Genomic DNA, 49,659 nt, shown 5'->3' with positions numbered 1-49,659 from the left:
ACCATGTGTATCGGTCTGGGTCAAGGTATCGCAACGATTATTGAGCGTGTGTGATTTTAGTGATTGGCAAGCTGAGATGTGACTAATTGATTTGAAGTCAGACTTGCCATATTATGCTAATTTACTTGTTAAGCTTGATTGCGTATAATGTAATCAAGCTTAATTTTTTTTTGCGACGAGGAAAAATAATGATAAAAAAGTGGGCTGTAGTGACGATAGGCTGTCTGTTGATGGGCTTGGCTAATGCACAGAATGTACTAAGTCAGCCAGTAGATGACCTGCGATTTGGACAAGAGATCATCACGGGTGATAGGCTTAAACAAGGTATGGATGCTTCAGGTTTCATGTTTGTATATTGTATCGAAAGCACTTGGTATAAATTGGGTGTTATGTTCCCTGAGATGAGTCGTGATGACAAGGTGGCAGGCGTGCTTGATATTTGTCAGCCGCGTATAGAGGAATATCAAGTCTATAATATTCTGATGGCAGCTGATTATATTGGTGAACCCAAATCAGAACAGCAAGCATGGCACATCTATCAGAAGAATCGCCAAGATGGTGCTAATGAGGTAGATTTGGATTTACAAGATAAAATCAAAGTCTATTTGGCGACTTTGAACGATCAAGCGCCAGAAGATTTTTTGTTTATTTACTGAGTGAGCTGAATGAAAATATTACTTTTAAAAATAGCTTTGACCGTGGCTGTCAGCATGGGCAGTATCGCACACGCCGAGTATCAATTCCCCAAAGAAATCTATCAAGGCTACTGGGCGATGACCGAACCGGTATTTGGTGACTATGGCGTGATTAATTTTCGTCAATCAGATAGCGGGATTATCGCGAGCAACCATCTGAGATTTGAGTGCTTGGCGGATGGCAAATATCGCCAAGTGGGGCTTGAGATGGCCGTCTTTGAGCCTAAGCAGGATAAGATGGCGATGATTGATATCAAGACCAAAGCGCCTTTCGCTTATCTTGAAACCATGATGATTGTCCCAAAAGAAGGCTTGATACTCAAGCAAACTTATGCAGACGAGACAATGCAAGAGCTATTCCCCGATGGCTTGTTGTTCGCCTATGTCCACACACCAACACCGAGACCGCTTTGTCCGCAATAAATTTGGTGATGGGGTATGAGTAACAAACCATAAATCTGATTCAAGGGTGCGTTGTATGCACCTACGCACTTGAATTGTGCTGCCCATAGCATCTTGACCGCCGCAAGCATAACAAGTACTTGGAGCATGGTAGAATATTTTAGGGCTCGTCATCTGGCTTACCACAATTTATGCATTTAGATTGTGTAAATATCTTAAAGCTGATATCTTGTGTACCATCTTTTCTAAAAAGAAAAAAACTATTTCCACACCAGGGGCATATATTTTTCTTTCTAAACCAAAAATCTATGGGGATTTGTGTTAAAATAGCAATAAAAAAAGTATAAGAGGGCTTTTAATACCCAAAAAATGGTATAAAGACCAGTTAGTTATTATAAAAAGAGGGGGATAAAAGTTAAATATCATGCTTTTTAAATTTAATAGGCTCTCGTATTGCTTCTGCTTATCATTTGCCATAGTTGCTTCTTGCCTTTTTTACGCCACCATCTTTCATGCGATTAGTACAGTAGGGTGCATACCACACACCATAAATCCAAACCGTTTCCAATTTCCTTGATTGTTTTATTGGTGGCAAGCGTGTTACCTGCCTTATTTTAATTCAACAAAAACGGTCAATATACCATTGACCGTTGTTCGAAACAAGCAAAGCGTTATTGAGTTTTGCTCACATAGCGATATTGTGCCGTTTGGATGGCGTGTTTGATGGCGTCGATTTGGGCGTCGGTGGCGGTTTTGCCTGCTTGAATCAGTGCAGTGCGATTGGTGGTGTCAAAGACCGCTGATTTGGATAAATCAGGGGCAATCAGCACATCACTGGCTTGGATGTCGGCAGGGTCGGCTTTGATATTGGCGCCGACATTGCCAAACAGTTGCCAAAATTCGGATGGATTCTTTGGCAGTTTGTTCGGTAGCTCTTTTGGTAGCTCGATTTGCGTGCTTTCAGGGATGGCTTTTAGGACATTGCCAAAGATATCCCCGAGCGGTAGCTCAAACGGTAAGCCTTTGGCGGCATCGTTCATCTGGGCGATGTCAATCGGGATACGGATGGTCTCATTGCCCCATTTGGCATGGACGCCTGTGTCATCACGGCCGATGCTGACGGTGTTTGGGGTGGTTGGCTGATTGGCGTCTGTCTTGGCATCACTATTGGCATCGGCTGTATCGGCTTTTGCCATCAAATCCACTGCAATCACCACATCAGCGCCCATATTCTTGGCGATGCGAGCAGGTAGTAGCGCAGACTGTGAGCCGTCGATGTATTTTTTGCCACCGTTTTCGGGAATGCGTGGCGGGATGAATAGATTTGGCACGCTGGCAGATGCCTGTACAGCCAGACCTGCATCACCTTGACGGAAAGTGACGGCTTGCTTGGTCTGCATCTCGGTGGCGACCGCAGCAAAGCGAATCGGGAACTGCTCAATCGGACGGCTGCCCACTTGTGCATTGATATACTGGCGCAGGCGAGTGCCATCGACGAAGCCTTGCTTGGATGGGGTGATGTCAATCAAATCCGTTTCTTTGAGCTCATCTGCCATCATGACAAGCTTGGCAGGTGTCGCGCCACTGGCATAGACACTGCCGACCATCGCACCGACACTCGTCCCCACCACCAAATCAGGGCGGATGCCGTGCGCTTCGAGTGACTCAATCACCCCAATGTGTGCAAAGCCACGAGCACCGCCACCACCGAGCACGAGCGCCACCACAGGGCGAGATTCTTGGGCGGTTGGTGTGGGTGTGGGCGTGGCTGTCTCTTTGGCGGTGGTGTTGGCGCAGGCACTCAATACGGCAGCACTCATTGCCATCATCGGTAGCATCAATCGGCGAAGCGTCATGGTCGGTGTCATGGTCATATCTCATTAGTAGCAATCATATCCACAGACTATAGCACAAAATTAAGTGTCGGGATTTTATGATTATGCTGATGTTGTGTAATGAATTTGTAGCGACAAATCGCTGTTATCTCATTTGTATGATGCAGAAGCAGCGCTCTTTGCCCAGTATTTCTGCCAAGATTGGCGGTATCGGCATTTCTAATGCCAAAAAGTGATTTACTTTGTACAAAATGGTATTTTTGATTTTATCGTTTCGGTGATACTTTGTGTCATAGTTTTTAAGCGCTCATTTGGCGCACATTGATGCTCGATGGATAGCATGATAAACACAAAAAGCCACCTGTCATAGGGAGCCATTATGATTTCAAAACCCAAATTTTGGCAAATTCCAACGCCAAGCGATGCCGATTTTGCTGCCTTAGACGACAAAATTACCACGCTCAAACAGCGACTCCAAGAGATTGACGCCAAGCACACCCAAGTCAAATTTGCAAGCTCCCTTGCGGTCGAAGATATGGTGATTACCGATGTTTTGGTGAATGTTGGGGCAAAGATTGAAGTTTTTACCCTGCAGACAGGGCGGCTGAATGACGAAACGCTAGCTTTGATTGATGTGGTACAAACCCGTTATCCAAATCTAAATTTTAAACTCTATACGCCTGATAGAGCAGCGGTCGATGAGTATGTCAAAACACAAGGGGCGAATGCTTTTTATGACAGTGTCGATGCTCGCAAGCAGTGCTGTTTTATCCGCAAAGTTGAGCCATTAAACCGAGCATTGGCAGATGCAGATGCGTGGCTTACAGGACAACGCCGTGAACAATCGGTTACTCGCACGGATTTACCCTTTGCCGAACATGATGATGGTCGTGGTATTGCCAAATATAATCCAATTTATGACTGGTCAGAGATTGATGTTTGGGCATATATTTTAAAGTTTAACATTCCATTTAATGAATTATACCGTCAAGGTTATCCAAGCATTGGCTGTGAACCATGCACCATGCCTGTCAAAGAAGGTGAAGACATTCGCTCTGGGCGTTGGTGGTGGGAGAATCGAGATAGTAAGGAATGTGGACTACACAAATAATTATTTTTCTTGTTAAATTGTCCAATGGCGTCGTTAAACTCGCTCGTAGTACTACTTGTACAACTTCGCTCGTTCGCCTAGCCCTTGAACAATTTAACGCAGAAAATGTAGAAAAATGCGGAAAAATCCCAGTTTAAGTTTTTAAGATTCAATAAAATTAGGTAATGATTATGTCAGAACAAACAACCCTGCAAAATAAACACCTTGACTGGCTTGAAGCGGAGTCAATTTATATCATTCGAGAAGTGATTGCCGAATGTAGCAATCCTGCTTTGCTATTTTCGGGCGGTAAAGATTCGGTCGTTTTGCTGGCTTTGGCACGCAAAGCCTTTGCCATTGAAGGGCGAGACATTGAACTACCTTTTCCATTAGTCCATATTGATACAGGGCATAACTATCCAGAAGTTATTGCCTTTCGTGATGAACAAGTGAAGAAATTAAATGCTCGCTTAGTGGTCGGTCATGTTGAAGATTCAATTGCCAAAGGCACGGTGGTTTTGCGTAAAGAAACCGATTCACGCAATGGGGCTCAAGCCGTCACTTTATTGGAAACCATTGCCGAACATAAATTTGATGCTTTGATGGGCGGTGCAAGACGAGATGAAGAAAAAGCCCGTGCCAAAGAGCGTATTTTCTCTTTCCGTGATGAGTTTGGACAATGGGACCCGAAAGCCCAACGCCCAGAATTATGGTCATTGTACAATGCCAAGCACCATAAAGGCGAAAATATGCGAGTTTTCCCAATTTCAAACTGGACAGAATTAGACATCTGGCAATATATCGCACGTGAAAACTTAGAATTACCATCGATTTACTATGCACATGAACGAGAAGTTGTGGCAAAAAATGGCTTACTTGTGCCTGTTACCCCATTAACACCAAAAGCACCTGATGATGTCAGCGAAATTCGCTCGGTGCGTTTCCGTACAGTTGGCGATATTTCATGCACTTGTCCTGTGGCAAGTACCGCAAGCACCGCAGAAGAAATTATTGCCGAAACTGCTGTAGTTGAAATCTCTGAACGTAGTGCTACTCGCCTTGATGACCAAGTGAGTGAAGCGGCGATGGAAGAGCGTAAAAAACAAGGTTATTTCTAAAATTGCCTACCAAATGACTTCTGCTACGTCGTTAAACTCGCTCGTAGTACTACTTGTACAACTTCGCTCGTTTGCCTAGTAGCAAAAGCCATTTGTGTGGCAATTGCATCAGATAACGCATTGAAAAATTGAAAAAAAGGATAACAAGATGTCAAATTTAAACCAATATGCCCCATTACGCTTTATTACCGCAGGTAGCGTGGACGATGGCAAAAGCACGCTGATTGGACGCCTGCTTTATGATAGCAAGGCATTATTAACTGACCAGCTCAATAACCTTGCGAAAACCAAAAATCAATCTGAAGTGATTGACTTCTCTGTTTTAACTGATGGCTTAGAAGCCGAACGAGAACAAGGCATTACCATTGATGTGGCGTATCGCTACTTTTCAACGGCAAAACGCAAATTTATCATTGCCGATACCCCGGGGCATGAACAATATACCCGTAACATGGTAACAGGGGCATCGACTGCTCATGCGGCGGTTGTTTTACTTGACGCATCACAAATTGATTTTAATCAAGAACCTGTACAATTATTACCACAAACCAAACGCCATTCAGCCATTTTAAAACATTTACGTTGCCCACACGTTTTAGTGGCGGTCAATAAAATGGATTTACTTGGCTTTAGTGAAGATAAATTTAATGCCATTGTCCGTGCTTATGAAACTTTAGCAGAACAATTAGGCTTAAATGATGTACGATTTATCCCAATTTCAGCGTTAAATGGTGATAATATTGTACATAAAAGCGACAATACGCCGTGGTATCAAGGCGGTGCATTGCTTGGCATTTTAGAAGATTTACCAACAGGTGAATTGGTTCAAGAAGACAAAGCGAACTTTCACTTCCCTGTACAATTTGTACTGCGTGCAGATGGTGATAAACAAGATGATTTCCGTGGTTATCAAGGGCGTATTGAAGCAGGTCAAGTGGCTGTTGGCGATGCAATCCGTGTTGAGCCATCAGGTCGTGTGAGCCGCGTAAGCGAAATTATTAGCCCAAATGGCATTGTCGGGTCGGCTAGTAGCGGTGAACAAGTGACGATTCGCCTTAGCGACGACATTGATATTTCTCGTGGTGATACGTTGATTTCAGCAAGCTCAAAGAGTATGCCAACCAAAGAAATTAAAGCGACTTTATGCTGGTTTGATAGCCGTGCATTAAACCCTGCTCGTAAATATTTATTAAAACATACTACGCAAACCGTGTTTGCTAAAGTTGATAGTATTGACCATGTTTGGGACGTACACACGTTAAGCAACTTTACTGATAAAGATACTTTAAATATGAATGACTTAGGTGAAGTAACTTTACGCCTACAAAAACCAATTTTAGCAACACCGTATGCCGAAAATACAGCCACAGGGTCATTTATTTTGATTGATGAAGCAACCTACCATACGGTTGCAGGCGGTATGATTCTACAAAATGATAGCGAAGATGATGATTGGTGATCCATTCGCCTAAATCATCATGAATGGCAAAAAGTCGGCAAGATGTCGGCTTTTTGCTTTTTTGGATAAATTATTTTAAAATCCCATCATTGTTTGATTAATATTAGGTATCATCATGAACCCATCTGCCATGACCATCCATCTGCCTGTGACCGCCCTTGCTGGGGTGGGGTCGGCATTGGCGAATCGCTTGGCGGAGCTTGGGATTTATCGCATTTTTGATATGCTCATGCACTTGCCACGAGATTATGAAGATCGCAGCCGTGTCGTGCCGATTGGTGAGCTTGAGCATGGCATGAGTGCGTTGGTATCAGGGACGATCACTTGGGTCGAAAAAAACAAAACCGGTCTGTCAGTGACGCTCGAAGATCATACAGGGCTTGTGGTGCTTCGATTTTTTAAGACTTATGCAAGCTTATTATCCACGATGGAAGTAGGGGCGAAAATCACCGCCTTTGGCGAAGTGAAAATCAGTCGCTTTGGCACGCAGATATCACATCCTGAATATCACATCACAGGCACCAAGTCCTTTGAAACAGGGCTATTACCCATTTATCCTGCGGTCAAAGGACTACATCAGAACAAACTGCGCCAACTGGTGCGACTGGCGCTACAAGCAGTGAGCCGTGAAGGTATCAGCTGCCTGTCGGATGATGAGCTACGCTCGGTAGGGGTGGGGCTATCGGGGGATTTGTTACCTGCGTTGTACCAAATCCATCTGCCCGAGCAGAATGCGGATATTTTTAGCCAAACGGCGCTCTTAAACGCACTCAAAGACCGCTCACACCCTGCGTGTCGGCGTATCATCATCGAGGAGCTCGTGGCGCATCAGTTAAGTTTCCTGTTTCGGCGTAATAATGTCTATCATCACAAAGCGCCCCGTTGTCAGAGCCACAGTCCATTGGCAGATAGGCTTATGCAGAGTTTGCCGTTTGCGCTCACAGGTGCACAGCAGCGAGTGATTGGTGAAGCAGTAGCGGACATGGCGACATCACAGCCGATGCTAAGGCTCATCCAAGGTGATGTCGGTGCGGGCAAGACTTTGGTGGCGGCGATGACAGCGTGCTATGCGTTTGATAGCGGTTGGCAGGTGGCGGTGATGGCGCCGACGGAGATTTTGGCCGAACAGCATTTGATGAATTTTAAAAAATGGTTTGAACCACTGGGTATCGGTGTCGGTTGGCTTGCCGGTAAGCAAACTGCCAAAGAGCGAGCGGCTGCCCTTGAACAAGTGGCAAATAACGATGTGCAAGTGGTGGTGGGGACGCACGCACTGTTTTCAGATACGGTGGTTTTTGCCAAGCTTGGGCTGGTGATTATTGACGAGCAGCATCGCTTTGGGGTGGAACAGCGGCTTAAGCTGACCAATAAAGGCGTCGCAGGTGGCACACCGCATCAGCTGACCATGACAGCGACGCCGATTCCCAGAACGCTTGCCATGAGTATGTATGGTGATATGGATGTGTCGGTGATTGACGAGCTGCCGCCCAATCGCACGCCGATTACCACCGTGACCATCAATCGTGATCGCCGTGATGAAGTCATCGAGCGTATCCGTGAAAACTGCAAGCAAGGCAAGCAAGCCTACTGGGTCTGTCCACTGGTCGAAGAGTCAAGCGTACTCGATGCGCAGTCGGCAGAGCTGCTGTATCAGGATTTGACCGATAGGCTAGATATCCGCACGGGGCTTGTGCATGGCAAGATGAAACCTGTGGATAAGCAAGCGGTGATGATGGCGTTCAAACAGGGCGACATCGATCTGCTTGTGGCGACGACAGTCATCGAAGTGGGCGTGGATGTGCCAAATGCGTCATTGATGGTGATCGAAAATGCCGAGCGATTAGGCTTATCTCAGCTACATCAGCTGCGTGGGCGTGTCGGTCGTGGCAGTGCCAAAAGTTTCTGCGTGCTACTGTACCAAGCACCATTATCACCGACAGGGATCGAAAGGCTCAATGTCCTGCGTGATAGCACCGATGGCTTTGTCATCGCCCAAAAAGACCTTGAACTGCGTGGGGCAGGCGAGCTACTGGGCAAGCGACAAACAGGCGATATGGGCTACTATCTAGCAGACATCGTGCGTGATGAAGTCTTGCTAGAAGCGGCGGGCACTATCGCCCATCAGCTGATTGCCACCCCTGATGCCATCCCAAAAGCCATCAGTATTATGAATACTTGGATACCCACTGCCAAAGATTATGTGGGTGTGTAGGCTAAGCGATTGAATACTAAGGAAAAAACTGTGCAGATTTCCGTCCGTGACAGACCCAAATTGCCCGTCTCGCCTGATGAAGTGTGGCGGATGAATGCCGTTGACATCAAGGCACTGATTAAGACGCATCTGGGTGAGTGTATGCCATCACTGAGTGATGATGAGCTGGATGTCATCACCGCACCGATGACGGTGGTACGCCTGCCCGCCAAGCATTGCTGGTGTCAGGCAGGGCAGAGCATGGATAAGATGGCATTCATCGTGTCAGGGCTTTGTAAGCTTAGCTATCAGACGGTGGATGGCGATGAGATTAATGTGCAGTTTATGGCAGAGCAAGACGGCGTGGGTGATTATATGGCAGTAATTGAAAATCTGCCGAGCAAATACAACATTTATACCATCGAACCGACCATTTTGATGGCGGTGGACAAGGCGCATTTTGAGCGGTGTTTGGCGGATTTTCCCGAATTTTTCCGCTATGTGCATGAGCATACCTTGCGATTGTTGTTCCGCTTTATTGAGCGTACCGAGAGTTTCTTAATCAGCGACAGCACCGCGCGCTATGTCAATTTTATTAACGATAATCCCGAGCTTGCCAAACGCTTATCCGTCCAAGACCTAAGCTCATATCTGGGCATGACCCGCCAAAGTGTGACTCGTATCCGCAAAAAACTGGGTCAAGCTGACAATTTGTAGCAAAATGGTAAAAATGTGTCAGCCATTGCTTATCAAAATACCGTATAATGAGGTATTTTTAGTATTTTTTTGGCGAATTTGACACAGCTTATGACGACTTCTTATAAAAACTCACACTCGCAAAAATCCAAGTTTGCATGGTGGCAACTTGTGGCTGCCGTTGTTTTGGTGGCTGTCGGTGTATTTATCGGTAAAAGTGGGCTAATTGGCACGACGCCGATAGCACAAACTAAAGCGGCCAAGTCCGATACACCAGAGATTGCCGAACCAAAAGCAGTGATGGCAGTCGAAGCTGTCACGCCGACACTGCACACTATCGAGCAGACACTGTCTGCCAATGGCTTGGTGGCGGCGACCGAGACTGCCGAAGTCAGTGGACAGCTGACAGGCGTGACCGTCGAGCGTGTGCTCGTCGATGTCGGCGATGTGGTCAAGGCAGGTCAAGTGCTTGCCGTGCTAGACACCAAGACGCTCTCTGAACAGACCGCCCAAGCCCAAGCGGATTTGGCGGTGGCCGAAGCCAGTTATGAAAAGGCGCAAACAGACCTAAATCGCACCGAGCCACTGCTTGCCATCGATGCGGTCTCTCGCCAAGAAGTCGATGGCTATCGCACAGCACTCAAGCAGGCGCAGGCGAATATCACCGCTGCCAAAGCACGGCTTAATACCGCCAAAAATAACGAAGCCAATGCCAAAGTAACCGCCCCAGTATCAGGCGTCATCAGCGCCAAGAGCGCCCAAGTCGGCGTACTGGTGACAGGTGCATCACTGTTTAGTATTATCAAAGATGGCGCAGTCGAATGGCAAGCCACGCTCTCAAGCGCAGATGCTGGCTCGGTGCGTGTCGGTCAGCCTGCCCAAGTGACATTCAATAACCAGCTACTTACAGGTACAGTCACCAAGCTATCCCCGACAGCGAACAGTAGCCGTGAGATGATTGCTCATGTCAAGCTGTCCAATGGCGCAGGCATCAAAGCAGGGATGTATCTATCAGGGCAGTTTATCCTAACTAGCCAAAGTCTGCCAACTGTACCGTTGTCCGCTATCCTAAATAATGACGGCATGGACTATGTATGGGTATTGACCAAAACGGATACAGAGCTGTACAAGGTGGTACGCACCCAAGTCACCATTCAAGGTCAAAAAGATGAGCTGGTGGCGGTGGATGTGCCAACTGACCAGCTGATTGTCGCCAAAAGTGCGAGCTTCTTGAATGATGGTGATTTGGTCACTGTTGCCAGTGTCAATGCACAGGGTGCGACCGACGCGACCAATCAGCCAGCAGTTATCAAGGAATAAGCCATGAATTTTTCTGCCTATTCCATCAAAAATCCGTTGGTGGCGATTTTATTTTTTAGCTTATTGAGCTTGCTTGGGGTGTTTGGCTTTTATCAGATGAAAGTCCAGCAGTTTCCTGATATTGACTTTCCAGGTGTGGTGACGACCATCACCCTAGCAGGGGCGACGCCTGACCAGCTTGAGAGTGATATCGCCAAAAAAGTTGAGAATAAAATCACCAACATCGAAGGTGTCAAAACCATCCGCACAACCTTGCAGACAGGGGCGGTGACGGTTTTTACCGAGTTTGTACTCGAAAAAGATGTCGATGAAGCGCTCGATGATGTACGCTCGGCAGTGAGTGAAGTGCAGGGCGATTTGCCCGCCGCTGCCAATGCGCCGATTGTCTCAAAAGTCTCTACCGCAGGCTTTCCTGTGGTGACTTATTCGGTGTCGGCGGACAATATGAGCGATACGCAGTTGTCATGGTTTGTCGATGACACCTTGACCAAAAGGCTCTCGGACATCGCAGGCGTGGGCAGTATCAGCCGTATCGGCGGTGTCGAGCGACAAATCATGGTACAGCCCAAGCCGGATATCTTGGCAAGTCTAAGTATGCCCATCACCACCTTGTCACAGCAGTTATACGCCAAATGGCAAGACGGCTCGGGCGGTGAAGCCAAAATCGGTGGCAACACCCAAACCGTGCGTGTGCTTGGCATGGGTCAGCAGGTGCGTGAGCTCAATGATATCCAAATCACCACACCGCATGGCACAGCGGTCAAGCTTGGCAGCCTTGCAAGCATCCAAGATACGCACGCGGATATCACATCGCTTGCCAAGCTAGACGGCAAATCGGTCGTCGCCTTTAATATCACTCGCTCAAAAGGTGCAGGCGAAGTGGCAGTGGTCAAGGCAGTCGATGAAGAAATCGCCAAATTGCACAGCGAAATGGACGGTATCAAAATTGACAAAATCGTCGATTATGCCGCACCCATCGAAGAAAACTACCACGCCACCATGCGAATGCTCATCGAAGGCGGTATCTTGGCGGTGATTGTGGTCTTTGTATTTTTGCGTGATTGGCGCGCGACATTGGTGGCGGCTGCGGCATTGCCATTGTCCATCGTGCCTGCGTTTTTTGCGATGTATTGGTTTGGCTTTAGCCTAAATATGATTTCGCTATTGGCGCTGACCTTAGTGGTGGGCGTGCTCGTTGATGATGCCATCGTTGAGATTGAGAACATTGTCCGACATCTGAATATGGGTAAGACGCCTATGCAGGCAGCGATGGAAGCGGCGGATGAGATTGGGCTTGCGGTGATTGCTACGACATTTACGCTGATTGCGGTATTTTTGCCGACGGCGTTTATGAGTGGGATTGTGGGGCAGTTTTTCCGTCAATTTGGCTGGACGGCGGTGATTGCGATTTTTATGTCGCTACTGGTGGCGCGCCTTGTGACACCGATGATGGCAGCGTATATTCTTAAGCCGACCAAGCATCATGACAAGCCGCCTAGCCGTGTGATGATGGCTTATTTGTCTGTGGTCAAATGGACGCTTCGCCATCGCTTGATGACGATGCTGATGGCGCTTGGGTTTTTTGTGGCGTCGCTTGGCTTGGCAGGGCTACTACCGACTGCATTTATCCCGCCTGATGAGATGAACCAAACCAAAGTCTCTATCGAGCTCACCCCCGATGCGACCATCGATGACACCTTGCGTATCAGTCAGATGGCACTTGAAAAGGTGCAGGCGATTGATGGTGTGAGCGAAGTGCTATTAAGCGTTGGCGAAGGGCAAAGTACAGGCGACCCAAGCAGTATGCGTGGCGGTTCGGTCAATGTGGCAAGTCTTGAAGTCAAACTTGTCAATCGTACCGAGCGTGCAAGCAAAACTGACATCGAAAATCAAATCAACCAAACCCTAAAATCCGTGCCATCGGCTCGCTTTAATGTCGGTATCGAAGGTGGCGGTCAAGAAGCTGGTTATAGTTTCTCGGTCAAAAGTAGCGACAAAAGACTACTGGATGACACAGTCAAAGCCATCATGAATGATGTGCGAGCCTTGCCAAGTGTCGCCAATGTCATCAGCAACAAATCACTGCCCAAACCTGAATTGGCAGTGATACCCAATGAGCTTGCGATGGCGGATAAAGGGGTGACGACAGCGGATTTGGCGGCGACCTTGCGTGTGGCGACGGTGGGGGATTATGACCAAGCCTTGCCCAAGCTCAATCTTGATACTCGCCAAGTGCCGATTTTGATTCGCTTATCAGATGCGGACAAAAAGAACCTAAGTGACTTACAAAACCTATATGTCCCAAGCTCAAAAGGACAGATGGTACAAGTCAAAGAAGTGGCGACGCTACGCTTTGGCACGGGTGAATCAAGCGTCAGCCGTCTCAATCGTGAACGAGCGATTAAGATTACTGTATTCCCAAATGGCGGTGAAGTCGGTGAGCTGATGACAGCGGTCAAAGCCACCCAGACCCTAAGCCGTCTGCCTGCAGGCGTGTCGGTGATGGATGAAGGTCAAGCCGAAAACATGGCGGAGCTGTTCTCAGGCTTTGTGATGGCGATGGGCGTGGGGGTGTTTTGTATCTTTGCGGTGCTGATGCTCTTGTTCCACCGAGTACTGCAGCCGTTCACCATCTTGATGGCGTTGCCGTTGTCGATTGGTGGGGCGTTTGTGGGTTTGCTCGCTACGGGCAGTAGTATGTCGATGCCTGCGATGATTGGCTTTATTTTGCTTATGGGTATTGCCACCAAAAACTCGATTTTGCTCGTTGATTATGCCATCATCGCCCAAGACCAAGACGGGCTATCTCGCTTTGATGCGCTGATTGACGCTTGTCGCAAGCGTGCTCAGCCGATTATCATGACGACCATCGCGATGGGTGCAGGGATGTTGCCATTAATCATCGGCTTTGGCGGTGTGGATTCGACCTTTAGCCGTCCGATGGCAGCAGCGGTACTTGGCGGTCTGATTACATCGACTTTTTTGAGCCTTGTGGTGATTCCTGTGGTTTATACCTTGATGGATGATTTGGGAAGGGTGTTTAAAAGAAAGGCTGCTTAATCATGTCTGCTGATTAATACGCCAAACCCCAAAAGTGTTCGGCTTTTGGGGTTTGGCTATTTGACGGTCTGTTTTTTTTAGTGTGTGGCGATATATTCACGCAGTGCTAGATTTAGGCGTGTCTGCCAGCCTTTGCCACCTGCTTTGAAATACTCAATCACATCTGCGTCTAGGCGAATGGTGGTGGCTTGTTTGGGATTATCAAGGCGTGGTCTGCCTTGGCGAACCAAAGTATTACCATGATACACATCCGCACGCTCAAAAAACGCATCATCAAGCTCTGGCGCATCATCGATGGATAGCGGTGGTAAATTTCTTAATTTCTCGGTCATTGGCTCTCCTCATTGAAATAATACGGCGGTGTGTCGGTGCATCGATGGGGCGATAAGTCCAAACACAAACCACCAATCTGCCTTGTAAATAACCCATGCTGATATAACGCATCTCACCATAATCTGTACGGTCATCAATGGCGGTCAGGTGTATGCCATCGAATAGTTGGGCGGCGTGGGCAAAGTCCAAACCGCGCTCATCTAAGGTGCGCTGTCGTTTGTTTTCGTCGTATTCAATTAACACGGCAATGATCCATAGAGTTTGATTTATTGTAATAACAAAAAGTCAGGCTGTCAAGCAAAGCTGTTCAGCTTTTGGGGTTTGGTTCATCATGATTTTGACAAGTCAATGGTAAATCAGTCCACTCGCTGACCTTGTTTGTTGATATAAAACCATTCATTTCCCTTATTAACTTCTGCAAAACCTTCCTTAAAGCCACCAGCGTCATCATATTGCAAAGGGATAACTATATCGCCTGTTTTATTAATAAAACCTACATTGCCGTCTTTTTCAACCCTTGCCAAACCTTCACTAAATCCATAAGTTAAATCATATTGAAAAGGAATAACCACTTTGCCTGTTTTATCGATAAACCCCCATTTGCCGTCTTTTTTCACCATCGCCAAACCTTCTTCAAAATTCCAAACTTTATCATACTGCAAAGGGATAACCGCCTTTCCTGTTTTATCAATAAAACCCCATTTGTCGCCTTTGTTAACCACTGCTAAACCTTCACTAAATCCATAAGTTAACTCATAGGGTAAGTTAATGGCTACTTTGCCAGTTTTATCAATATATTTCCATTGGTTGTCTTTTTTGACTGCTGCCAAACCTTCACTAAAAAGTTGAGCATCATTATACTGCAAATCAATGACTACTTTGCCTGTTGTGTCGATAAAACCCCATTGAGCATCTTGTCTAACGCTTGCCAAGCCTTCGTTAAAACCCCAAGTGACATCATATTGCAAGGGAACAACTACTTGACCTGTTTTGTCGATAAACCCATATTTACCGTCTTTTTTGACCGCTGCCAAGCCTTCGGATAAACAGCTAACATGGTCATATTCGGTTACTTTTGGTATTTCACATTTCCATGTATCCGCCCAAACAGCTTGGGTAAACAAAACAGTACCTACCAAAGCAATTAGGGTGAGTTTTCGTAAAGTTTGTGGTAGGTGGCTCATGATGATTTCCTTAAGTTTGGTGATTCAAATTGGCTAAATGACATGGTAATCATAATTAGCTTGGACTGGACTGTCAATAGATGGATGATTGAAACACTATCCAAGTCGCCATAAGATAACAGGATGGTCAAAAGCACAAAAAACACTTGCACGCCAATCCATCTTGGGCTATGATATGTCCATATTTTTAAACTTATCAACTTGAACCGAATGTGAAAGGTGAACCATGCCACAGCAAACGATGGCGCTGATGAAAGACTGTATTCCGATTTTTACCGTATTATCGGACGAAAATCGCCACAAAATCCTACAGCTACTGCTCGAAAACGGCGCAATGAATGTCAGCGACATCACCGAGCGACTGCACCTGTCTCGCCCTGCGGTGTCGCATCATCTCAAGATTATGCTGCAAGCAGGTACGGTGAGTGTCGAGCAGGTCGGCAAAGAGCGGTTTTATAGCATTGCTATGCATGATGCGACCGAAAAACTAGGGCAACTGGCACAGCTGATGGCATATCATTGTCCATCAAATCAACATCCGTCCGATTAGTATTTTTTTATCCAACAAGTTTATATTTTTAAACTTATCAACTTAATTTTATTATCAGGTATTTTTTATGTTATTTCAATCATTCGCTTTCCCAAATGGCAAAACTGCCAAAAACCGTTTTTTTAAATCAGCGATGGAAGAGCAGCTTGCCAAACATGACCAGCCTACTCAAGCACTGGTCCGCCTATATGACACATGGGCAAAAGGCGGTACGGGCGTGTTGGTTACGGGTAATGTCATGGTGTCAGAAACTGGCAAAGGCTCAATCAATGATGTCGTGCTGTCGGACGAGCGTAACATGGATATGCTAAAGGCGTGGGCAAAAGCAGGTACACAAAACGACACCTTACTCATCATGCAAATCAATCATGCAGGCAAGCAATCGCCAAAAGCCGTCAATAAAACGCCTGTTGCGCCAAGTGCGGTTGCTTTAAAAGGTATGGACGGTTTTATTAATCCGCCACGAGCTTTGGCGGATAATGAAATCGAGATGATTATTCGCCAGTTTATCCATACTGCACAAATCGCCGATAAAGCAGGATTTAGCGGTGTACAAATTCATGGGGCTCATGGTTATTTAGTGAGTCAATTTTTATCACCGCATCACAATCAGCGTACCGATAAATGGGGCGGTAGCCTTGAAAATCGTATGCGGTTTTTGGTCGAAATTTATCAAGGGATTCGTGCGGTGGTGCGTCCTGAATTTTTGGTCGGTCTAAAGCTGAATTCTGCCGATTTCCAAAAAGGTGGTTTTGATGAAAGCGACAGCATTCAAGTGGTGCAAAAAATGTCACAATTAGGCATTGATTTTATTGAGATTTCAGGCGGAAATTATGAAAGCCCTGCGATGATGTCCAGCAAAGCTAGCACCCAAAAACGCGAAGCCTTTTTTATTGATTATGCTGAAAAAGCAAGAAAGGTGAGCCAAGTGCCACTCATCATTACAGGTGGTTTCCGCTCTGAGTCGGCAATGGAAGATGCGTTAAATAGTGGACATTTGGATTTTATTGGTATTGCTCGTCCGCTTGCTATCCTGCCTGATTTACCAAACCAAATCAAAAATGGTACTTATCAGACCATGACGACCCAGCGGATTAAAACAGGTTTTGCCCCTGTAGATAATAAAGTCGGTGCGGTGCTTGAAATGGATTGGTATATGAACCAAATGGCGCTCATTGGACAAGGTAAACAGCCGAATCCTAAACTCTCACCGTGGAAAGTGCTTGCTAAAACCATTATTGCTAATGGTAAAGCAGGGTTAAGTACGGGGCGGTCTTAAGCTTAAGAAACTGCCATCGCCATATCCATTTGGGTATGGCTTTTAATTTTTTTTGTAAATGATATTTTAAATTCAATAATTTTTTTGCTGATCATATAGATAGCCGTGCTACATACCATCTTGAGGCGAGTCTCTACGGCGGAAGAATTGGCGTTTTTGATCGAGCCAAATTCATCGTTTTAGCAGTCTAGTCAGACTTTGCAAAATATCGCCCGTGCTTTGACTGGATGTTTTACATCATATATATTGCAAATTTGCGATGTATTTATCAGAAAATACACCGTCAGTAGCCATGTTATTGGGTTGCCAAACTTATATTTTGAGCGTATGATGTGTGTAGATTAATGCGATATTTGCATGATATTAGTTGTGATTTAATATGTATTAATTGATTTAAATAATTTTCAAAAAGACATCAAGTGAGAATCATTATGTTAAAAAAAGCTTTAGCTGCCCTAATGGGTGTGACTTTGTCAATGAGTACTATGGCAGCGTCGGATACAGGCACACCATTTGATCGATCTACTTATGCTGATCGAGAGACTTTGCCAGATTTTACAGGGGGTATGTGCGATACTTATGCGCCGACTTTGGTGCATATTAAGGATAATATTTATCGCCATACCAATGGCGGTGGACTGGCGGTTCATAGCGGTCTTGTGATGATCACTAAAGAAGGGGCGTTGGTTGTCGATAGTGGGGCAACTTGTGCTGCTGAGTGGCTCAATAAAGAAATCAAAGCCCGCTTTGGTGTGCCAGTCAAATATGTCGTGATGACGCATGCTCACGCAGATCACATCACAGGTACAAAAGTATTCCAAGATGCTGGTGCAACCGTCGTTGCCAATCAGCGTGCGGTTGAGCCGATCATCGGCGAAAAGCTACCGGTCGCACTGCCTGATAAAGTCTTTGATAAGGATATGGAAATTGAGCTTGGTGGTGAAAAAGTGCTATTACATCATGTCTCGCCAAGTCATTCTGATAGTATGGTGATGGTGCTGTTTCCACGCCAAAAAGCCCTGCAATGTACTGATGTCTGCGAAAGTAAATCAATGCCGTACAACGATTTTCTAGATTTTTATTATACAGGCTGGATTGATACGCTTAACTGGGTGCTAGAGCAGGATGTTGAAGTTATTGATGTTGGTCACTATAGTCCTGCAACCAAGAAAGACCAAGAAGCGCTGCGTAACTATATGGTTGATCTGCATCAGCAAGTACTTGACTTGACTCGTCAAGGTCAGTCATGGGATCAGCTATACCGCAATGTCAAATTCAGCCCTGAAGTCCAAAGTTGGATCGGTTATGACACCATGCGCATCCCAAATATCTTGGGTATGTATCGCTGGGTATCAAATCACCGCCGTGGTAATTGGTAAGCTGATCAATCCAGCCATCTGATGATAACAGCCCAAAAGCTGTATGTTTTTGGGCTGTTTTGTGGTGATACTTTTTTGGTATGCTGTAGTTAATTCATTAAAAAACTGGCAACTGTGATGCCAGTTTTTTGTTTTGGGGATTTGATCAGCCTTGATTGACATTGAATCTGGCGTTTTCGCCGACGATGTTAATGAAGTTTGGGTTGAGATCGTCAAGCTTACCGGCGCCTGCTAGTAGCATGGCAGTTTTTAGATCATTGGCAAGCCAATCAAGTGTCGATTGTACACCTTCGGCGCCGCCCATCGCCAGACCATATAGCATCGGACGACCGACTGCGACGGCATCTGCACCCATGGCGACAGCACGCACGATATCGATACCGCGTCGTACACCACCATCTAAGATGATTGGCACACGGCGATTCACGGCTTTGGCGATCGCAGGCAGGGCAGTTATACTGGCAGGTACACCGTCAATTTGGCGACCGCCATGGTTGGAGACTTGGATGGCATCAGCACCTGCGTTGATGAAGCGATCAGCATCATCGGCACGCAAGATGCCCTTAACAATAATAGGCAGACCTGTAAAGTCTTTGATGAATTTAATGTCATCAACGGTCAGATTGGTTTTTTGGGCGAAAAAGTTGCCTGAGCCACCACGCTTTGGATCGTGATTGCCAAACACCATGTCAGAGCGAAATGGACGACCCATGGCGATGAAAGCATCCGATTGACCAGGACCAAGCGCATCTGCGGTCAAGACGATAGCGCTATAGCCTGCATTTTTGGCACGAGTCAGCAGTGAGCGTGTGACTTGTTCATCTTTGTTGTAGTATAGTTGGAACCATTTTGGGCCTGTGGTAGCAGCAGCGATCTCTTCTAGCGATGCGTGCGATGCACCTGATGAGCAGTAGAGTGTTTTGGCAAGTCCTGCACCTTTGGCGGTTAGAATTTCGGTACCTTCGTGCACCATGCCGTGTACACCCATCGGCGCAACCATGATTGGCATCGGTAGTGTCAGATCCAAAAGCTTGGTGGAGATGTCAATGTCGCTAGCTTGTAGCCCAACCAAGCGTTTTGATGCGATACGATAGTCATCAAAAGCACGGCGGTTTTCACGCAGTGTCCACTCATCGCCAGCGGCACCAGAGACGAATTTATAGCCGGCTTCTGGGATGACTTTTTTGGCTTGCTCTTCGAGTAAGCTTAGATTGATGATATTGATTTTGCCTTGGCGGGTACTTGCGCCGTAAGTAGTTTTGGCAAATGTTGGTGTGCTAGCAGCAGGAGTGACTGTGGTGGTCACACCATTACCTGCAGCCAGTGCTGTCTTACTCATCAAAGGCAATGTGGCAAGTCCAATACCTGTGGCGGCAAGTAGCTTGCGGCGAGCAAGTGAAATATTGTGATCGTCTTGCACTGTCGTTTTGTTATTTTCCATGATAATTCTCTAAAAAAATAGTTCATTTATGTTAATATCAATATAGAGATAACCAGTGGTTTATCCATGCTGGGTCATCATGGTATATCATATACTTATAAGCATATGTATGCAACAAATAATATATTTCTATTTAATAAATCACAGAATTATTGCATAGTGCGTAACAAAGCATCAAACATCACTCAGTGCACCTAAATTTTCGGCAAATTATTGAATATGATGGTTAAAATTGACAATCTCTAGCATGGTCATTGCTACCAGTCAAACGATAAATTAGAGCGAAGCGGTCACGACAAATTCATCGTTTTAGCAGTCTAGGCAGACTTTGCCATCGCCAGATAATGCTCATGAAGTGGGGCGAGCTTGGCGTGCAATTCATCAAGCGTGCCTGTATTGTCCACCACATCCGCACCGAGAGTTTTGGCAAGATTTAGGCGGTCATCACGGCTGATTTGCTTATCGATGATGGCTTGGATTTGTGCTTGGGCATTGGCATCACGACGGCTTGCGCGCTCAAGCTGTACGGCGACAGGCACATCGACGATGAGTAGGTGCGTGCATAGCGACAGCAGATTTGGTGTCTTGTGGCGACCTTCGAGCAGTAGCGGTACAGATAGGATGGTATAGGGGCTTTGGCTGCGGCTGATGGCGTGCGTGATTTCATCAAAAATCAGCGGATGAATGATGGCGTTTAGTGTGGCAAGTTCATTGGGTTTATCAAAAATATAAGCACGCATGGCAGCACGGTCATAGTTGCCATCGCTATCTACGACCCAATCGCCAAATTTTGCTTTTAGCACATCGAGCACAGGACTGCCTTTGGCGGTAAGCCGGTGGGCGATGACATCAGCATCAATCACATCGATGCCAAGCGTACCAAAATAATCACTGACGGCAGTCTTGCCACTACCAATACCACCTGTCAGCCCAATGATGGTACGCCCTGTGTCTGTTGTCATGCTTTATCCTTTTTTTGTAAGTGCTTTATAATAAGCCCAAATACCATGCCAAAATCGCTTGTCCAAATAATAACCCAATCACCCCACCCACCGCAAGATACGGGCCAAAGGCAAAGGCGACATTTTTGCCATCTGCACGCTGTTGGTACAGCCCTGCAATCACGCCAAGCCCTGCGCCAATCAGTAGCACCAATGGCAATGCCCACACGCCAAGCCACGCACCGATAGCAGCAAGTAGCTTGGCATCACCGAGCCCCATGCCGTCATGCCCACGCAGGGTACGATAGATGGCATTGACTGCCCATAGACTAACAAAGCCTGCAATCGCCCCATAAATCGCATCCGTCGGCGTACAAAACACCTGCCAAGTATTGGCAAATAATCCAATCATCCCAAACGGTAGCACCAAGCGGTCAGGCAGTAGCTGTGTTTGATAATCAATCATTGATAATGCAATCAAAAAATACACAAAAATCAGCCCAAGCACCCCATGAATATCCATGCCAAGCACAGCAACGGTCAAGATGGATAAGATGGCCGTCACAAGCTCGGTGGCAGGGTATTGCCAAGCGATGCGATGATGGCAGTGCCGACAGCGACCACGACACAGCAGATAGCTAAGCGCAGGTAGATTATCATACCAAGCAATCGTGGTATGGCAGTGCGGACAGTGCGAGCGGGGCAAAGCAAGATTTAGCGGTGGCTGGTTTGGCGTCAAGGCATGATGTACCCGTGCTTTGGTGGCGGTGTCAAGTTCGCTTGCTTGGATAAAGTCATCAGTTTCAAGTTGCCATTCACGCATCATCATCAGTGGCACACGGTGTATCACGACGGTCAAAAAACTACCCACGCATAGCCCAATGATACCGACCAAAACATAAATCATCACATCCGTCATCACATTCATCACAGTGTCGCTCCTAGATTGAACATCGGCAGGTACATGGCAAGTACAAGCCCACCAATCATCAGCCCAAGCACCACAATCATCACAGGCTCAATCATCCCTGTCAGTGCATCGACTTTGGCATCGACCTGCTGTTCGTGATAGTCAGCGACTTTATCAAGCATCTCAACGAGCCTGCCCGACTCTTCGCCCACGCCTACCATCTGTAGGCTCATCGGCGAAAATAGCCCCACATGGCTGATGGCGGTGTATAAGCTACCACCTGCGCGGACTTTGGCGATGACATCATCGGTCGCTTGGATAAATAGCGGATGGTTGGTGGCTTTGGCGGATAGGGCAAGTGCATCATTGAGCGGCACACCTGCACCAAAGGTCGTCGCTAGCGTACGGGCAAAACGAGCACTGGCAGATAGGCGGATGAGCGAGCCAAAGATAGGTAGCCTAAGGCTGAGTGTCGCAAGCTGTTTTTGGGTGCTTGGTGAAGTCTTGTACCGCCACACCATGATGGCGATGATGGTAAGGATACCGCCAAGCATGAGCCAAAAATACGCCACCAAAAATTCAGACAAGCCAAGCACTATCTGTGTCGGTAGTGGTAGCTCTGCTCCCATGTTGGCAAAGCTACTCGCAAAGCTTGGCACGACTTTAATCAGCAAAATCGCCATCACCGCCACAGCCACGACAAGCACGGTCAAAGGATAGTGCAGGGCTTTATTGATACGGCTTTTTAGCCACAGTTGTTTTTCGCTATGGCTTGCCACACGCTCAAGCATGACATCAAGCGAGCCCGATTGCTCACCGGCATGGATGAGCGCTTGGGTGAGCGCACCAAAGATGGGCGGCTGTTTGGCGAGCGCTTGAGCAAAGCTATGACCGGTTTCGATGTCGGCTTTTAGCTTATCCAGATGGGCTTTGAGCCGTGCGTTGGTTGTGGTGGTGCTTGCGATGGCGAGCGCTTGGGTGAGTACGATACCTGCGCCGATGAGCGTGGATAAGGTGCGTAGTGTCAGCACGATGTCGGTGGTGGCGATGGGTTTTTGAAAATGAAACATCGCTTTGGGCGCAGGCTTGATGCGGATATTGGTCAAGCCTTGCTTATATAGTAGCACTTTGGCAAGGGCGATGCTTTGGGCATCAATCTCGCCTTTGACCGCTTTGCCACGAGCATCAGTTGCATGATAACAAAAACGCTGTGCTGTGCTGTCTGGTGAGTTGGCAGGCGAAATTGGCTTCATTGGCTGGTTACTCGGTGCATTTCGCTAAGGTCAGTCAGCCCTGCGATGACTTTGGCAATCCCTGCTTGGCGTAGGCTTGGGTTGCCTGCTTGGGCATTGGCATCATCGATGATGCTACTGTCTGCTTGTTCTAGGATAAGCTTACGGATGGTCGGGCTAATCGGCATCATCTCAAAAATCCCCACCCGCCCCCGATAGCCATCACGACAGCGATGACAGCCGACAGGCTCATACAGCACGGTGGTCTTGGCAATGTCGCTATCGCCAAAGCCTGCTTCGATGAGTGCGGATGTCGGCATGGTAATCGGTCGCTTGCAGTCATCACACAGTCGGCGAGCGAGCCTTTGGGCGATGATGAGCGAGATGCCGCTGGCTAGATGAAAGCTTGGCACGCCCATGCTGTGCAGGCGTGTGATGGTCGCCGATGATGAATTGGTGTGCAGGGTGGATAGCACAAGATGCCCCGTTTGAGCCGATTTGACGGCGATTTCGGCGGTGGCACTATCACGGATTTCGCCAATCATGATAACATCAGGGTCTTGGCGCAAAAATGCAGCAAGCACATCAGCAAAATCAAAGCCTGCCTTAGGATTGATATTCACCTGATTAATGCCATCCAGATTAATCTCTACAGGGTCTTCGGCGGTGAGAATATTATTATCGCCACGATTGAGCAGTCCAAGTGCTGTATAGAGCGAGATGGTCTTGCCACTGCCTGTCGGGCCTGTGATGAGTATCATGCCTTGTGGCTTGGCAAGCGCATCTACAAAATGCTGTTTTTGTTTATCAGTCATCCCAAGTGCATCAAGCCCGATGAGCGTCTGTGCACTATCGAGCATCCGTAGGACGATTTTTTCGCCAAATAAGGTCGGTAGCGTGCTGACACGAAAATCCACCGATTGATGGTCGGACAGTCGAAATTTGATGCGTCCGTCTTGGGGCTTGCGTCGCTCGGCGATGTCAAGCTTTGCCATCACCTTGAGCCGTGTGGCGATTTTATTGGCGTGGCTTTTTGGCGGGGTATTGGCAAGGCTCATCACGCCATCGATACGATAGCGGATGCGATAGCTGTGTTCATAGGGCTCAAAATGAATGTCTGATGCTCCAAGTCGCACCGCATCGATGAGTAGTTTATTGACAAATCGCACCGTCGGCTCATCGAGCACGCCATCATCGGTGCTATCGATGCCATCTGTGCTGTGCTCATCGATGCCAAGCTCGCCAAATGACGCATCAGCGCCGATGGCAAGTTTATCCAGCCACCGTGACAGCTTGTCTTCTTCGACCAGCACTGCAGTGATGTGTAGATGGGTGTGAAAGCGAATGGCATTGATGGCATCCGTGTCGGTCGGGTCGCTCATGCCAAGCTGTAGCATCGTACCGTCTTTGGCAAGTGGTAGCACTCGGTAGCGAGCCATCAGCTTATCATCAATGATGTCGGTCAAGGGTGCATGGGGCAATTTATCCACATCATACACCGCCATCGATAATAGCTGACCAATCGCCATCGCCAAAGTCTTGGCATCCAAAAGTCGTGCACCAATCAGCCTTGCCGTCCAAGGCGTATGCGTCATCACAGCATCATCGATGGTCTCGGCAAGTACAGCTTTATCTATACCAAGCGTGGTTAGATGGTCAATAAGTCGCTGATGAAAAGGGCTAAGCATACAAATCTGCCAAATAATTATGAAAAAATCTTGGCACAAATAGTAGCGATTTTTACAAAAAATGCAAAATTTTTTATGTAAATGCCACAAAATATTTTTGGCTTGTCCCAAAATTGGGTTATAATATCGTGTTCACAATGAGAAAAGGCGAGTTTGCTTAAGCTTATTGTAAAATTTCCCAAAATCCACATTCGACACACAGTTTGACACAGGTTTTCATATGAGCACAAAATATGTCATCGGTAACTGGAAACTCAACCCTGCAAGCCTAAGCGATGCCAAAGCATTGGCACAAGCGCTCAAAGATGGTTTGGGTGATGTGCGTGATGTCAAGCTGGGCTGTGCACCAAGTTTTGTGCATTTGGCTAGTGTCGCAGGCGTGCTAGATGGCACATCGCTGTGGGTGGGCGCACAAGACATCAGCGCCAAGACGCAGACGACAGGCGCATATACCGGTGATGTGTCGGCAGCACAATTGGTGGATGCAGGTGCGCGCTTTGTGATTATCGGTCATTCAGAACGCCGTGCATATCATGGCGAAGATAATGCCGTCATCGCCGACAAAATCCGCCAAGCCATTGATGCCAAGCTTGCTATCGTGCTATGCATCGGCGAGACCAAAGATGAATACCAAGCAGGGCAGACGCTTGCGGTGCTAGATGCACAGCTTGCCGTGCTTGATGGGCTAAATGTACCTGCTGAGCTACTGGTGATTGCTTATGAGCCGGTTTGGGCGATTGGTACGGGCTTGACGCCGACTGTGGATGAAGTCATTGCGGTACATCGCCATATCCAAGCCAATCTTGCCGATAAGCAGCTGCCAAATATCTGCGTGCTGTACGGTGGTAGTGTCAATGCTGACAATGCGGACGCTTTTGCCGCTGCTGATGAAGTCGGCGGTGCTTTGGTGGGTGGCGCTAGCCTAAAAGCAGATAGCTTTGCGCAGATTGTGGCGGCCTTTGCTAAGGCGTGAGCGCATCTGTCAGCTTAGCTTAATGATGACCAAATTTTTATTTAAAAAAACGCACAGTTGTGCCTAAGAGAAAGTTATGTTGTTTAATATCCTATTGGCTGTTCATATTATTATCGCAATCGTGATGATTGGCTTTATTTTGATCCAGCATGGTAAGGGCGCAGATGCAGGTGCATCATTTGGCGCAGGTGCTGCGGGCACGGTCTTTGGTGCAGCAGGTTCGGCGAACTTTTTGACACGCACCACAGCGATCTTGGCGACCATCTTTTTTATCACTAGTCTGGCATTGGCGCATCTTGCCCAAAAACAAGCCCAAGATCAGCTACGCCTAGATGTCCCAACCACGAGCGCACCAGCAAGCACGACACCAGCTCAGACGGGCACAAGTAATTAATTGGCGAGCATTTTGCCAAAAGTGCTTGCTATTAGGCGACTTTTTCGCTAGAATACAGCCAAATTTGCGATCGTGGTGGAATTGGTAGACACGCCATCTTGAGGGGGTGGTGCTTCACGGCGTGAGGGTTCAAGTCCCTCCGATCGCACCAAATTTCATACTGATGAAGTATGTAAAAATTTCAAATAAATGCTTGACATTGGTAAATTTTACCGTATAATAAGCACTCTAAATTGATGCGGGGTGGAGCAGTCTGGTAGCTCGTCGGGCTCATAACCCGAAGGTCGTTGGTTCAAATCCAGCCCCCGCTACCACTTTTTAAAACCCTAAATTTTTCTAAATCTTGACAAATTTAGGTAGTTTAGACTACAGTTGTAGCTAAGCTGTCGGCTGGTATAAAGATTGCCCACCAACGGACGTTTTGTGGGTTTTTTTGTATTTATCGTTTGCCAAACTTGCACTAAGATCGTGTATTTTATTTAGGAAACACAATTTAAATCATGAAACCATCGAGCAAAATTGCTGAATTGACCGAATTGATTGCCCCTGCGGTTGCCGCCTGTGGCGTGGATTTGTGGGGCATTGAGTTTATGCCACAAGGACGCAAATCGCTGTTGCGTATTTATATCGAAACTTTGCCTGACGCCCGTGCCAATGGCGAGCATGTGACCATCGAAGACTGCTCAGCGGTGAACCACCAAGTCTCAGGCATCCTAGATGTCCATGACCCAATCGCTGGCGAATATGTGCTAGAAGTCTCAAGTCCAGGCTTTGACCGTCCGCTGTTTAGCCGTGAACAGGTCGCTGAATATGTGGGCGAGATTGTCAATCTGCGCTTAATTCATGCCATCGGCACAGGCGACACCAAGCGTCGTAAGGTTGTTGGTCGCTTGGTCGAAGTTGGTAGCGACACGATGAAGGTCGTTACCGAAGACAAGCTTGAGTTTGAGGTAGCATTTGATAGTGTTGATAAAGCGCATTTGGTGTACGAAGACTAAGCCGATTAATCGTCATTTTATTAAGTTATTATTCATTAACCCAACCCAAAGGATCTGCAGATGAGTCGTGAAATTTTGACCGTGGTCGAGACCGTCAGTAACGAAAAAGGGCTAAATCCTGAAGATATTTTTGAAGCGATTGAGCAAGCGCTCGTTGTTTCTACCAAGAAAAAAGTCTATACCGAACAGCCAGAAGTGGCCATTCGTGTGCATATCGACCGTAAGACTGGCGATTATGACACTTTCCGCTACTGGACGGTGGTCGCTGATGAAGATCACGAAATGCCTGCGTGTCAGCTTGCGATCAGTGATTTGGACGAGAATGAATACAAAATCGGCGACATCGTCGAAGAGCAAATCGAGTCGATCGAATTTGGTCGTATCGCAGCAACTCAGGCCAAGCAAGTCATCATCCAAAAGATTCGTGAAGCTGAGCGTGCTTTGGTTGCTGATGCTTTTGAATCACGCCTAGGCGAGATGGTCACCGGCGAAGTCAAAAAACAAAGCCGTGATGCTTATATCATCGATTTGGGTGATAATGCCGAAGGTTATTTGGCAAAAGATCAAACCCTACCACGCGAAAACCTACGCCCAAAAAGCCGTGTTACAGCGATTTTGGCACAGGTCAATCGTGATGGTCGTAGCCCACAGTTGGTGCTATCTCGCACCAATAATGAGATGCTGATTGCTTTGATGCAAAAAGAAGTCCCTGAAATCAGCGAACAAATCATCGAGATTCGTGATGTGGCTCGCTTGCCGGGTTTGCGTGCCAAGATTTCGGTCAAGACCAATGACCATCGCATCGACCCTGTGGGTGCGTGTATCGGTATGCGTGGCACTCGTATCCAAGCGGTGCAACAAGAGCTAGACGGCGAGCGTATCGATGTGGTGGTATGGAACGAAGACCCTGCCCAGTACATCATCAGCGCGCTTGAGCCTGCCGATGTCAGCGGCCTTGTGCTTGACGAAGATACCAAGACAGCCGAAGTGATTTTTGCGACCAATGATCAGCTGGCTCGTGCGATCGGCTCGCAAGGTCAAAATGTGCGTTTGGCATCAGAATTGACTGGCTATAAGCTGAACATGATTTTAGAATCAGAATACAACGAGCGTCAAGAGTCAGAAAGCCAAGCGGTCATCGAGATGTTCTATGAGCGTCTAGAAGTGGATCGTGATTTGGCCGAAGTGCTTGCCGAAGTTGGCTTTAGCGATATCGAAACGGTTGCTTATGCACCGGTTGAAGAGTTTTATGAAATCGATGGCTTGGACGATGAAACCATCGCTGCTATCCAAGCTCGTGCCAAAGAAGTCATCATCTCTGATGAATTGGCAAAACAACAAAACATCAAAGAGCCAAGCGCAGAACTGCTTGCCCTAGAAGACATGACGCCTGCAATCGCCTACAAACTGGCGGAGCGTGACATCATCACCCTAGATGATTTGGCGGAACAAGCGGTATTTGATATCGAAGATATCGAAGGCTTGGATGCTGATAGTGCTGGCAAGCTGATTATGCAAGCTCGCCAATCGTGGTTCGCCTAAGATGCGTGCCGTGATGCTAGGTGCACGATGATGAGCGTGCACGCATTGAACTAATTTTTGCCATACCGCATGGTTTGGCAAACAACTTAACACAGTGCGCTTGGTGGATATCCGCCAAGCCCACTTGCCAAACCAAATAATTTTAGGTGATATAATGGCGAAAACAGTCAAAGAACTAGCCCAACTTTCAAATACCAATGTTGAGACCATTCTCAAACAATTAAGCGATGCAGGTCTGCCTGCTCGTGGCGAAGCTGACGCTGTCAGTGAAGCTGAGCAAGAAAAATTGGTGGCATTTTTAAAACAAAGCCACGGCGAAAAACCAAAATCTCGCATCAGTCTAAAATCAAAAACCACTTCTACCGCCCAAGTCACAGGCACTTCAGGCAAAGCCAAGACAGTCAATGTCGTACGCACCAAAAAAGTCGTGTATGAAAAACCAGACCCTGCCAAAATCGAAGCAGAAATCGCTGCCCAAGCAAAAGCTGCCGAAGAAGCCCGCCTAAAAGAAGCTGAAGCTAAGCAAGCGGCTGAGCGTAGCAAAAAAGAAGCTGCCGAACGCCAAGCGGCGACACTTGCTGCCATGCGAGCGAGCAGTGCACCAAGCGAAAAAACTGACAGCTCAAGCAGTGTCGTGGTCAAAAAAGCCAAAAAAGACGACGCTGTAGAAGCGGTAGAAGCAAAAGCAGACAACAAATCGGACAACAAGGCTGACAAGAAAAAATCAGCCAAACCTGTCAAACAAGAATCTGCCGAAGACAAAGCGGCTCGTGAGGCTCGTGAAGCAGAGGCAGAACGCCTACGCCAAATAGAAGCCGAAACCCGCCGTAAAGCTGCCGAAGAAGCCCAAAAACGCACGCTTGAGCAGATGAAACAAATGGCATCTCGTTATAGCGATAGCGAAGAGTCAACCAGTGCGACCATCGTACGTACCAAAGATGATGCACCGCTGGCAGATGGCTTGGTGGGTGCAGCGCTTGAAGAGTCATTCGAAAAAGAACGCCGTGAAATCAAGCGTGGCACAGCAGGTACAACCGGCAAAGGTGCGAAAAAAGGCCGTAAAGGTCAGCAAGAAGAGCGTGAAATCAAGACTCGCTCAAAAGGTCTGAAGTCATCACAAGCCAACAAGCATAAGTTTGAAATGCCTGTCGAAAAAATCGTCCACAATGTTGAAGTGGGTGAGAGCATCGTACTGTCTGATTTGGCACAAAAAATGGCGGTCAAAGTGCGTGAAGTCATCAAAGCCTTGATGAAAATGGGTGAGATGGTGCGTGAATCTGACACCATCGATCAGATGACGGCAGCACTTGTGATCGAAGAATTTGGTCATAACTTTATCCCTGTTAGCGATACACAACTTGAAGATGATCTACAAGTGGCAGTCGATGAAAAATCAGGCAATATCCAAACTCGTCCACCAGTTGTCACCATCATGGGTCATGTTGACCATGGTAAGACATCGCTACTTGATAAGATTCGTGCGACCAAAGTGGCATCAGGCGAGGCAGGTGGCATCACTCAGCACATCGGTGCATATCATGTGACTACCGATCGTGGCGTGATTACTTTCCTTGACACCCCAGGTCACGCCGCCTTTACAGCGATGCGCTCTCGTGGTGCACAGGCGACGGATATCGTTGTGCTTGTGGTTGCTGCCGATGATGGCATGATGCCACAGACCGAAGAAGCGATCGATCACGCTCGTGCTGCAGGTACGCCACTGATTGTCGCCATTAACAAAATGGACAAAGACACTGCCGATCCTGATCGTGTCATCAATGAGCTATCGATCAAAGAAGTTATTCCTGAAGAGTGGGGTGGTGATACCCCGATGGTCAAAGTCTCTGCCAAATCAGGTATGGGTATCGATGAACTACTTGAAGTCATCAGCATCCAAGCAGAATTGATGGAGCTAGAAGCCCCTGTCGATGGCGCTGCTCAAGGCGTGGTGATTGAGTCTCGCTTGGATAAAGGTCGTGGTGCAGTCGCAAGTCTATTGGTCAAAAAAGGTACACTAAACCAAGGCGATCTGGTCTTGGCAGGTGAATACTATGGTAAAGTGCGTGCGATGACCGATGAGAATGGTCAGCGTATCAAATCAGCTGGCCCGTCGATTCCTGTTGAGATTCTAGGCTTGCCAGAAGCACCTGCGGCAGGTAGTGAGTTCTTGGTCGTCTCAGATGAGAAAAAAGCCCGTGAAGTGGCGGATTTCCGTGCGGCTCGTGAGCGTGATCGCATCCTTGAACGCCAAAACAAAATGCGCCTAGATACGCTATTTGATAGCATGGGTAGTGCTGAAGTTGCCACCTTGAACATCATCCTAAAGACCGATGTGCGTGGTTCACTCGAAGCACTGCTTGGTGCGCTTGATGAGCTATCGACTGATGAAGTCAAAGTGCGTGTCATCAGCTCAGGCGTCGGTGCGATTACCGAGTCTGATGTCATCTTGGCAGAATCATCGGAAGCGGTACTGCTCGGCTTTAATGTCCGTGCTGACAATCAAGGCAAGAAAAAAGCCGATGCAGCTGGCTTAGACATCCGTTACTACAGCGTCATCTATGGTCTTATTGATGATGTCAAAGCAGCAATGAGCGGTATGCTTGCGCCTGAACATCGTGAGCAAATCTTGGGTATTGCTGAAGTCCGTGAAGTCTTCCGCTCAAGTAAATTTGGTGCAGCAGCAGGCTGTATGGTACAAGAAGGTACTATCCATCGCAACAAGCCAATCCGTGTCTTGCGTGATGATAAGGTTATCTTCACTGGTCAATTGCAGTCATTGCGTCGCTACAAAGACGATGTCAATGAAGTCAAAGCTGGTATGGAATGTGGTCTTGCGGTCAAAGGCTATGAAGTCGCTGTGGGCGATAAAATCGAAGTCTTTGAAATCCACGAAATCAAACGCGAGCTATAATCGCCGAACCCTTGCCAAAACCCTGTCGCATGATGGGGTTTTGTCGCCATAGCGATACGAAATTTGTTATACTAACAGATAAAAGACAACCCTTTATCCAAGTTGTCTTTGCTGGAAAATTCATTATTATTGGAAAAATTCAATGAGCCAACGCTTACAACGACTTGCTGATCAAATTCAGCGAACCCTTGCCACCTTGATCCGTGATGAGATTAACGATCCACGCTTGACGGGATTTGTGACCATCTCAAGCGTCAAGGTCAGCCCTGATTTGGGCTATGCCGATGTGTATGTGACCATTCTTGAGCCGCACAATGACACAGGCATGAATATCGATAGCCACCGTGAGAGTGTCGCCATCTTGAACCGTGCGTCGGGATTTTTGCGCACCGAATTATCACACACGATGAAAACTCGCACCACGCCACGCCTAAGATTTCATTATGATGAAGTGACCGCGCATGGCAATCACATGATGGATTTGGTCAATCAAGCGATGAAAAAGACGCACGAGAGCGAAAAACATTATGATGATGAGACGGCAGAGTGAGCGATGACCAAAACCGTCATTTCAGGGATTTTGCTACTGGATAAATCACAAGGCATCAGCTCGCATTCGGCATTGGCAAAGGCCAAATTTTTGTTCAAATCAGATAGCCAAGATTCCAAAAAAGCAGGGCATACAGGCACGCTTGATCCGATGGCGACGGGGCTATTGCCTTTGGTGTTTGGCGAAGCGACCAAATTTGCTCAATATGGACTCGATGCGGATAAGGGCTACACGGCGATCATTCGCTTGGGCGTAGCGACCGATTCGGGCGATGCTGATGGGCAAATGATTGATACCAAAGCTGTGCCAAGCTTTGATCAAGCGATGCTTGATACTATTGCAGATCATATGACTGGGGTGCAAAGCCAAATCCCACCGATGTATTCAGCACTCAAAAAAGACGGCAAAAAGCTTTATGAATATGCCCGAGACGGCATTGAGATTGAGCGTGCGCCACGAGCCATCACTATTCATACACTTCGCCTAACCAAAATCAGTGATGATACTGTGCAGCTTGATGTCACTTGCTCAAAAGGCACTTATGTGCGTGTGCTGGGTGAAGACATCGCCAAACGGCTTGGCACGCTCGGGCATCTGACACGGCTACATCGCACGATGACGGGCGGTTTTGGTATTGATGATGCCATCACCACCGATATGCTTGAAACACTGCCGATGAGCGAGCGACTGGGCAGGCTACTACCAATCGATGCCATGCTGACACATCTGCCGACTTTGGCGGTGAGTGATGATGAAGCATCACGGCTAAAGCTCGGTCAACGGCTCAATGTCAAAGACCGAGCGGGGGCATTGCCTGCCTTTGATGAGAGTTGCTTGGTGCGTCTGTATCATTGTGCTGATTTTATTGGACTTGGTGAAGTGGCGGTGACAGGTAGGCTGCAGCCGAAGAAGCTTGTGGCTTAGCTTTATCCAATCTATGCAGACCCATCGAATCTTTTTTTGGGGGGTTTATTTGTACAATTTCCCAGCAAATGTTACAAAATTTTTCAAGAAACCCATCAAATGCCACCGTTAAGCGCTTGTCAGTGATACGCTTTAGTCGTACAATGAAACACATCAGCAACCCCTGCAATAACAAGGTGATAAAATGAAAAAGCTTTCTGTACTGGCTTTGGCGATGATGACGGCGACTGTAGCGAACGCATCGATCTATGACACTCCTGCCAATCAAGGTCAATGGTACTGGCAAGCAGACATCGGCTATTCAGAGTTGGATTTTGATTTTGGCGATACTAATCGCACCGAAGATGGTGTCGGTGCTCGTATCAGTATCGGCAAGGACAAAGGCAGCTATCGCTATGCTTATGATTACAGCTATTTTGGTAATGCCGAAGATAACTACTACTATCGTGATGGCACGGCCTATATCCATGATGAGTACAATGTCTATGCGCACTCAATCGGCGCCAGCGCTTTTTATGACTTTAAGAATACAAGCAAGCTAACGCCTTATGTTGGCGCTCGTGTCGGTGTCAATTTCCTAAGCGATGAGCTGCGTCGCTGCGTGTCATCATATAGCTATGGCGGTGAATTCTGTGGCTATAGCGAAGATACCAACACTGACACTCGTGTCGGCATCGGTGGCATCGTGGGCGTCAGCTATCAAGCAACGCCTGCGGTTGCGGTTAATGTCAGCGGCGAATACAACTATCTGGGCAAAGTCGGTGATACCAAGATCGACCAAACTGGTGCCAATATCGGTGTGCGTATGAATTTTTAATTGATTGCCACATCGCTTAAAACCCATCACACGCTGATGGGTTTTTTCTTTGAAATAATTTGTAACATTATTGCTAGATTGTGTTAAAAAGCCTTGACGGGCTCAGCATGAAAGCGATAGAATGATTTCACCCAACCATAGGGTGTTTATTAAGAAATTGTTATGAAAAAGATTGTACTTGCTACAGCTATCGCTGCACTATCAACCGCTGCATCTGCTCAATACTATGTTCAAGGTGATGTTGGTTATTCAAAGCTTGAAGCAAAAGTTGATGACTTGAAAATCAAAGACAATACTACTTCTTATAGCATCGCTGCTGGTAAAGATGTTGGCAATATCCGTTATCAGGCTGACTACACCAATTTTGGCAAGCTTGAGCATAACGGCGAAGATGCAGGCGGTCTAGCGGTTGTGGGTAATGACGCTTGGGAAACTACCTTAAAAGCACAATCAATCGGTTTGTCTGCAATTTATGATTTTCAAACTGTATCAGGTTTTACGCCGTATGCAGGTGTGCGACTTGGTGTGAATCAGTTGAAATATGAAGAAAATTTGAAATATTCAACAATTGGTGTTAATGGTGCTTATATGGTTGGGTCCGAAAGCTACTCAGGCAAAGACACCAAAGTTGGCGCAGGCGTGCTAGCTGGCGTTCAATATACCATCAATCCACAGTTGGCGGTTGATGTCGCTGCTGAATACAACCATCTAGGCAAAGTTGAAGACATTAAATTCAACCAATACGGCGCTAAAGTTGGTCTGCGTTATAACTTCTAATCTGACCATCTTGGCTATATAGCTATCCCAAACCCATCAATTCGTTGATGGGTTTTTTGCCAAAAATAACAAAATCAGCTGACATCAGCTTAAAAATCTGTTATAATCTGCGTTTAAGTGCCATTAGGCTTAGGCAGGCTTTAGCAATGCAATGCTTGCCCGAATATCACTGCATTGCTTATTAGGAAATTGTTATGCTAACGAATCAAGATCGTATCGACATCATCGCTAAATACAAGCGTGGCGAAAATGACACTGGTAGCCCAGAAGTGCAAGTTGCACTACTAACTGCTCGTATCAACGACCTACAAGACCACTTCAAAACTCACAAAGCTGACCATCACAGCCGTCGTGGTCTAATCCGTATGGTTAACCAACGCCGTAAGCTACTTGATTACCTAAAAGGTAAAGACCTTAACCGTTACACCGACCTAATCGGTTCACTAGGTCTGCGTCGTTAATTCGCCCGATGGCGACAGGTAAGTCCTGTTTACGATAATAAAAACGGCGTGCTTTTTGCGTGCCGTTTTTTCGTTAATTTTCAGCAAAATTTGGCAAGTATTTAGAACTCTAAGGCATGGCACAAGTTGGATTTCCAATCGGTGTAATGGCTTAGGGCTTTAGATATTGCCAAAGTTCATTAATTAGGAAAAGTTTATGTTTAATACCATTCGTCAAGAATTCCAATATGGCAACCAACAAGTTGTCCTAGAAACTGGCCGTATCGCACGCCAAGCCAATTCAGTGCTTGTGCATATGGGCGGTGTGTCTGTACTGGTTGCTGTGGTGGTTCGTCCAGAAGCTGTTGCTGGTCAAAATTTCTTCCCATTGACCGTCAATTATCAAGAAAAAATGTACGCATCGGGCAAAATCCCAGGCGGCTATGGCAAGCGTGAAGGCCGTGCTAGCGAGTTTGAGACGCTGACATCTCGTCTGATTGACCGTCCAATCCGCCCGCTATTCCCAGAAGGCTACTACAACGAAATCCAAATCACCGCTACCACGATTTCATCTGACAAGACCCAAGATGCTGACATCGCAGCGATGATTGGTGCATCAGCAGCATTGGCTATTTCACCTGCGCCATTTAATGGCCCAATCGGTGCGGCTCGTGTTGGCTTTATCAATGGTGAATATGTCCTAAACCCAAATCTTGCTCAGATGAAGCAAAGCGATCTTGATCTGGTTGTTGCAGGCACCAAATCAGCCGTGTTGATGGTTGAGTCTGAAGCGCGTGAGCTGTCAGAAGATCAAATGCTGGGTGCGGTGCTATATGGTCATGCACAGCAACAAATCGTGATTGACAACATCAATGCCTTTGCCGCTGCTGTTGGTAATGCTAAGCAAGAATTTGTTGCCCCTGCGATCAACGAAGAATTAAACAATGCACTAAAAGCAGGCTTTACTGATAAAGTGAGCGAAGCTTATACCATCACTGTTAAGCAAGATCGCTATGCTCGCCTAGACGAAATCAAAAACGAAGCCATCGAAGCATTGGCAGGCGATGCTGAGAGCGAAGGCTATGCTGAGCGTGTTGATGAAATCAAAGCGCTATTCGAAGAGCTTAAATACCGCACCGTGCGTGATAACATCCTATCAGGCAAGCCACGCATCGACGGCCGTGACCTAGAGACAGTGCGTGCACTGGATATCCAAGTGGGTGTATTGCCATATACACACGGCTCTGCGCTATTCACTCGTGGCGAGACCCAAGCTTTGGTGGTGACCACACTAGGCACGAGCCGTGATGTGAACTTGGTAGATACTTTGGCAGGCACTAAGCAAGACCACTTCATGCTACACTACAACTTCCCACACTTCTCAGTGGGTGAGACAGGCCGTGAAGGCGCACCAAAACGCCGTGAAATCGGTCATGGTCGCCTAGCTCGCCGTGGTGTTCAAGCCATGCTACCAGCGGCTGACCGCTTCCCATATACCATCCGTGTGGTATCAGAAATCACCGAGTCAAACGGCTCATCATCGATGGCATCTGTGTGCGGTGCATCACTATCATTGATGGATGCAGGTGTACCGCTAAAAGCCCCTGTGGCGGGTATTGCGATGGGCCTGGTCAAAGAAGGTGAGCGTTTTGCGGTACTATCAGACATCCTAGGCGACGAAGATCATCTGGGCGATATGGACTTTAAAGTGGCAGGTACGACCGAAGGTATCACAGCCCTACAGATGGACATCAAAATCGAAGGCATCACCGCTGACATCATGGAACAAGCGCTCAAGCAAGCACACGCTGGCCGTATCCATATCCTAAAAGCGATGAATGAAGTCATCTCGTCTAGCCGTACCGAAATCAATGCGCACGCACCAAACTATGCGACCATCAACATCAACCCAGAAAAAATCCGTGATGTGATTGGTAAAGGTGGCGCAACCATCCGTCAGCTGACCGAAGATACTGGCGCAACCATCGACATCGAAGACAACGGCACTATCCGCATCTTTGGCATGGATAAGGCATCAACTCGTGCCGCCATCGCCCAAATCGAAGCCATCACTGCCGAAGTTGAAATCGGTGCAACTTACGAAGGTACTGTGGCTCGCATCGTTGATTTTGGCGCATTTGTTACCATCCTACCGGGTACTGATGGTCTAGTACACATCAGCCAAATCTCTGATGAGCGTGTCGAGAATGTCGCTGACTACCTAAAAGAAGGTCAAGTGGTCAAAGTCCAAGTTCAAGACATTGACAATCGTGGTCGCATCAAGCTAACCATGAAAGGCATTGAGCAATAAGCCGTTGCCAATTAACCAAAACCGCTTTATCGTTGTGATAAAGCGGTTTTTTTGCTTTTTGCTTTTTTGCTTGCTACTTATTTAAATAGGCTTTGTCCAAACAGACAAATCAGCCACCTCGATGATAAGGGTGGTTATTGATAATACTCATCGCACGGTACAGCTGTTCCATCAAAATCACCCGCACGAGCGGATGTGGCAGGGTCAAATCAGACATCGACCACTTAAAATCCGCCGCTTGTAGCACATCATCGGAGACACCGTCAGCACCGCCGATGACCAGTGCAATATCCGCACCATCTTGCATGGCGATGGATAATTTGTCGGCAAGCTTTTCGGTAGAGAGCATCTTGCCTTTGACTTCAAGTAGCCATAAGAGCTCTTTGGGCTGTTTGGCGTTTAAAATCGTCGCCGCTTCCACCGCTTTGTATTTATCAATCTCGGCAGGTGATGGGTTTTTGCTGCGCTTGGCAGGCGGTAATTCAACAAGTTCAACGCTCATCATCGGCTGAATCCGCTTAAAATACTCTTCAAAACCTGTCTGCACCCAGTTTGGCATCTTATGCCCGACACTTAAAATTCGTAATTTCATCATCAATTTCCCAAAAATTTGCCAACAGTTTACCCAATTTTCCCCAAAAATTCACCGAAAAAATCGATAATTGATGGCGAAAATAACAAAACTTTGTTATGCTACAATTATTTCTTATCATCATATAGTTTATATCGCATGACTGCTACGAACACCGCCTTACATGACCCTAGATTGGATGACTCTGAATTTGAATATGCAGGGTTTTGGGAGCGGTTTTTGGCGACGCTGATGGATGGTTTGCTGTCCTTGATTGTGTTTGCACCGCTGATATATTGGGAATATGTGCAGATGGGGCAGTACAGCATCGATGAGATGCCGTGGATGACCGTGCCCGAAGCAATCAGCACGGTGCTTGGTGCGGTGGTGGTGATTGCTTTTTGGGTCAAAAAAGGCGCAACACCGGGCAAAATGCTGTTTGGGCTACAGGTGCGTGATGCCAAGACGGGCAAAATGGTGAGTATCGGTCAGGGTCTGCTTCGGTATATCGGCTATTATGCATCGGCGATAGTGTTTTGTCTTGGCTATATTTGGGCGGGATTTGATAAGCACAAACAAGGCTGGCATGATAAGATTGCCAGCACTGTGGTGGTCAAGCGTATTCGCTGATGACCCAGTCTGCCAAGATTGCCAAAACTGCCAAGCGTAGGCAGGGCGATGCCTTTGAGAGCCAAGCGGTGGCGATGCTACTGGATAAGGGCTATCAGATTGTGGCGACCAATTATATCGCACCCAAGCTTGGCGAGATTGATATCATTGCCACTTGCCAAGTGCTTGAGCGTGGCGTGCTTGTGCCATGTGTGGTATTTGTCGAAGTACGCAGTCGCAGAGCGTCCGATTATGGGGCGGCGATTGATAGTATCACACCTGCCAAGCAAGCCAAGATTTATCGCACGGCTGAGCAGTTTTTGGCGACGCATGATGCTTATGCCAAGATGGCGACCCGCTTTGATGTGATTGTTTTTGATATCAATCAAGATGGCACAGTATCGCAAGATTGGCTGATATCAGCGTTTTGATTGATTAGATTTTTTAAATTTAAATACTTTGATAAATGGGAAAGTTGTTATGAAAAAAGTATTTGCCGTATCGATGATTGCTATTTTGAGCGCAGGATTGGGTGCGTGTGCGACCAGTGGCACGGACAGTGTGGGCGCTGATGCGATGGGTCGTACCATCCCTGAGCGTATCAGTGATGAGAGTATTGAGCTGACCGCGCGTCGCAATCTATCAACCATCCCAGGGATTAATGAGAATAATGTGCGTATTGCTATCGATAGCTATCGCCGTGAAGTTCTGCTAACAGGTGAAGTGCCAACCGAGCAAATCAAAGTAGAAATCGGACGCACCATCGAGTCGATGCGTGATGTGCTCAAAGTGTATAACTATCTGACCGTCACCGAAACCCCAAAAAGCCAAAGTCACACCGTGCACGAAAACTACCTACGCTCAAAAATTGGTACACGACTGCTGGCTGAGCGTGGTATCAAATCATCACAGTACAAAGTCATCGTCCGTGACCGCACTGCCTATGTGATGGGCTATATGACCCCAACACAGCAGGATTATATTTTGCAAGCGATTCAAGCGACCCCGGGCATGGCGATGGCAGTGACCTTGACGACACTTGTCACCGACGGCGAAGTAGCAAGCCTACCAGACACCGCTAGCAATGCCAATCAGCCAGCTGATAGCAGTACGGTCTATGGTGGCGATGCCCAAAATTCAGGCTACACCCTACAAGAAATCTATACACCAAACGCCAGCACGACCGCCCCTGTCAATACTGCCCCTGTACTTGGTGGTCAAGGCGGACAAACTACCCAATAATTGACTGATTTTTTGGGATATTTTTATCAAATTTTCAAGGTGAATTGATAAAAATTTTGGTATAATAATTCTTTTGCAATAACCCCCTGTACTTGCTTAATCGTTGTACAGGTTTTGTCAGTAATCAAAGAGATGTCAATGAATTCAGATGATTTAATCGCACTACTTCGCCCGCAGTTTGCCGATGCACATATCGAAGCGGTCAATCAGGGTAATAAATTTGAGCTACTTATCGTGGATAACGCCTTTGAGGGCAAGCGATTGGTGGCTCGTCAGCAGATGATTTTTGCTTTGGTCAACGAACACATCCAAAGCGGTGCGATGCACGCCTTGACCATCCATGCATTGACCCCTGCTGAATACGACGCTCGCAAAGCTAACTGATTGATTAATAAAGAGAATACGCATGGATAAATTTAAAATCACGGGCAAAAGCCGTATCGCAGGCGAAGTCACCATCTCCGGCTCAAAAAATGCCGCTTTGCCACTGCTAGCTGCGATGCTATTGCCAAATGATGAAACCGTACTGCACAATGTGCCAACGCTCAAAGACACCGAAACTTTGGTCAAGCTGATTGCAGGCACGGGTGTCAAGATCAAAAAAGAAGGCAATACCGTCGTGGCAGATGCTCGCACGGTGACCGATTATTATGCACCGTATGAGCTTGTACGCACCATGCGCGCATCGATTTTGGTACTTGGCCCATTGCTTGCTCGCTTTGGTGAAGCGGAAGTGTCGCTACCGGGCGGCTGCTCGATCGGCTCTCGCCCTGTGGATCAGCACCTAAAGGCCTTTGAAGCATTAGGCGCAAGCATCACCGTAGAAAATGGCTATGTCAAAGCCAAAGCACCAGCAGGTGGTCGTCTGATTGGCTGTGATTTTAGCTTTGATATGGTAACCGTCGGCGGTACTGAGAATGTCATCATGGCAGCAGCGCTTGCTCGTGGTACGACACGCCTAGAAAACTGCGCCACCGAGCCTGAAGTGGTGGATTTGGCGAATATGCTGGTGGCGATGGGTGCTAAGATCAGCGGTATCGGCACGACGACGATGATCATCGAAGGCGTGGATAGCTTGCACGGCTGTGAGTACAGTGTCATCGCCGACCGTATCGAGACGGGCTCATATCTAGCTGGTGCACTGATGAGCGAAGGCGATGTCTTGACCAAGAACACATCGGCAGAATTTTTGCACCCAGTGCTCAAGAAATTTGAAGCGATGGGCGCAACCATCGCCACAGGCGATGACTGGATTCGTGCGGTGATGACTGGCCGTCCAAAGGCAGTGGATATTCGCACCCAAGTGCATCCAGGTTTCCCAACCGATATGCAAGCACAGCTGATGGCGGTGTGCTGTTTGGCAGAAGGGACGAGCACCATCATCGAAAACATCTTTGAAAATCGTTTTATGCACGTGCCAGAGCTACAACGCATGGGTGCCAAAATCCGTGTCGATGGTCATACTGCCATCGTCGAAGGTGTCGAAAAATTCACCCCTGCACCTGTGATGGCGACTGATTTGCGTGCATCGATGTCGCTGGTGATGGCGGCGGCGTGCGCCGAAGGTGAGAGTATCATTGACCGCATCTACCACATCGACCGTGGTTATGATGATGTCGAGAACAAACTAAGAGCCTTGGGTGTCAATATCGAACGCATCAAGGGCTAAGATAAAAACGCACCAAGATGATTTGGTGCGTTTTTTCATGATAATGTATAGACAAGATTTGATGAATAAGCTGAGAATTTATCATGGCTGACCCAATCCAAACTGCTGATTTTGATGGCTTGACCATTGCGCTATCCAAAGGGCGCATCCTAAACGAAACTTTGCCACTGTTTGCCAAAGCAGGCATTGCCCCGCTTGAAGATATGGAAAAATCTCGCAAGCTGATTTTTGAGACCACTGACCCGTCGGTGCGTTTTTTGATTTTGCGGGCGTCTGATGTGCCGACTTATGTCGAGCATGGCGCAGCGGATATCGGCGTGGCGGGCAAAGATGTGCTGATGGAATATGATGCGCAGGTATATGAGCTGCTTGACCTTGACATCGCCAAGTGCCGTCTGATGACCGCAGGCATCAAGGGCAAAGCCTTGCCAAATCGTCGCCTGCGTATCGCCACCAAATATGTCAATGTCGCTCGTGCTTATTATGCCAGTCGTGGCGAGCAGGTGGATATTATCAAGCTGTATGGCTCGATGGAATTAGCACCGCTTGTGGGCTTGGGTGATTTGATTGTCGATGTGGTGGATACGGGCAACACCTTGCGTGCCAATGGGCTTGAGCCACTTGAGACCATTTGCCAAGTGTCATCACGCTTGATTGCCAATCCAGTGAGTCATAAGCGTAAACTTGCCAAGCTTGAGCCGATTTTACAGATTCTACAAACTGCGGTGCAGCAAAAATAACACCAAGCCACACAAAAGCAGTCTGATATATAGGAAATTATGATGAAAATTTTAAATTCAACCAGTGCAGATTTTCAAGAAGAACTTGCCAATTTGCTTGCTTTTGAAACCGTAACAGATGCCGGTTTGATTGCTACTGTCGATGCCATCATCGCTGATGTACGTGCTCGTGGCGATGTCGCAGTGCTTGAGCTGACCCAAAAATTTGACCGTCATCCTGCCCAAAGTATCGATGAGCTATTTATTAGCCAAGATGCACTCAAGGCGGCATTTGATGGACTTAGTGATGAAGTGGCAGGCGCGCTTAAGCTGTCTGCTGAGCGTATTTTTGCTTTTCATCAGCATCAAGTGGACGACGGCTTTCGCTTTACTGACAGCTTGGGCAATCAGCTTGGACAAAAAATCACCCCACTTGATAGCGTCGGCATTTATGTCCCGGGCGGTTTGGCAAGCTATCCATCATCGGTGCTGATGAATGCCATCCCTGCCAAAGTCGCAGGCGTGGCGAACATCACAATGGTCGTGCCTGCCCCAGATGGACAGCTTAATCCACTGGTTTTGGCGGCGGCACACCTAGCAGGCGTGGATACGGTGATTACCATCGGTGGTGCGCAGGCGGTGGCGGCGCTCGCTTATGGCACAGCATCAATTGCTAAGGTGGATAAAATCACAGGGCCGGGTAATAAATTCGTCGCTGCTGCCAAGCGAGCTGTCTTTGGGCAGGTGGGCATTGATATGATTGCAGGGCCATCAGAAGTGCTGGTCTATGCCGAAGGCGAGATGGCGGATAATGCTGAGTGGCTTGCGATGGATTTGTTGTCCCAAGCTGAGCATGACACGGTGGCGCAGGCGATTTTTGTGACCACAAGCCAAGTACAGCTACAAGCGGTTCAGACAGCGATTGAGTCAGCATTGGCACGCTTACCAAAGGCGGATATCTCAAGGGCAGCGCTTGCTAATCGTGGTGCGTTGATTTTGGTCAAAGACCGTCGTGAAGGCATGGCAGTGATTAATCAAGTTGCGCCTGAGCATCTTGAATTGTCGCTCGATGACCCTGAAGCGGTGCTCGATGACATTCGTCATGCGGGGGCGATTTTTATGGGTCGTCATACGCCTGAAGCGATTGGCGATTATTGTGCGGGTAGTAACCATGTGCTACCGACATCAGGCACGGCAAGATTCTCATCACCGCTTGGCGTGTATGATTTTCAAAAGAAATCATCGCTGATTTATTGCACCAAAGAGGGCGCTGTGCCACTTGCCAAGACTGCTGATATTTTGGCTATCGAAGAAAACTTAGAAGCGCACGCCTTATCAGCACGCTATCGCCATCAAGCAAGCTAACAAGTCGCAATTGTAAAAAAAGGAAATCCCATGACGATTGATACTCGCCTTTGGAGCGACAAGGCAAAAAGCCTGACGCCGTATGTACCGGGGGAGCAGCCCAAGCATGATAATTTGGTGAAATTAAACACCAATGAAAACCCATTCCCCCCAAGTCCAAAAGCCGTGACCGCCATGCAAGCGGTGCTGGCTGATGAAGCATCAGCACTGCGCCTATATCCTGAGCCTGAGTCCGACCATCTGCGTGATGCGCTGGCGACTTATTATGGTCTAACTCGTGATGAAGTCTTTGTCGGTAATGGCTCGGATGAAGTGTTGGCACTAGTGTTTGCGTGTTTTTTCAAAAAAACTCGTCCACTGCTGATGCCTGATATCAGTTACAGCTTTTATCCTGTGTATGCCGACACCTTTGGGGTGGATGCCCAAACTGTACCGCTCAATGACAGCTTTGGCATTGATATTGATGATTATGACAAGCCGTGTGATGCCATTATCCTAGCCAATCCCAATGCGCCGACGGGTAAGCTGTTGCCACTTGACGACATTCGCACGCTTGCCAAGCGTCATTCGGATGCGGTGGTGGTCATCGATGAAGCCTATATTGATTATGCAGATGATGTCAAATCGGCATCGGCGATTGCATTGATTCGTGACTTTGATAACATCGTCGTCACCCAAACCTTCTCAAAATCTCGTGCGCTCGCTGGTCTGCGTGTGGGTATGGCATTTGCCAATCCAAGTCTTATTGCAGCCCTGATGGCGATGAAAAACAGCTTTAATAGCTATCCGCTTGACCGTGTGGCGCAAGTAGGGGCGGCGGCAAGCGTGGCAGATGGCGAGTATTTTGAGTTGCGTCGTACACAGGTGATTGAGCTACGCAATCAGCTGACAGCAGATTTGACGGCGCTTGGCTTTGAAGTGTTACCATCAGCAGCGAACTTTGTGTTTGCCAAGTTTGACGGTAAAGATGCTGCTGACATCGCTGCCAAACTTCGCACCGAAGGCGTGATTGTCCGACATTTCAAGCAAGAGCGTATCAAGGATTATCTGCGTATCAGCGTCGGTACAGCTGAGCAAAATGCGAGATTGATTGAAGTTTTGAAACAGATTTTATAATTTGTGAGAATTTTTCAATCGTAGTAATTGACAATTATGGGTGAATTTTTATCATAAATAATGGTAGAATAAATTCATCACAATGGGTCTTGGCGGATGCCAAGATAATATCAGCCGTTTGGCGTGCGTACGCCAAATTCGCCAACAAAGGAAGTCATCATGACCGTAATTAAGCAAGACGATTTTATTCAAAGTATTGCCGATGCGTTTCAGTTCATCAGTTATTATCATCCGACCGACTACATCGAAGCACTGGTCGAAGCGCTAGAAAAAGAAGAAAACCCTGCTGCCAAAGATGCGATGACGCAGATTTTGGTCAATAGCCGTATGTGCGCCGAAGGCCATCGCCCGATTTGCCAAGATACAGGCATTGCCACAGTATTTTTGAAAGTGGGCATGAATGTCCAATGGGATGCGACGATGAGCGTCGCTGACATGGTCAATGAAGGCGTACGCCGTGCGTACAATCATCCTGATAATACCTTGCGTGCATCGGTGCTGGCTGACCCTGCGGGCAAGCGTACCAACACTCGTGACAACACCCCTGCGGTTATCCATATGGAAATCGTTGCTGGTGATAAAGTGGAAGTAACCTGTGCTGCCAAAGGTGGTGGTTCTGAGAACAAATCAAAGCTTGCCATGCTAAACCCATCAGACAGCATCGTGGATTGGGTGCTAAAAACCATCCCAACAATGGGTGCAGGCTGGTGTCCACCGGGTATTTTGGGTATCGGTATTGGCGGTACACCCGAAAAAGCAGCACTACTTGCCAAAGAATCGCTGATGAGCCACATTGATATCCATGAGCTACAAGCCAAAGCCAAATCAGGTGCAGAGCTAAGCACCATCGAAGCTCTGCGCCTTGAGCTGTATGAGAAAGTCAATGCGCTAGGCATTGGCGCACAAGGCTTGGGCGGCTTGACTACCGTCTTGGATGTCAAAATCCTAGACTACCCAACGCACGCCGCATCAAAGCCAATCGCGATGATTCCAAACTGTGCTGCGACTCGCCATGTGGAGTTTGAGCTAGATGGCTCAGGCCCTGTGGAGCTGACACCGCCAAGCCTAGATGTCTATCCTGACATTACTTATAACCCTGAAAATGGCAAGCGCGTCAATGTGGATACCTTGACCAAAGAAGAAGTGGCAACTTGGCAAACGGGCGATGTGCTACTATTGAGCGGTAAAATCTACACCGGCCGTGATGCAGCGCACAAGCGTATGACCGATATGCTAAATAACGGCGAAGAGCTACCTGTGGACTTCACCAACAAGCTGATCTACTATGTCGGCCCTGTCGATCCTGTGCGTGATGAAGTGGTCGGCCCTGCAGGCCCAACGACGGCAACTCGTATGGATAAGTTCACTCGCCAAATGCTTGAGCAGACAGGACTACTTGGCATGATTGGTAAAGCAGAGCGTGGCGAAGCGGCTTGCCAAGCCATCGCTGATAATAAGGCGGTGTATCTGATGGCAGTGGGCGGTTCAGCCTATCTGGTCTCAAAAGCCATCAAACAAGCCAAAGTCGTGGCATTCCCTGAACTGGGTATGGAAGCGATTTATGAGTTTGAAGTCAAAGATATGCCTGTCACCGTCGCTGTCGATAGCAGTGGTAGCTCAGTGCACGCCACCGCACCAAAAATCTGGCAGGCCAAGATTGGCAAAATCCCAGTGGTCGAAGCCTAAGCTGTCATCTGCGGTATTTGGCGATAGTGCCAAATATACGACAGCCAATACGCCAAAACAAACACCCAAGTTTTTAGCTTGGGTGTTTGTTTTTTGGAGGAATTTTAAAATTGGCCAAATGGCTTGAGGGTTAGGCAACAGATGCGCTTAATGCCATCTCAACATTGCCTGCTACTGCCTTTGAATATGGGCAGACGGTGTGGGTTTTTTCGACTAAGGCAAGTAGCTCTGCTTCGCTGATGTCTGTGTTGGTGGCGACGACATGGATGGCGCCAGTCAAGAAAAACTTGTCATCACCTTCTTTGTTCAGATCAATGGTGACTTGCACTTCACTGTCAAAGCTTTTGCCAGCAGCCTTTTTGACCAAACCCAATGCGCCATCGAAGCATGCTGCATAGCCCATCGCAAAAAACTGCTCAGGATTATTGCCTTCTTGTTTTGAGCCAGGCGAGACCAGATTATAAGTTTTATCATCATCGGACAATTTGGCGGTGCCATTTCGAGCGCCGACGACGGATGCGGTAGTGGTATAGATTTTACTCATGACAGACTCCTTGTTTGTTGTGTTTATCCATCACCGAATCGGTCGGTGACTTCACTTGATTGTAGCAAAAATCAGTAGCCTGCCAAGTAACAAAATGTAGCCTTTTACTTACGCATCCATCAATGAGCAGTATTTCATGCTATAAAAAAAAGAGAACCCAAACGAGTTCTCTTTTTGAAAAATAATTTTAGCAGTTAGGACTGCGTTAAAATTATTTTTTCTCTTCAGTTTTTGCAGCTTCTTCAGCTTTTGGAGCGTCTGCAGCGGCAGCAGCAGCATCAGTAGCAGCAGCGTCAGCTTTAGCAGCGTCTGCGTCAGCTTTTGCAGCGTCAGTAGCAGCAGCTTCGCCTTCTTTAGCAGCAGCGTCTGCAGTTGTAGCAGCAGCGGCAGCGTCAGTAGCAGCTTTTGCAGCGTCAGCAGTTGCTTCTACGCCAGCTTTTGCAGCTTCAGCAGTAGCTTCAGCGCCAGCTTTAGCAGCGTCAGCAGTTGCAGCAGCAGCTTCTTTTGCAGCGTCAGCAGCTGGAGCAGCAGCTTCTTCAGCTTTTGAGCAAGCAGTTAGGGCTAGAGCAGCAACTAGTGCAGATACGATTAGTTTAGTTTGCATGGTAAACTCCAATTAACGGATAAGTGTGTGACAGAAAAACACCTATGAAACAAAATAATAAGAACCATAGCAACCATATATGGCATGGTTGCAAAGGTCCTTCTTGTTGCTTGTCCATAGGTTAATACACTGTGTGTTACGCAATAGTATATTACAATTTAGCAAAAATAAAAACAAATATTTTGTCAGAACGCTAGTAAGTTGTAACAAAATATTTCAATTTTGCCAGTTGTAGCGTTTTCTTTGAAAAGTCAAAAGCAGCTTTCATGCTTTTGCTACTCAAATCTATGCTTACAGCTTGGTGTTAAGAGTATCGTAACATAAAATTGACAGTGTGACAATACAATGACAGCCACTCTTTACAAAAAAATTGTAATTTTTCGATGAATATGAATAATTTGATTAATATTTAATCAAATTGCCATCACAAGCATCAAAAACACTGCTAAAAAAACTTCAAATACAATCGCCCACTGGTGATGGAAAGTGGGCGATATGACGATCGGCAATGCTGAATATTAACTGTTTTGTGATTTTTTGATCATCTGCTCAAAGAATTCGTCGTTAGTCTTGGAATCTTTGAGTCGCTCAAGCAAAAATTCGGTGGCTTGCGAGTCGTCCATCGGCTGCATGAGCTTACGCAAAATCCACACACGACGCAGGGTATCTTCGTCAAGTAGGCGTTCTTCACGGCGTGTGCTGGATTTTTTGATATTAATCGCAGGGAAAATGCGTCGTTCTGCCAAGTCACGCTCAAGGGTGATTTCTTGGTTGCCCGTGCCTTTAAATTCTTCAAAAATCACGCTGTCCATCTTTGAGCCAGTGTCAATCAGGGCAGTTGAGATGATGGTCAAGCTGCCGCCTTCTTCGACATTACGAGCCGCACCAAAGAAACGCTTTGGACGCTCTAGCGCATTGGCATCGACACCACCGGTCAGCACCTTGCCTGATGATGGGATGACTGTATTATAAGCACGGGCTAGGCGAGTGATGGAGTCAAGTAGGATGACGACATCTTGTTTGTGCTCGACGAGTCGTTTGGCTTTTTCGATGACCATCTCAGCGACTTGGATATGACGCTGTGGTGGTTCATCAAAGGTCGATGCGACGACTTCGCCACGCACGGTGCGTTGCATCTCGGTGACTTCTTCTGGGCGTTCGTCGATGAGTAGAACAATCAGATAGCACTCGGGATGATTTTTGGTGATGGATTGGGCGATGGTCTGTAGTAGTACCGTTTTACCCGCTTTTGGCGGCGCGACGATGATAGAGCGCTGACCTTTACCAATCGGGGCGATCAAATCAATGATACGACCGGTCAAATCTTCGGTTGTGCCGTTGCCTGTCTCAAGCACCAATTGCTCGGTTGGGAATAGTGGGGTTAAGTTTTCAAAAATCAGCTTATGACGGCTGCGGTCAGGGGTGTCAAAGTTGATTTCGCTGACCTTTAGAAGTGCAAAATAACGCTCGGAATCTTTTGGCGGTCTGATTTGACCGGCGATAGAGTCGCCTGTCTGTAGGTTGAAACGGCGAATTTGGCTTGGGCTGACATAGATATCATCAGGGCCGGCTAGGTATGAGCCTTCGGATGAACGCAAAAATCCAAAGCCATCGGGCAAAATCTCAAGCACGCCATCGCCATAAATCGCTTCGCCGTTGCGTGCGTGTGTCTTTAGGATGGCAAAAATGATGTCTTGTTTACGGCTTCGTGCCATGTTTTCAAGACCCATAGCGTCAGCGATGGCAAGCAGTTCGCCAACGGATTTTCGTTTTAGTTCGGTTAGATTCATAGATAGGTAAAAATGAAGTGTGTCATGCGCACGATATGTGCAAGAGAATGGATTGGTCTAAAAAAGAAAAATGCAATCAGCAGAACCTTGATTGCAAGCGTGCTAATATTAAGATGAAATTAGGGGGTTTGTCAAGTTAATTTGGCAAAATCAATCGATGGTTGTTTTGCTAGTGTTGGGTGATGGTGTGATACGGTGAATGGTGCAAACTGGTTTGATAAATGTCATCATCACGAACTGATAACAACAAAAAAAGCCCAAACCGTTCGATTTGGACTTTTTAAAATTTGGAGCGGGAAACGAG

Annotated in this window: 45 protein-coding genes and 2 tRNA genes; 34 read left to right on the top strand and 13 right to left on the bottom strand. The window is 47.3% G+C overall.

Annotation, left to right across the window (positions count from 1 at the left end):
• Positions 1–188 precede the first annotated feature (188 nt).
• Together Q0N89_RS07045 and Q0N89_RS07040 are read left to right on the top strand one after the other, a co-directional pair.
• Positions 189–656 carry a hypothetical protein gene (locus Q0N89_RS07045; RefSeq protein ID WP_294034822.1) on the top strand — a complete coding sequence of 156 codons (468 nt, stop codon included), beginning with the start codon at positions 189–191 and terminating at the stop codon, positions 654–656.
• A 42-nt stretch (positions 657–698) separates the two neighbouring features.
• Complete coding sequence (locus tag Q0N89_RS07040) at positions 699–1,118, top strand: hypothetical protein (RefSeq protein ID WP_294034821.1); 420 nt, start codon at positions 699–701, stop codon at positions 1,116–1,118.
• Positions 1,119–1,768: 650 nt separating this feature from the next.
• Here Q0N89_RS07040 and Q0N89_RS07035 read toward each other — a convergent pair.
• The gene (locus Q0N89_RS07035; protein ID WP_294034820.1) at positions 1,769–2,965 is read right to left on the bottom strand and encodes a patatin-like phospholipase family protein; all 1,197 of its coding nucleotides are present in this window, start codon (positions 2,963–2,965) and stop codon (positions 1,769–1,771) included.
• A 346-nt stretch (positions 2,966–3,311) separates the two neighbouring features.
• On the opposite strand from Q0N89_RS07035, the gene Q0N89_RS07030 reads away from it, so the two are divergent.
• From Q0N89_RS07030 to Q0N89_RS07000, 7 genes are all read left to right on the top strand, one after another.
• The gene (locus Q0N89_RS07030; RefSeq protein WP_294034819.1) at positions 3,312–4,043 is read left to right on the top strand and encodes a phosphoadenylyl-sulfate reductase; all 732 of its coding nucleotides are present in this window, start codon (positions 3,312–3,314) and stop codon (positions 4,041–4,043) included.
• A gap of 170 nt (positions 4,044–4,213) precedes the next feature.
• The gene (gene cysD / locus Q0N89_RS07025) at positions 4,214–5,140 is read left to right on the top strand and encodes a sulfate adenylyltransferase subunit CysD (RefSeq protein WP_294034818.1); all 927 of its coding nucleotides are present in this window, start codon (positions 4,214–4,216) and stop codon (positions 5,138–5,140) included.
• 148 nt (positions 5,141–5,288) lie between these two features.
• Complete coding sequence (locus Q0N89_RS07020) at positions 5,289–6,599, top strand: GTP-binding protein (RefSeq protein ID WP_294034816.1); 1,311 nt, start codon at positions 5,289–5,291, stop codon at positions 6,597–6,599.
• 115 nt (positions 6,600–6,714) lie between these two features.
• Positions 6,715–8,811, top strand: a complete 2,097-nt coding sequence (recG, locus tag Q0N89_RS07015) for an ATP-dependent DNA helicase RecG (protein WP_294034814.1) — start codon at positions 6,715–6,717, stop codon at positions 8,809–8,811.
• A gap of 30 nt (positions 8,812–8,841) precedes the next feature.
• On the top strand, positions 8,842–9,507 hold the full coding sequence (locus Q0N89_RS07010) for a Crp/Fnr family transcriptional regulator (RefSeq protein WP_294034812.1): 666 nt from the start codon (positions 8,842–8,844) through the stop codon (positions 9,505–9,507).
• Between the two features lie 90 nt (positions 9,508–9,597).
• The gene (locus Q0N89_RS07005; protein WP_294034810.1) at positions 9,598–10,806 is read left to right on the top strand and encodes an efflux RND transporter periplasmic adaptor subunit; all 1,209 of its coding nucleotides are present in this window, start codon (positions 9,598–9,600) and stop codon (positions 10,804–10,806) included.
• 3 nt (positions 10,807–10,809) lie between these two features.
• Positions 10,810–13,866, top strand: a complete 3,057-nt coding sequence (locus tag Q0N89_RS07000) for an efflux RND transporter permease subunit (RefSeq protein ID WP_294034808.1) — start codon at positions 10,810–10,812, stop codon at positions 13,864–13,866.
• A 77-nt stretch (positions 13,867–13,943) separates the two neighbouring features.
• On the opposite strand, the gene Q0N89_RS06995 is transcribed toward Q0N89_RS07000, so the two are convergent.
• The 3 genes from Q0N89_RS06995 to Q0N89_RS06985 form a co-directional block, all read right to left on the bottom strand.
• Positions 13,944–14,198 (bottom strand): BrnA antitoxin family protein, encoded by a 255-nt coding sequence (locus Q0N89_RS06995; RefSeq protein WP_078254124.1) that lies wholly within the window; start codon positions 14,196–14,198, stop codon positions 13,944–13,946.
• The gene (locus tag Q0N89_RS06990) at positions 14,155–14,442 is read right to left on the bottom strand and encodes a BrnT family toxin (RefSeq protein ID WP_294034806.1); all 288 of its coding nucleotides are present in this window, start codon (positions 14,440–14,442) and stop codon (positions 14,155–14,157) included. Before Q0N89_RS06990 ends, Q0N89_RS06995 begins: the two co-directional genes overlap by 44 nt.
• Positions 14,443–14,555: 113 nt before the next feature.
• A complete protein-coding gene (locus Q0N89_RS06985; RefSeq protein ID WP_294034804.1) occupies positions 14,556–15,383 on the bottom strand; it encodes a WG repeat-containing protein in 828 nt (275 codons plus the stop codon).
• A 226-nt stretch (positions 15,384–15,609) separates the two neighbouring features.
• Here Q0N89_RS06985 and Q0N89_RS06980 point away from each other — a divergent pair, with 226 nt between their 5' ends.
• The 3 genes from Q0N89_RS06980 (at position 15,610) to Q0N89_RS06970 (ending at position 18,591) form a co-directional block, all read left to right on the top strand.
• Complete coding sequence (locus Q0N89_RS06980; protein ID WP_294034801.1) at positions 15,610–15,933, top strand: helix-turn-helix transcriptional regulator; 324 nt, start codon at positions 15,610–15,612, stop codon at positions 15,931–15,933.
• A 67-nt stretch (positions 15,934–16,000) separates the two neighbouring features.
• Complete coding sequence (locus tag Q0N89_RS06975; RefSeq protein ID WP_294034799.1) at positions 16,001–17,212, top strand: NADH:flavin oxidoreductase/NADH oxidase family protein; 1,212 nt, start codon at positions 16,001–16,003, stop codon at positions 17,210–17,212.
• A gap of 431 nt (positions 17,213–17,643) precedes the next feature.
• The gene (locus tag Q0N89_RS06970) at positions 17,644–18,591 is read left to right on the top strand and encodes an MBL fold metallo-hydrolase (RefSeq protein ID WP_294034797.1); all 948 of its coding nucleotides are present in this window, start codon (positions 17,644–17,646) and stop codon (positions 18,589–18,591) included.
• Positions 18,592–18,736: 145 nt separating this feature from the next.
• Here Q0N89_RS06970 and Q0N89_RS06965 read toward each other — a convergent pair whose 3' ends face one another.
• The 5 genes from Q0N89_RS06965 to pilB form a co-directional block, all read right to left on the bottom strand.
• Positions 18,737–20,032 carry an alpha-hydroxy-acid oxidizing protein gene (locus tag Q0N89_RS06965; protein WP_294034795.1) on the bottom strand — a complete coding sequence of 432 codons (1,296 nt, stop codon included), beginning with the start codon at positions 20,030–20,032 and terminating at the stop codon, positions 18,737–18,739.
• A 317-nt stretch (positions 20,033–20,349) separates the two neighbouring features.
• Positions 20,350–20,994, bottom strand: coding sequence for a dephospho-CoA kinase (gene coaE / locus Q0N89_RS06960; protein WP_294034793.1), 645 nt, complete (start codon positions 20,992–20,994; stop codon positions 20,350–20,352).
• Positions 20,995–21,019: 25 nt separating this feature from the next.
• Positions 21,020–21,901 (bottom strand): A24 family peptidase, encoded by an 882-nt coding sequence (locus Q0N89_RS06955; protein WP_294034824.1) that lies wholly within the window; start codon positions 21,899–21,901, stop codon positions 21,020–21,022.
• A complete protein-coding gene (locus Q0N89_RS06950; protein ID WP_294034791.1) occupies positions 21,901–23,136 on the bottom strand; it encodes a type II secretion system F family protein in 1,236 nt (411 codons plus the stop codon). The genes Q0N89_RS06955 and Q0N89_RS06950 overlap by 1 nt, the downstream gene beginning before the upstream one ends.
• Positions 23,133–24,803 carry a type IV-A pilus assembly ATPase PilB gene (gene pilB / locus Q0N89_RS06945; RefSeq protein WP_294034789.1) on the bottom strand — a complete coding sequence of 557 codons (1,671 nt, stop codon included), beginning with the start codon at positions 24,801–24,803 and terminating at the stop codon, positions 23,133–23,135. The genes Q0N89_RS06950 and pilB overlap by 4 nt, the downstream gene beginning before the upstream one ends.
• A 220-nt stretch (positions 24,804–25,023) precedes the next feature.
• On the opposite strand from pilB, the gene tpiA reads away from it, so the two are divergent.
• The 13 genes from tpiA to pnp all read left to right on the top strand — a co-directional run bounded on the left by tpiA (position 25,024) and on the right by pnp (position 37,440).
• Complete coding sequence (gene tpiA, locus Q0N89_RS06940) at positions 25,024–25,776, top strand: triose-phosphate isomerase (protein ID WP_294034787.1); 753 nt, start codon at positions 25,024–25,026, stop codon at positions 25,774–25,776.
• A gap of 79 nt (positions 25,777–25,855) precedes the next feature.
• Complete coding sequence (secG, locus tag Q0N89_RS06935; protein WP_143821367.1) at positions 25,856–26,170, top strand: preprotein translocase subunit SecG; 315 nt, start codon at positions 25,856–25,858, stop codon at positions 26,168–26,170.
• A gap of 66 nt (positions 26,171–26,236) precedes the next feature.
• Positions 26,237–26,321 (top strand) — tRNA-Leu (locus Q0N89_RS06930).
• Positions 26,322–26,407: 86 nt separating this feature from the next.
• Positions 26,408–26,484, top strand: a tRNA-Met gene (locus tag Q0N89_RS06925).
• A 186-nt stretch (positions 26,485–26,670) separates the two neighbouring features.
• Positions 26,671–27,168, top strand: a complete 498-nt coding sequence (gene rimP, locus Q0N89_RS06920) for a ribosome maturation factor RimP (RefSeq protein ID WP_294034785.1) — start codon at positions 26,671–26,673, stop codon at positions 27,166–27,168.
• Positions 27,169–27,228: 60 nt separating this feature from the next.
• Positions 27,229–28,710, top strand: a complete 1,482-nt coding sequence (gene nusA / locus Q0N89_RS06915; protein WP_294034783.1) for a transcription termination factor NusA — start codon at positions 27,229–27,231, stop codon at positions 28,708–28,710.
• 151 nt (positions 28,711–28,861) lie between these two features.
• On the top strand, positions 28,862–31,621 hold the full coding sequence (gene infB, locus Q0N89_RS06910; RefSeq protein ID WP_294034823.1) for a translation initiation factor IF-2: 2,760 nt from the start codon (positions 28,862–28,864) through the stop codon (positions 31,619–31,621).
• 142 nt (positions 31,622–31,763) lie between these two features.
• Positions 31,764–32,171 (top strand): ribosome-binding factor A, encoded by a 408-nt coding sequence (locus Q0N89_RS06905; RefSeq protein ID WP_078254069.1) that lies wholly within the window; start codon positions 31,764–31,766, stop codon positions 32,169–32,171.
• A 3-nt stretch (positions 32,172–32,174) separates the two neighbouring features.
• Entirely contained in the window at positions 32,175–33,095 is a 921-nt protein-coding gene (gene truB, locus Q0N89_RS06900) for a tRNA pseudouridine(55) synthase TruB (RefSeq protein ID WP_294034780.1), read from the top strand.
• Positions 33,096–33,279: 184 nt separating this feature from the next.
• Complete coding sequence (locus Q0N89_RS06895) at positions 33,280–33,912, top strand: opacity family porin (protein WP_294034778.1); 633 nt, start codon at positions 33,280–33,282, stop codon at positions 33,910–33,912.
• Positions 33,913–34,074: 162 nt separating this feature from the next.
• Positions 34,075–34,689: an opacity family porin gene (locus Q0N89_RS06890; protein ID WP_294034775.1), complete on the top strand. Its 615-nt coding sequence runs from the start codon at positions 34,075–34,077 to the stop codon at positions 34,687–34,689.
• 194 nt (positions 34,690–34,883) lie between these two features.
• Positions 34,884–35,150 carry a 30S ribosomal protein S15 gene (gene rpsO, locus Q0N89_RS06885; protein WP_078254066.1) on the top strand — a complete coding sequence of 89 codons (267 nt, stop codon included), beginning with the start codon at positions 34,884–34,886 and terminating at the stop codon, positions 35,148–35,150.
• Positions 35,151–35,346: 196 nt separating this feature from the next.
• The gene (pnp, locus tag Q0N89_RS06880) at positions 35,347–37,440 is read left to right on the top strand and encodes a polyribonucleotide nucleotidyltransferase (RefSeq protein WP_078254065.1); all 2,094 of its coding nucleotides are present in this window, start codon (positions 35,347–35,349) and stop codon (positions 37,438–37,440) included.
• A 109-nt stretch (positions 37,441–37,549) separates the two neighbouring features.
• Here the strand turns inward: pnp and rlmH are convergent, their stop codons facing one another.
• On the bottom strand, positions 37,550–38,032 hold the full coding sequence (gene rlmH / locus Q0N89_RS06875; protein ID WP_294034772.1) for a 23S rRNA (pseudouridine(1915)-N(3))-methyltransferase RlmH: 483 nt from the start codon (positions 38,030–38,032) through the stop codon (positions 37,550–37,552).
• A 138-nt stretch (positions 38,033–38,170) separates the two neighbouring features.
• Here rlmH and Q0N89_RS06870 point away from each other — a divergent pair, with 138 nt between their 5' ends.
• The 9 genes from Q0N89_RS06870 to Q0N89_RS06830 all read left to right on the top strand — a co-directional run bounded on the left by Q0N89_RS06870 (position 38,171) and on the right by Q0N89_RS06830 (position 46,417).
• Positions 38,171–38,641, top strand: a complete 471-nt coding sequence (locus Q0N89_RS06870) for an RDD family protein (RefSeq protein WP_078254062.1) — start codon at positions 38,171–38,173, stop codon at positions 38,639–38,641.
• Positions 38,641–39,051: a YraN family protein gene (locus Q0N89_RS06865; protein WP_294034743.1), complete on the top strand. Its 411-nt coding sequence runs from the start codon at positions 38,641–38,643 to the stop codon at positions 39,049–39,051. The genes Q0N89_RS06870 and Q0N89_RS06865 overlap by 1 nt, the downstream gene beginning before the upstream one ends.
• Before the next feature lie 49 nt (positions 39,052–39,100).
• Positions 39,101–39,862, top strand: a complete 762-nt coding sequence (locus tag Q0N89_RS06860; RefSeq protein WP_294034741.1) for a BON domain-containing protein — start codon at positions 39,101–39,103, stop codon at positions 39,860–39,862.
• A gap of 138 nt (positions 39,863–40,000) precedes the next feature.
• On the top strand, positions 40,001–40,246 hold the full coding sequence (locus Q0N89_RS06855; protein ID WP_294034739.1) for a BolA/IbaG family iron-sulfur metabolism protein: 246 nt from the start codon (positions 40,001–40,003) through the stop codon (positions 40,244–40,246).
• A 22-nt stretch (positions 40,247–40,268) separates the two neighbouring features.
• The gene (gene murA, locus Q0N89_RS06850) at positions 40,269–41,531 is read left to right on the top strand and encodes a UDP-N-acetylglucosamine 1-carboxyvinyltransferase (protein ID WP_294034737.1); all 1,263 of its coding nucleotides are present in this window, start codon (positions 40,269–40,271) and stop codon (positions 41,529–41,531) included.
• 83 nt (positions 41,532–41,614) lie between these two features.
• On the top strand, positions 41,615–42,271 hold the full coding sequence (gene hisG / locus Q0N89_RS06845; protein ID WP_078254057.1) for an ATP phosphoribosyltransferase: 657 nt from the start codon (positions 41,615–41,617) through the stop codon (positions 42,269–42,271).
• A gap of 39 nt (positions 42,272–42,310) precedes the next feature.
• Positions 42,311–43,615 carry a histidinol dehydrogenase gene (gene hisD, locus Q0N89_RS06840; protein WP_294034734.1) on the top strand — a complete coding sequence of 435 codons (1,305 nt, stop codon included), beginning with the start codon at positions 42,311–42,313 and terminating at the stop codon, positions 43,613–43,615.
• 30 nt (positions 43,616–43,645) lie between these two features.
• A complete protein-coding gene (gene hisC, locus Q0N89_RS06835) occupies positions 43,646–44,731 on the top strand; it encodes a histidinol-phosphate transaminase (protein WP_294034732.1) in 1,086 nt (361 codons plus the stop codon).
• Between the two features lie 159 nt (positions 44,732–44,890).
• Positions 44,891–46,417 carry a fumarate hydratase gene (locus tag Q0N89_RS06830; RefSeq protein ID WP_294034730.1) on the top strand — a complete coding sequence of 509 codons (1,527 nt, stop codon included), beginning with the start codon at positions 44,891–44,893 and terminating at the stop codon, positions 46,415–46,417.
• 130 nt (positions 46,418–46,547) lie between these two features.
• Here Q0N89_RS06830 and Q0N89_RS06825 read toward each other — a convergent pair whose 3' ends face one another.
• From Q0N89_RS06825 to rho, 3 genes are all read right to left on the bottom strand, one after another.
• Positions 46,548–46,961: an Ohr family peroxiredoxin gene (locus Q0N89_RS06825; protein WP_294034728.1), complete on the bottom strand. Its 414-nt coding sequence runs from the start codon at positions 46,959–46,961 to the stop codon at positions 46,548–46,550.
• Between the two features lie 211 nt (positions 46,962–47,172).
• Complete coding sequence (locus Q0N89_RS06820) at positions 47,173–47,565, bottom strand: hypothetical protein (RefSeq protein ID WP_294034726.1); 393 nt, start codon at positions 47,563–47,565, stop codon at positions 47,173–47,175.
• A 518-nt stretch (positions 47,566–48,083) separates the two neighbouring features.
• Complete coding sequence (rho, locus tag Q0N89_RS06815) at positions 48,084–49,355, bottom strand: transcription termination factor Rho (protein WP_078254052.1); 1,272 nt, start codon at positions 49,353–49,355, stop codon at positions 48,084–48,086.
• Positions 49,356–49,659 lie beyond the last annotated feature (304 nt).

Source organism: uncultured Moraxella sp. (assembly GCF_945873075.1).
GTDB lineage: Bacteria > Pseudomonadota > Gammaproteobacteria > Pseudomonadales > Moraxellaceae > Moraxella.
This window is presented reverse-complemented; position numbering and strand designations above follow the sequence as displayed.

What these genes read in the sequence shown, in the direction of transcription:
- Q0N89_RS07045 (WP_294034822.1), top strand. Translation starts at nt 189, where the DNA reads ATGATAAAAAAGTGGGCTGTAGTGACGATAGGCTGTCTGTTGATGGGC.
- Q0N89_RS07035 (WP_294034820.1), bottom strand. Translation starts at nt 2,965, where the DNA reads ATGACACCGACCATGACGCTTCGCCGATTGATGCTACCGATGATGGCA.
- Q0N89_RS07030 (WP_294034819.1), top strand. Translation starts at nt 3,312, where the DNA reads ATGATTTCAAAACCCAAATTTTGGCAAATTCCAACGCCAAGCGATGCC.
- cysD (WP_294034818.1), top strand. Translation starts at nt 4,214, where the DNA reads ATGTCAGAACAAACAACCCTGCAAAATAAACACCTTGACTGGCTTGAA.
- Q0N89_RS07020 (WP_294034816.1), top strand. Translation starts at nt 5,289, where the DNA reads ATGTCAAATTTAAACCAATATGCCCCATTACGCTTTATTACCGCAGGT.
- recG (WP_294034814.1), top strand. Translation starts at nt 6,715, where the DNA reads ATGAACCCATCTGCCATGACCATCCATCTGCCTGTGACCGCCCTTGCT.
- Q0N89_RS07005 (WP_294034810.1), top strand. Translation starts at nt 9,598, where the DNA reads ATGACGACTTCTTATAAAAACTCACACTCGCAAAAATCCAAGTTTGCA.
- Q0N89_RS07000 (WP_294034808.1), top strand. Translation starts at nt 10,810, where the DNA reads ATGAATTTTTCTGCCTATTCCATCAAAAATCCGTTGGTGGCGATTTTA.
- Q0N89_RS06995 (WP_078254124.1), bottom strand. Translation starts at nt 14,198, where the DNA reads ATGACCGAGAAATTAAGAAATTTACCACCGCTATCCATCGATGATGCG.
- Q0N89_RS06985 (WP_294034804.1), bottom strand. Translation starts at nt 15,383, where the DNA reads ATGAGCCACCTACCACAAACTTTACGAAAACTCACCCTAATTGCTTTG.
- Q0N89_RS06980 (WP_294034801.1), top strand. Translation starts at nt 15,610, where the DNA reads ATGCCACAGCAAACGATGGCGCTGATGAAAGACTGTATTCCGATTTTT.
- Q0N89_RS06975 (WP_294034799.1), top strand. Translation starts at nt 16,001, where the DNA reads ATGTTATTTCAATCATTCGCTTTCCCAAATGGCAAAACTGCCAAAAAC.
- Q0N89_RS06970 (WP_294034797.1), top strand. Translation starts at nt 17,644, where the DNA reads ATGTTAAAAAAAGCTTTAGCTGCCCTAATGGGTGTGACTTTGTCAATG.
- Q0N89_RS06965 (WP_294034795.1), bottom strand. Translation starts at nt 20,032, where the DNA reads ATGGAAAATAACAAAACGACAGTGCAAGACGATCACAATATTTCACTT.
- coaE (WP_294034793.1), bottom strand. Translation starts at nt 20,994, where the DNA reads ATGACAACAGACACAGGGCGTACCATCATTGGGCTGACAGGTGGTATT.
- Q0N89_RS06955 (WP_294034824.1), bottom strand. Translation starts at nt 21,901, where the DNA reads ATGAATGTGATGACGGATGTGATGATTTATGTTTTGGTCGGTATCATT.
- Q0N89_RS06950 (WP_294034791.1), bottom strand. Translation starts at nt 23,136, where the DNA reads ATGAAGCCAATTTCGCCTGCCAACTCACCAGACAGCACAGCACAGCGT.
- pilB (WP_294034789.1), bottom strand. Translation starts at nt 24,803, where the DNA reads ATGCTTAGCCCTTTTCATCAGCGACTTATTGACCATCTAACCACGCTT.
- tpiA (WP_294034787.1), top strand. Translation starts at nt 25,024, where the DNA reads ATGAGCACAAAATATGTCATCGGTAACTGGAAACTCAACCCTGCAAGC.
- rimP (WP_294034785.1), top strand. Translation starts at nt 26,671, where the DNA reads ATGAAACCATCGAGCAAAATTGCTGAATTGACCGAATTGATTGCCCCT.
- nusA (WP_294034783.1), top strand. Translation starts at nt 27,229, where the DNA reads ATGAGTCGTGAAATTTTGACCGTGGTCGAGACCGTCAGTAACGAAAAA.
- Q0N89_RS06905 (WP_078254069.1), top strand. Translation starts at nt 31,764, where the DNA reads ATGAGCCAACGCTTACAACGACTTGCTGATCAAATTCAGCGAACCCTT.
- truB (WP_294034780.1), top strand. Translation starts at nt 32,175, where the DNA reads ATGACCAAAACCGTCATTTCAGGGATTTTGCTACTGGATAAATCACAA.
- Q0N89_RS06895 (WP_294034778.1), top strand. Translation starts at nt 33,280, where the DNA reads ATGAAAAAGCTTTCTGTACTGGCTTTGGCGATGATGACGGCGACTGTA.
- Q0N89_RS06890 (WP_294034775.1), top strand. Translation starts at nt 34,075, where the DNA reads ATGAAAAAGATTGTACTTGCTACAGCTATCGCTGCACTATCAACCGCT.
- rpsO (WP_078254066.1), top strand. Translation starts at nt 34,884, where the DNA reads ATGCTAACGAATCAAGATCGTATCGACATCATCGCTAAATACAAGCGT.
- pnp (WP_078254065.1), top strand. Translation starts at nt 35,347, where the DNA reads ATGTTTAATACCATTCGTCAAGAATTCCAATATGGCAACCAACAAGTT.
- rlmH (WP_294034772.1), bottom strand. Translation starts at nt 38,032, where the DNA reads ATGAAATTACGAATTTTAAGTGTCGGGCATAAGATGCCAAACTGGGTG.
- Q0N89_RS06870 (WP_078254062.1), top strand. Translation starts at nt 38,171, where the DNA reads ATGACTGCTACGAACACCGCCTTACATGACCCTAGATTGGATGACTCT.
- Q0N89_RS06865 (WP_294034743.1), top strand. Translation starts at nt 38,641, where the DNA reads ATGACCCAGTCTGCCAAGATTGCCAAAACTGCCAAGCGTAGGCAGGGC.
- Q0N89_RS06860 (WP_294034741.1), top strand. Translation starts at nt 39,101, where the DNA reads ATGAAAAAAGTATTTGCCGTATCGATGATTGCTATTTTGAGCGCAGGA.
- Q0N89_RS06855 (WP_294034739.1), top strand. Translation starts at nt 40,001, where the DNA reads ATGAATTCAGATGATTTAATCGCACTACTTCGCCCGCAGTTTGCCGAT.
- murA (WP_294034737.1), top strand. Translation starts at nt 40,269, where the DNA reads ATGGATAAATTTAAAATCACGGGCAAAAGCCGTATCGCAGGCGAAGTC.
- hisG (WP_078254057.1), top strand. Translation starts at nt 41,615, where the DNA reads ATGGCTGACCCAATCCAAACTGCTGATTTTGATGGCTTGACCATTGCG.
- hisD (WP_294034734.1), top strand. Translation starts at nt 42,311, where the DNA reads ATGATGAAAATTTTAAATTCAACCAGTGCAGATTTTCAAGAAGAACTT.
- hisC (WP_294034732.1), top strand. Translation starts at nt 43,646, where the DNA reads ATGACGATTGATACTCGCCTTTGGAGCGACAAGGCAAAAAGCCTGACG.
- Q0N89_RS06830 (WP_294034730.1), top strand. Translation starts at nt 44,891, where the DNA reads ATGACCGTAATTAAGCAAGACGATTTTATTCAAAGTATTGCCGATGCG.
- Q0N89_RS06825 (WP_294034728.1), bottom strand. Translation starts at nt 46,961, where the DNA reads ATGAGTAAAATCTATACCACTACCGCATCCGTCGTCGGCGCTCGAAAT.
- Q0N89_RS06820 (WP_294034726.1), bottom strand. Translation starts at nt 47,565, where the DNA reads ATGCAAACTAAACTAATCGTATCTGCACTAGTTGCTGCTCTAGCCCTA.
- rho (WP_078254052.1), bottom strand. Translation starts at nt 49,355, where the DNA reads ATGAATCTAACCGAACTAAAACGAAAATCCGTTGGCGAACTGCTTGCC.